The 56,054-nt window shown below is 73.8% G+C and carries 54 protein-coding genes and 1 pseudogene (2 of these 55 only partly in view); 27 read left to right on the top strand and 28 right to left on the bottom strand.

All coding sequences use genetic code 11. The features are described 5' to 3' along the window. Together AB0B20_RS00555 and AB0B20_RS00550 are read left to right on the top strand one after the other, a co-directional pair. Positions 1–347, top strand: partial view of a glycosyltransferase family 2 protein gene (locus AB0B20_RS00555; RefSeq protein ID WP_357385940.1) — the 3' end only. The gene continues 493 nt to the left of window position 1, outside the view; 347 of the gene's 840 nt are visible here — the last part of the coding sequence; its start codon lies beyond the left edge, outside the window; the stop codon is at positions 345–347. 54 nt (positions 348–401) lie between these two features. Further along, positions 402–2,087, top strand: a complete 1,686-nt coding sequence (locus tag AB0B20_RS00550; RefSeq protein WP_357466956.1) for a glycosyltransferase family 39 protein — start codon at positions 402–404, stop codon at positions 2,085–2,087. Here AB0B20_RS00550 and AB0B20_RS00545 read toward each other — a convergent pair. Continuing rightward, the gene (locus AB0B20_RS00545) at positions 2,084–3,304 is read right to left on the bottom strand and encodes a hypothetical protein (RefSeq protein WP_357466953.1); all 1,221 of its coding nucleotides are present in this window, start codon (positions 3,302–3,304) and stop codon (positions 2,084–2,086) included. The two genes, AB0B20_RS00550 and AB0B20_RS00545, sit on opposite strands and share 4 nt — an antisense overlap. 114 nt (positions 3,305–3,418) lie before the next feature. Between AB0B20_RS00545 and AB0B20_RS00540 the strand changes: the two genes are divergently transcribed. The 6 genes from AB0B20_RS00540 to hutH are packed head-to-tail and all read left to right on the top strand — an operon-like array spanning position 3,419 to position 11,190. Further along, positions 3,419–4,264, top strand: a complete 846-nt coding sequence (locus AB0B20_RS00540) for a MurR/RpiR family transcriptional regulator (protein WP_357466950.1) — start codon at positions 3,419–3,421, stop codon at positions 4,262–4,264. A 12-nt stretch (positions 4,265–4,276) separates the two neighbouring features. Further along, entirely contained in the window at positions 4,277–5,932 is a 1,656-nt protein-coding gene (hutU, locus tag AB0B20_RS00535) for a urocanate hydratase (protein WP_357466946.1), read from the top strand. Beyond that, on the top strand, positions 5,929–7,128 hold the full coding sequence (locus AB0B20_RS00530) for an allantoate amidohydrolase (RefSeq protein WP_357466943.1): 1,200 nt from the start codon (positions 5,929–5,931) through the stop codon (positions 7,126–7,128). The genes hutU and AB0B20_RS00530 overlap by 4 nt, the downstream gene beginning before the upstream one ends. Beyond that, positions 7,125–8,489 carry a formimidoylglutamate deiminase gene (locus AB0B20_RS00525; RefSeq protein WP_357467552.1) on the top strand — a complete coding sequence of 455 codons (1,365 nt, stop codon included), beginning with the start codon at positions 7,125–7,127 and terminating at the stop codon, positions 8,487–8,489. Before AB0B20_RS00530 ends, AB0B20_RS00525 begins: the two co-directional genes overlap by 4 nt. After that, entirely contained in the window at positions 8,489–9,655 is a 1,167-nt protein-coding gene (gene hutI, locus AB0B20_RS00520; RefSeq protein ID WP_357467549.1) for an imidazolonepropionase, read from the top strand. The genes AB0B20_RS00525 and hutI overlap by 1 nt, the downstream gene beginning before the upstream one ends. Next, positions 9,652–11,190 (top strand): histidine ammonia-lyase, encoded by a 1,539-nt coding sequence (hutH, locus tag AB0B20_RS00515; protein WP_357466940.1) that lies wholly within the window; start codon positions 9,652–9,654, stop codon positions 11,188–11,190. Before hutI ends, hutH begins: the two co-directional genes overlap by 4 nt. A 77-nt stretch (positions 11,191–11,267) precedes the next feature. Here hutH and AB0B20_RS00510 read toward each other — a convergent pair whose 3' ends face one another. Beyond that, a complete protein-coding gene (locus AB0B20_RS00510; protein WP_357466937.1) occupies positions 11,268–12,104 on the bottom strand; it encodes a helix-turn-helix transcriptional regulator in 837 nt (278 codons plus the stop codon). 101 nt (positions 12,105–12,205) lie between these two features. On the opposite strand from AB0B20_RS00510, the gene AB0B20_RS00505 reads away from it, so the two are divergent. Beyond that, the gene (locus AB0B20_RS00505; protein WP_357466934.1) at positions 12,206–12,922 is read left to right on the top strand and encodes an SDR family oxidoreductase; all 717 of its coding nucleotides are present in this window, start codon (positions 12,206–12,208) and stop codon (positions 12,920–12,922) included. A gap of 50 nt (positions 12,923–12,972) precedes the next feature. On the opposite strand, the gene rdgB is transcribed toward AB0B20_RS00505, so the two are convergent. The 9 genes from rdgB to AB0B20_RS00460 all read right to left on the bottom strand — a co-directional run bounded on the left by rdgB (position 12,973) and on the right by AB0B20_RS00460 (position 19,727). After that, on the bottom strand, positions 12,973–13,590 hold the full coding sequence (gene rdgB, locus AB0B20_RS00500) for an RdgB/HAM1 family non-canonical purine NTP pyrophosphatase (RefSeq protein ID WP_357466929.1): 618 nt from the start codon (positions 13,588–13,590) through the stop codon (positions 12,973–12,975). After that, on the bottom strand, positions 13,587–14,315 hold the full coding sequence (gene rph, locus AB0B20_RS00495; protein WP_013284361.1) for a ribonuclease PH: 729 nt from the start codon (positions 14,313–14,315) through the stop codon (positions 13,587–13,589). The genes rdgB and rph overlap by 4 nt, the downstream gene beginning before the upstream one ends. Before the next feature lie 73 nt (positions 14,316–14,388). Continuing rightward, positions 14,389–15,135, bottom strand: a complete 747-nt coding sequence (locus AB0B20_RS00490) for an MBL fold metallo-hydrolase (RefSeq protein WP_357466925.1) — start codon at positions 15,133–15,135, stop codon at positions 14,389–14,391. Between the two features lie 224 nt (positions 15,136–15,359). Then, complete coding sequence (locus AB0B20_RS00485) at positions 15,360–16,325, bottom strand: cysteine synthase (protein ID WP_354873450.1); 966 nt, start codon at positions 16,323–16,325, stop codon at positions 15,360–15,362. Between the two features lie 10 nt (positions 16,326–16,335). Further along, positions 16,336–16,674: a MoaD family protein gene (locus AB0B20_RS00480; RefSeq protein WP_357385958.1), complete on the bottom strand. Its 339-nt coding sequence runs from the start codon at positions 16,672–16,674 to the stop codon at positions 16,336–16,338. A gap of 67 nt (positions 16,675–16,741) precedes the next feature. Next, entirely contained in the window at positions 16,742–17,230 is a 489-nt protein-coding gene (locus AB0B20_RS00475) for a M67 family metallopeptidase (protein ID WP_357385960.1), read from the bottom strand. 55 nt (positions 17,231–17,285) lie between these two features. Next, a complete protein-coding gene (locus AB0B20_RS00470) occupies positions 17,286–17,789 on the bottom strand; it encodes a DUF2017 domain-containing protein (RefSeq protein WP_357385962.1) in 504 nt (167 codons plus the stop codon). Further along, positions 17,786–18,076, bottom strand: coding sequence for an ATP-dependent Clp protease adapter ClpS (clpS, locus tag AB0B20_RS00465; RefSeq protein ID WP_181571954.1), 291 nt, complete (start codon positions 18,074–18,076; stop codon positions 17,786–17,788). Before clpS ends, AB0B20_RS00470 begins: the two co-directional genes overlap by 4 nt. A gap of 115 nt (positions 18,077–18,191) precedes the next feature. Next, positions 18,192–19,727, bottom strand: coding sequence for a hypothetical protein (locus tag AB0B20_RS00460; RefSeq protein ID WP_357466922.1), 1,536 nt, complete (start codon positions 19,725–19,727; stop codon positions 18,192–18,194). 343 nt (positions 19,728–20,070) lie between these two features. Between AB0B20_RS00460 and AB0B20_RS00455 the strand changes: the two genes are divergently transcribed. From AB0B20_RS00455 to AB0B20_RS00445, 3 genes are read left to right on the top strand one after another with little or no spacing between them, the layout of a single operon-like run. After that, entirely contained in the window at positions 20,071–21,357 is a 1,287-nt protein-coding gene (locus AB0B20_RS00455) for a nicotinate phosphoribosyltransferase (RefSeq protein ID WP_357385966.1), read from the top strand. Positions 21,358–21,370: 13 nt separating this feature from the next. Next, positions 21,371–21,952, top strand: coding sequence for an isochorismatase family protein (locus AB0B20_RS00450; RefSeq protein ID WP_357385968.1), 582 nt, complete (start codon positions 21,371–21,373; stop codon positions 21,950–21,952). A gap of 39 nt (positions 21,953–21,991) precedes the next feature. Then, positions 21,992–23,233 carry an MFS transporter gene (locus AB0B20_RS00445; RefSeq protein WP_357466918.1) on the top strand — a complete coding sequence of 414 codons (1,242 nt, stop codon included), beginning with the start codon at positions 21,992–21,994 and terminating at the stop codon, positions 23,231–23,233. A 284-nt stretch (positions 23,234–23,517) separates the two neighbouring features. Here AB0B20_RS00445 and ctaD read toward each other — a convergent pair whose 3' ends face one another. Both ctaD and AB0B20_RS00435 read right to left on the bottom strand, forming a co-directional pair. Beyond that, the gene (gene ctaD / locus AB0B20_RS00440; RefSeq protein WP_357385972.1) at positions 23,518–25,275 is read right to left on the bottom strand and encodes a cytochrome c oxidase subunit I; all 1,758 of its coding nucleotides are present in this window, start codon (positions 25,273–25,275) and stop codon (positions 23,518–23,520) included. Between the two features lie 126 nt (positions 25,276–25,401). Next, a complete protein-coding gene (locus AB0B20_RS00435) occupies positions 25,402–26,508 on the bottom strand; it encodes an FAD-dependent monooxygenase (protein WP_357466913.1) in 1,107 nt (368 codons plus the stop codon). A 328-nt stretch (positions 26,509–26,836) separates the two neighbouring features. On the opposite strand from AB0B20_RS00435, the gene AB0B20_RS00430 reads away from it, so the two are divergent. Then, on the top strand, positions 26,837–27,973 hold the full coding sequence (locus AB0B20_RS00430; RefSeq protein WP_357466910.1) for a cellulose binding domain-containing protein: 1,137 nt from the start codon (positions 26,837–26,839) through the stop codon (positions 27,971–27,973). 60 nt (positions 27,974–28,033) lie between these two features. On the opposite strand, the gene AB0B20_RS00425 is transcribed toward AB0B20_RS00430, so the two are convergent. After that, a complete protein-coding gene (locus AB0B20_RS00425) occupies positions 28,034–28,816 on the bottom strand; it encodes an aldo/keto reductase (RefSeq protein WP_357385978.1) in 783 nt (260 codons plus the stop codon). Positions 28,817–28,894: 78 nt separating this feature from the next. Between AB0B20_RS00425 and AB0B20_RS00420 the strand changes: the two genes are divergently transcribed. Together AB0B20_RS00420 and AB0B20_RS00415 are read left to right on the top strand one after the other, a co-directional pair. Next, on the top strand, positions 28,895–29,929 hold the full coding sequence (locus AB0B20_RS00420) for a DNA polymerase ligase N-terminal domain-containing protein (RefSeq protein ID WP_357466907.1): 1,035 nt from the start codon (positions 28,895–28,897) through the stop codon (positions 29,927–29,929). 8 nt (positions 29,930–29,937) lie between these two features. Next, positions 29,938–31,119 (top strand): threonine synthase, encoded by a 1,182-nt coding sequence (locus AB0B20_RS00415; protein WP_357385982.1) that lies wholly within the window; start codon positions 29,938–29,940, stop codon positions 31,117–31,119. Positions 31,120–31,153: 34 nt separating this feature from the next. On the opposite strand, the gene AB0B20_RS00410 is transcribed toward AB0B20_RS00415, so the two are convergent. Further along, positions 31,154–31,546 (bottom strand): cupin domain-containing protein, encoded by a 393-nt coding sequence (locus AB0B20_RS00410; RefSeq protein ID WP_013284343.1) that lies wholly within the window; start codon positions 31,544–31,546, stop codon positions 31,154–31,156. A 313-nt stretch (positions 31,547–31,859) separates the two neighbouring features. Here AB0B20_RS00410 and AB0B20_RS00405 point away from each other — a divergent pair, with 313 nt between their 5' ends. Next, a complete protein-coding gene (locus tag AB0B20_RS00405; protein WP_357466902.1) occupies positions 31,860–32,873 on the top strand; it encodes a hypothetical protein in 1,014 nt (337 codons plus the stop codon). A 2-nt stretch (positions 32,874–32,875) separates the two neighbouring features. Here AB0B20_RS00405 and AB0B20_RS00400 read toward each other — a convergent pair whose 3' ends face one another. After that, the gene (locus AB0B20_RS00400) at positions 32,876–33,157 is read right to left on the bottom strand and encodes an iron-sulfur cluster biosynthesis family protein (protein WP_357385986.1); all 282 of its coding nucleotides are present in this window, start codon (positions 33,155–33,157) and stop codon (positions 32,876–32,878) included. A gap of 314 nt (positions 33,158–33,471) precedes the next feature. Here AB0B20_RS00400 and dacB point away from each other — a divergent pair, with 314 nt between their 5' ends. After that, complete coding sequence (dacB, locus tag AB0B20_RS00395) at positions 33,472–35,055, top strand: D-alanyl-D-alanine carboxypeptidase/D-alanyl-D-alanine-endopeptidase (protein WP_357466898.1); 1,584 nt, start codon at positions 33,472–33,474, stop codon at positions 35,053–35,055. A 21-nt stretch (positions 35,056–35,076) separates the two neighbouring features. On the opposite strand, the gene AB0B20_RS00390 is transcribed toward dacB, so the two are convergent. From AB0B20_RS00390 to AB0B20_RS00375, 4 genes are all read right to left on the bottom strand, one after another. Beyond that, positions 35,077–35,388, bottom strand: coding sequence for a hypothetical protein (locus AB0B20_RS00390; protein WP_357385989.1), 312 nt, complete (start codon positions 35,386–35,388; stop codon positions 35,077–35,079). A gap of 87 nt (positions 35,389–35,475) precedes the next feature. After that, positions 35,476–36,381 carry a hypothetical protein gene (locus AB0B20_RS00385; protein WP_357466895.1) on the bottom strand — a complete coding sequence of 302 codons (906 nt, stop codon included), beginning with the start codon at positions 36,379–36,381 and terminating at the stop codon, positions 35,476–35,478. 121 nt (positions 36,382–36,502) lie between these two features. Beyond that, entirely contained in the window at positions 36,503–38,050 is a 1,548-nt protein-coding gene (locus AB0B20_RS00380; protein WP_357466892.1) for a hypothetical protein, read from the bottom strand. Between the two features lie 281 nt (positions 38,051–38,331). Further along, positions 38,332–38,925: a pentapeptide repeat-containing protein gene (locus AB0B20_RS00375; RefSeq protein ID WP_357385995.1), complete on the bottom strand. Its 594-nt coding sequence runs from the start codon at positions 38,923–38,925 to the stop codon at positions 38,332–38,334. 55 nt (positions 38,926–38,980) lie between these two features. On the opposite strand from AB0B20_RS00375, the gene AB0B20_RS00370 reads away from it, so the two are divergent. Continuing rightward, positions 38,981–40,213 (top strand): serine hydrolase domain-containing protein, encoded by a 1,233-nt coding sequence (locus tag AB0B20_RS00370; RefSeq protein WP_357466889.1) that lies wholly within the window; start codon positions 38,981–38,983, stop codon positions 40,211–40,213. 55 nt (positions 40,214–40,268) lie between these two features. Beyond that, positions 40,269–40,910, top strand: coding sequence for an NAD(P)H-binding protein (locus AB0B20_RS00365; RefSeq protein ID WP_184682566.1), 642 nt, complete (start codon positions 40,269–40,271; stop codon positions 40,908–40,910). Between the two features lies 1 nt (position 40,911). Here the strand turns inward: AB0B20_RS00365 and AB0B20_RS00360 are convergent, their stop codons facing one another. Both AB0B20_RS00360 and AB0B20_RS00355 read right to left on the bottom strand, forming a co-directional pair. After that, the gene (locus AB0B20_RS00360; RefSeq protein WP_357385999.1) at positions 40,912–41,376 is read right to left on the bottom strand and encodes a PPOX class F420-dependent oxidoreductase; all 465 of its coding nucleotides are present in this window, start codon (positions 41,374–41,376) and stop codon (positions 40,912–40,914) included. Between the two features lie 31 nt (positions 41,377–41,407). Further along, positions 41,408–42,049: a hypothetical protein gene (locus AB0B20_RS00355; protein WP_357386001.1), complete on the bottom strand. Its 642-nt coding sequence runs from the start codon at positions 42,047–42,049 to the stop codon at positions 41,408–41,410. A gap of 256 nt (positions 42,050–42,305) precedes the next feature. Between AB0B20_RS00355 and AB0B20_RS00350 the strand changes: the two genes are divergently transcribed. Next, positions 42,306–43,085, top strand: coding sequence for a D-Ala-D-Ala carboxypeptidase family metallohydrolase (locus AB0B20_RS00350; RefSeq protein ID WP_357386003.1), 780 nt, complete (start codon positions 42,306–42,308; stop codon positions 43,083–43,085). A 219-nt stretch (positions 43,086–43,304) separates the two neighbouring features. On the opposite strand, the gene AB0B20_RS00345 is transcribed toward AB0B20_RS00350, so the two are convergent. From AB0B20_RS00345 to AB0B20_RS00330, 4 genes are all read right to left on the bottom strand, one after another. Beyond that, the gene (locus tag AB0B20_RS00345; protein ID WP_357466884.1) at positions 43,305–43,748 is read right to left on the bottom strand and encodes a hypothetical protein; all 444 of its coding nucleotides are present in this window, start codon (positions 43,746–43,748) and stop codon (positions 43,305–43,307) included. 87 nt (positions 43,749–43,835) lie between these two features. Then, a complete protein-coding gene (locus AB0B20_RS00340; protein WP_357386006.1) occupies positions 43,836–45,260 on the bottom strand; it encodes a DUF234 domain-containing protein in 1,425 nt (474 codons plus the stop codon). 69 nt (positions 45,261–45,329) lie between these two features. Beyond that, the gene (locus AB0B20_RS00335) at positions 45,330–46,025 is read right to left on the bottom strand and encodes a response regulator transcription factor (protein WP_357386008.1); all 696 of its coding nucleotides are present in this window, start codon (positions 46,023–46,025) and stop codon (positions 45,330–45,332) included. Continuing rightward, complete coding sequence (locus tag AB0B20_RS00330; protein ID WP_357386010.1) at positions 45,998–47,233, bottom strand: histidine kinase; 1,236 nt, start codon at positions 47,231–47,233, stop codon at positions 45,998–46,000. The genes AB0B20_RS00335 and AB0B20_RS00330 overlap by 28 nt, the downstream gene beginning before the upstream one ends. A 132-nt stretch (positions 47,234–47,365) precedes the next feature. Here AB0B20_RS00330 and AB0B20_RS00325 point away from each other — a divergent pair, with 132 nt between their 5' ends. The 4 genes and pseudogenes from AB0B20_RS00325 (at position 47,366) to AB0B20_RS00310 (ending at position 51,293) form a co-directional block, all read left to right on the top strand. Further along, positions 47,366–48,265, top strand: coding sequence for an ATP-binding cassette domain-containing protein (locus AB0B20_RS00325; RefSeq protein ID WP_357386012.1), 900 nt, complete (start codon positions 47,366–47,368; stop codon positions 48,263–48,265). Beyond that, positions 48,262–49,047, top strand: coding sequence for an ABC transporter permease (locus tag AB0B20_RS00320; protein ID WP_357386014.1), 786 nt, complete (start codon positions 48,262–48,264; stop codon positions 49,045–49,047). Before AB0B20_RS00325 ends, AB0B20_RS00320 begins: the two co-directional genes overlap by 4 nt. Then, positions 49,044–49,754: a hypothetical protein gene (locus AB0B20_RS00315; protein WP_357466880.1), complete on the top strand. Its 711-nt coding sequence runs from the start codon at positions 49,044–49,046 to the stop codon at positions 49,752–49,754. Before AB0B20_RS00320 ends, AB0B20_RS00315 begins: the two co-directional genes overlap by 4 nt. A 48-nt stretch (positions 49,755–49,802) precedes the next feature. Further along, a pseudogene (locus AB0B20_RS00310) lies at positions 49,803–51,293 on the top strand (amino acid permease). A 16-nt stretch (positions 51,294–51,309) separates the two neighbouring features. On the opposite strand, the gene AB0B20_RS00305 reads toward AB0B20_RS00310, so the two are convergent. Together AB0B20_RS00305 and AB0B20_RS00300 are read right to left on the bottom strand one after the other, a co-directional pair. Continuing rightward, positions 51,310–52,770 carry a serine hydrolase domain-containing protein gene (locus AB0B20_RS00305; RefSeq protein WP_357386022.1) on the bottom strand — a complete coding sequence of 487 codons (1,461 nt, stop codon included), beginning with the start codon at positions 52,768–52,770 and terminating at the stop codon, positions 51,310–51,312. Positions 52,771–52,802: 32 nt separating this feature from the next. Then, complete coding sequence (locus AB0B20_RS00300) at positions 52,803–53,309, bottom strand: ArsR family transcriptional regulator (RefSeq protein WP_357386024.1); 507 nt, start codon at positions 53,307–53,309, stop codon at positions 52,803–52,805. Positions 53,310–53,467: 158 nt separating this feature from the next. Between AB0B20_RS00300 and AB0B20_RS00295 the strand changes: the two genes are divergently transcribed. The 3 genes in view from AB0B20_RS00295 to AB0B20_RS00285 are tightly spaced (at most 13 nt apart) and all read left to right on the top strand, a layout consistent with a single transcriptional unit that may run on beyond the window. Beyond that, positions 53,468–54,289: a CDP-alcohol phosphatidyltransferase family protein gene (locus AB0B20_RS00295; protein WP_357386026.1), complete on the top strand. Its 822-nt coding sequence runs from the start codon at positions 53,468–53,470 to the stop codon at positions 54,287–54,289. Further along, complete coding sequence (locus AB0B20_RS00290; RefSeq protein WP_357386028.1) at positions 54,286–56,001, top strand: sulfatase; 1,716 nt, start codon at positions 54,286–54,288, stop codon at positions 55,999–56,001. The genes AB0B20_RS00295 and AB0B20_RS00290 overlap by 4 nt, the downstream gene beginning before the upstream one ends. Positions 56,002–56,014: 13 nt before the next feature. Continuing rightward, positions 56,015–56,054, top strand: the 5' end (the start) of a protein-coding gene (locus tag AB0B20_RS00285) for an FkbM family methyltransferase (RefSeq protein ID WP_357386139.1). The gene runs 716 nt beyond the window's last position; the window shows 40 of its 756 coding nt (coding positions 1–40); its start codon is at positions 56,015–56,017; its stop codon lies off the right edge, out of view.

Below are 56,054 nucleotides of genomic sequence, written 5' to 3'. Positions count from 1 at the left end.
CGGTCGCCGGCCGGACCGCCGACGTCACCGCGCTGGGCGGGTGGAACGAGCGGTTCTTCCTCTACTACGAGGACCACGAGCTGGGGCTGCGCGCCTGGCGGCACGGGTTGCCGGTGGCGGTGCTCGGTGACGTGCGGTGGACCCACCACTGGGCCCGCGCGACCAACTCGGTGCGCTGGTCCCGGGCGCACACGCTGGAGCTGCGCAGCGCCCGGACGTTCTTCGGCATGTTCCCGGAGTTCCTGGTCGGCCTGCCACGGCCGGCCCGCCGGCACCGTCTGGCCGCCGGATCGGTGGGTACTGCGGTGCCGCCGGTCCCGTCCGTTCCGGGCCATGCCGGGGAGTGATCGAGGCCGGTCGCGGGGCCGCTGACGTGAATGAGGCTTTGATACCGTCTCGCCGTGTCCGTGACACGCCCGGCCTTCTCCCCCTCGACGGCGCCCGCGTCGGCGACGCCGGTGGCGTCGCGGCCGGGCACGCCCGCCGAGGTCGTCGCCGTCGCGTGGGACCGGCTGAGCCGGTCCCCGTACTGGGCCGTCGCGGGCCTGCTTGTCACGCTCGGCGCGGTGCTGCGGATCCGGCAGTGGGCGTACGCGCGCAGCTTCTGGAGCGACGAGCTCTACATCGCGCACAACATCCGGGAGCGCGGCTACCTGGACCTGTTACGGCCGTTGGCGTTCAGCCAGTCGGCGCCGCCCGGCTGGCTGTGGCTGGAACGGTTCGCGTTCGCGCAGTTCGGCGACGGTGAGCGGGCGCTGCGGCTGGTGCCGCTGCTGTTCGGGCTGGCGCTGCTGCCGCTCGTGGCGTGGCTCGGCCGGCGACTCCTGCCGCCGCTCGCCGCGCTGGCGGCGCTGCTGCTGGTCGCCGTCGCGCCGTTCCTGATCGGCTACTCCAACGAGCTGAAGCAGTACAGCGCCGAGGCGTTCGCCGTCACGCTCGTGGTCGGGCTGGCGCTGCTGCTCGTCCGGAACGGTCCGACCTGGGCCGGGTCGGCGGTGTTCTGGTCGGTCGCGGCGGTCGCGGCGTTCGTCAGCACGTTGTCCATTCCGGTCACCGGCGCGCTCGGCGTGCTGATCGGCGGGTACGCGTTGTCCCGCCGGGACCGGCAGTGGACGAGCAGGTGGCGTGACCTGGGCCGGTTCCTCGCCCCGGCGCCGGCCTGGGCCGTGGTGGCGCTCGTGGTGTACGTGCTGTTCCTCGCGCCGGGGCTCGCCGATCAGCAGCTCGCCGCGTACTGGCGGGGAAAGTCGATCTACCCGGCCCACTCGCTGACCGACCTGCCCGCCACTGTGGAATGGCTCGCGGCGACGTACCGGAGTCTCGCCACCGTGCCGTTCGTGGCCTGGTCGGCATGGGTCGTCGTACCGCTGCTGGTGCTGGGCACGGCGGCCGGGCTGCGCCGGCTGTCGACCGTCGCGGTGCTGGTGCTGCTCACACCGCTGGCAGCAGGGCTGGCCGGCGCGGCGGTGTCGGTCTACCCGTTCAACGGCCGGCTGGCGCTGTACGCGGTGCCGGCCTGCCTGTTGCTCGCCGCGCTCGCCGTGGCGCCGCCACCACAGCGCGCCGGCCTGCCCGCCCGGGTCAGGTGGGCGGTGGGGGTGGTGCTGCTGCTCGCGCTCGCCGTGCCGCAACTGGCCACCGCCGTCGTGGCGACTGTGCATCCGGCGCGGGCCTTCGCCCAGGGCGGCGGCGCCAACGCGGTCGACTACCGGGGCGCGCTGCGCCACCTGGACGACAAACGCCGCCCGGGTGACCTGGTGCTGGCCACCACCGTCTCGTGGAACGCCCAGGCGTGGTACGGCCCACCGGCCGACGCGTACGTGGTCGCGGCCGGGCCGGGCGGCTGCCCGGGGCGGACCGTGTCGACGCTGCTGCCCGGCCGGTCCCGGGTCTGGCTGTTCCAGGCCACCGACTGGGCCGACGCCGCGAACCGGGACGTCATCGTCCGGCTCGGCGGCAGTGGCGTGGCGGTCACCGAGCGGCAGTTCGGCGGTGCGCGTGTGGTCCGCTTCGACCTCGCAGCGGGCGTCACCAAGGGCGGCGACGTCTGCCTGGTGCCACCGCCCAACGGGGCGGCTGTCCGCTAGCTGTGGCGCTGCCAGAGGTCGCGCAGCGCGTCCCAGTTGCCGCCGAGCCCGGCCCCGCACGGCGTCTCCATGTAGATCGCGCTGGTGTCGTTGTCCCGGCCCCACCAGATGCCGCAGACCGGGCGGCCGTCCTGGCCGTTGCCGGCGTACTCGACGTAGCTGCCCTGCGCCCCGCTGACACCGCCGGTGGCCGGCCCGGCCTCCCGCATGCCCGGCGCGAGCGCACGGCCGATGATGCCCATCTGCTGGCGGAAGGCGCGAGCCGCCTCCTTCTTCTCGGCCGACTCGTACTCGGCGAAGTGCAGCGACACGCCCAGGTAGCGGCAGAAGACATGCTGCTTCTCGCCCGCGGCGAGCCCGGGGCCGCTCTTCTCGGTGTTGATCGCGCAGCCGCCCACCCCGTCGAGCCACGGCTCGGCGATCGGCATGAGCGTGGCGTCGAACTTCGCCTTGTTCAGCGACTGCTGGGTGGCCTCGTAGAGCGCCGGCGAGGTGCTGGCCACCGGAGTGGACGGTTCGCCTCCGTCGGCGAGCGAGCGCCCGGCCAGCAGCCCGGCGCCACCGGCCAGCACCGCCGCCATGACCACGCCGCCGATCCACAGGCCGGTACGGCTCTTGGGCGGACGGGCGACCGGTGCGATCCGGGGCCCTCCGGTGGCCACGAGCGGGTCCGAGGCGCCGGCCTGGGCCGGGATCGCCCGCACCGGCATGCCCGGCGACACCGGCATACCTGGTGACACCGGCATACCTGGTGACACCGGAGCGCCTGCGGAGACAGGTGCGCCGGAGACCGGCTGCTGGGGCGCCATCGCCCACGGCTGCGGGCTCCACGGCAACTGCGGCGGCGACGAGACCTGCCGCGGCGGCGCGGACACCGGCGGGGGCGGCGGAAGGATCTCGGCGGTGGCGGTGCGCTGGTAGTCCATGCCCAGGCTGCGGAACAGCCGCTCGGCCGCGCCGTCCTCTTCGGAGGGGTACGCCACCCAGGGCTGGCCGGCGGCGAAGTCGGAGTTGACGTACCGGTGGCCGCCGGGCGTCTGGGCCAGCACGTTCGCCGCGTTGGTGAACGCCTCGCGCCAACGCTGGTCCCCGGCTGCGGCACCGTCCAGCACCGCGACGGTCAGCGCGCGGTCCTGCCCGTCGAGTGCGGCCCAGGCCCTGCCGACCTGGCACTCCCCCAGCACCTCGGTGAACCTGTACGGACCTTCCGGCTGCATGCCCCACTCCTCTGCTCACCCGCCGTGCGGATAGTACAGAGAGCACGCTCATCAGATCTCTTTGCGGTCGCGCCGCCCTTGCGTACTGAAAGTTTTCATGCATAGAGTCGCAGTGTGAATGAAAGCGGTGCGGCCACCCCCGACCGCCTGCTCGACCTGTTCCACGGCGTGCGGCTCACCCCGACCCAGCGCCGCATCGCCCACTGCCTGGTGCGGCACGCGGGCGCGGCGGCGTACCTGTCCGCCGCCGAAGTGGCCGAGCTGGCCGGCGTCAGCCAGCCGTCGGTGACCCGGTTCGCCATGGCGCTCGGGCACGACGGCTATCCCGCGCTGCGCCGCCGCCTGCGGGAACTCACGGTCACCGAGCCGGCCGCACCGACCACCGGGAACGCGCTGCAACGGGCGGTGCACGCCGAGCGGGACAACCTGGACCGGCTCGCCGCGCAGCTCGCCGACGCCGACCGGGTCGCCGAGGTGGGGAGGTTGCTGGCGGTCAGCCGTCCGCTGCCGGTGCTCGGGCTGCGCGCCGCCGCGCCGCTGGCCGCATACTTCGCGTATTTCGCCGCGAAGGTGCACCCGGACGTGCGGGTGCTCGACGACGGCGGCAGCATGCTCGTCGACCGCCTGGACCAGGCCGTCGCGGCCGGCGCGACGGCGCTGCTCGCGTTCGTGCTGCCCCGCTACCCCCGGGAGACCCTCGACGCGCTGCGCGAGGCCCGCGACGCCGGGCTGACGGTCGTGGCGATCACCGACTCGCCGGTGAGCCCGGCCACCGAGTACGCCCAGGTGGTGCTGCCCGCCGCCGTCGGCGCCGACCTGGTCTTCGACCTGCACACCGCCCCGATGACGCTGGCCATGGTGGTGCTCCAGGCGATCTGCGACGCCGCACCGGCCGAGACCCAGAACCGGCTCGAGGCGTTCGAGTCGTCCGCCGCCCGCCGCCAGTTGTTCCTCGGCTGAGAGGAGTACGAGATGCACCAGCCCGTCCGCGCCGCTCGCGGCACCGCACGCACCGCGAAGGGGTGGCCGCAGGAGGCCGCCCTGCGGATGCTGATGAACAATCTCGACCCGGAGGTGGCCGAGCGTCCCGAGGACCTGGTGGTCTACGGGGGCACCGGAAAGGCCGCCCGGGACTGGCCGTCCTATCACGCGCTGGTGCGCACGCTGACCGACCTGCGCGACGACGAGACGATGCTCGTGCAGTCCGGCCGCCCGGTCGGGGTCATGCGCACCCACGAGTGGGCGCCGCGCGTGCTGCTCGCCAACTCCAACCTGGTCGGCGACTGGGCCACCTGGCCGGAGTTCCGCCGCCTGGAGTCGCTGGGCCTGACCATGTACGGGCAGATGACCGCCGGCTCCTGGATCTACATCGGCACCCAGGGCATCCTCCAGGGCACGTACGAGACGTTCGCCGCGGTGGCCGAGAAGCGGTTCGGCGGCACGCTCGCCGGCACGCTGACGCTCACCGCCGGATGCGGCGGGATGGGCGGGGCGCAGCCGCTCGCGGTCACCATGAACGGCGGTGTCTGCCTGGTCGTGGACGTGGACCGGTCCCGGCTGGAGCGGCGGGCGCACGACCGCTACCTCGACGAGATCGCCGGCTCGCTGGACGACGCGGTCGAGCGGGCGCTCGCCGCGAAGCGGGACCGGCGCGCCCTGAGCGTCGGGGTGGTCGGCAACGCCGCCACCGTCTTCCCCGAGCTGCTGCGCCGGGGCGTGGCCATCGACATCGTGACCGACCAGACCAGCGCGCACGACCCGCTGTCGTACGTGCCGGAGGGCGTGGACCTCGGCGACGCCCGGGACTACGCGGCGGCCAAGCCGGCCGAGTTCACCGACCGGGCCCGGGCGTCGATGGCGAAGCACGTCGAGGCGATGGTCGGCTTCCTGGACGCGGGCGCGGAGGTCTTCGACTACGGCAACTCGATCCGGGGCGAGGCCAAGCTCGGCGGATACGAGCGGGCGTTCGACTTCCCCGGGTTCGTGCCCGCGTACATCAGGCCGTTGTTCTGCGAGGGCAAGGGCCCGTTCCGCTGGGCCGCGCTCTCCGGCGACCCGCGCGACATCGCGGCCACCGACCGGGCGATCCTCGACCTGTTCCCGGAGAACGAGTCGCTGGCCCGGTGGATCCGGATGGCCGGCGAGCGGGTCGCGTTCCAGGGCCTGCCGGCGCGGATCTGCTGGCTCGGCTACGGCGAGCGGGACCGCGCCGGGGTGCGGTTCAACGAGATGGTCGCGTCCGGCGAGCTGAGCGCGCCGGTGGTGATCGGCCGGGACCACCTGGACTGCGGCAGCGTGGCCAGCCCCTACCGGGAGACCGAGGCGATGGCCGACGGCTCCGACGCGATCGCCGACTGGCCGCTGCTGAACGCGCTCGTCAACACCGCCAGCGGCGCGTCCTGGGTGTCCATCCACCACGGCGGCGGGGTCGGCATCGGCCGGTCCATCCACGCCGGGCAGGTCTGCGTGGCCGACGGCAGTGAGCTGGCCGGGCAGAAGATCGAGCGCGTGCTGACGAACGACCCGGCGATGGGCGTGATCCGGCACGTCGACGCCGGCTACGACGACGCCCGCGCGGTAGCCGAGCGCACCGGCGTGCGCGTCCCGATGGCCGAGGGCGACCTGTGACGGACCTGGCGGAGCGGTTCCGGGAACTGTGGGACGAGATCGCGCCGGTGGGGCGGGACGCCGGCAGCGGCGGCTACCTGCGCTACGCGCTGACCGAGCCGGAGCGCGCGCTGCGCGCCTGGTTCCGAGAGCAGGCCGACCGGCGGGGCATGCCGGTGTCGCAGGACGGCAACGGCAACCTGTTCGCCTGGTGGGGCGACCCGGAGACCGGGGGCGCGGTGCTCACCGGCAGCCACTTCGACTCGGTGCCGCACGGCGGCGCGTACGACGGTCCGCTCGGCATCGTCAGCGCGCTCCTCGCCGTGGACGAGCTGCGGGCCGCGGACGTCACCCCGGACCGGCCGGTGGTGGTGGCCGCGTTCGTGGAGGAGGAGGGCGCGCGGTTCGGCGTACCCTGCCTGGGGTCGAGGCTGCTCACCGGCGAGATCGACGTCGACCGCGCGGCCGGGCTGCGCGACCAGGCCGGGACGACCTTCGCCGAGGCGCTGGGCGAGCGGCCGGCGGGCGCCGGCCCGGCGCTGCTCGGCCGCTTCGCGGCCTTCGTGGAGCTGCACGTCGAGCAGGGCCGCGCGCTGGTCGACCGGGACGCGCCCGTCGCGGTGGCCTCCGCGATCTGGCCGCACGGCCGGTGGCGGTTCGACTTCACCGGCGAGGGCAACCACGCGGGTACGACAAGGATGGCCGACCGCCGCGACCCGATGCTCACCTACGCGTTCACGGTGCTGGCGGCGAACAAGGAGGCCCGGCTGCGCGACGCGCACGCCACTGTGGGCCGGGTGTCGGTCGAGCCGAACGCCACGAACGCGATCCCGTCCCGGGTCACCGGCTGGCTGGACGCGCGGGCGGCCGAGGCGGAGACGCTGTACGGTCTGGTCGAGGCGGTACGCACCAAGGCCGCCGACCGGGCCGGCCGCGACGGGACGGCGCTGACCTGCACGCAGGAGTCGGCGACCCCGCTCGTCGCGTTCGACCGCGGGCTGGCCGACCGGCTGGCCGCGCTGCTCGACGCGCCGGTGCTGCCCACCGGCGCCGGGCACGACGCGGGCGTGCTGGCGGCGCACCTGCCCACCGCGATGCTGTTCGTGCGCAACCCGACCGGGGTGTCGCACTCCCCCGCCGAGGCGGCCACCGACGCCGACTGCGCCGCCGGGGTGGCCGCCCTGGCCCGGGTGCTGGAGGATCTGGCATGCCGCTGACCCGCTGGCTGGCCGAGTACGCCTGGCTGCCCGACCGTGCCGAACCCACCCGGGACGTGCTGATCGAGGCCGTCGACGGGCGGTTCACAGCGGTCACCCCGCTGGGCCGCGACAGCCCGCCGACCGCCGGGGTGGAGGTACTCGGCGACGCGGTCCCGCTGCCCGGGCTGACCGTGCCCGGCCTGGCGAACGCCCACTCGCACGCGTTCCACAGGGCGCTGCGCGGGCGCACCCACGACGGGCGCGGCGACTTCTGGTCCTGGCGCAGCCTCATGTACGCGATCGCGACCCGCCTCGACCCGGACACCTACCTGGCACTGGCCCGCGCCGTGTACGCGGAGATGGCGCTGGCCGGGATCACCTGCGTGGGCGAGTTCCACTACCTGCACCACGGTCCCGGCGGCACGCCGTACGACGACCCGAACGCCATGTCCGCCGCGCTGGTGGAGGCCGCCGCGCACGCCGGGATCCGGCTCACGCTGCTGGACACCGCGTACCTGGCCGGGGGCGTGGACGGCACGCCGCTGTCCGGGCCGCAACGCCGCTTCGGTGACGGCGACGCCCTGCGCTGGGCGGCGCGGGTGGACGCGTTCCGCCCGTCCGACGAGCACGTCCGGCTCGGCGCGGCCATCCACTCGGTACGCGCCGTCCCGGCCGAGCAGCTCGCCACGGTGGCCGGCTGGGCCGACCGCAACGGGCTGCCGCTGCACGTGCACCTGTCCGAGCAACCGGCCGAGAACGACGCCTGCCGGGCGGCGCACGGGTGCACCCCGGCACGGCTGCTGGCCGACCACGGGGTGCTCGGCCCGCACACCACGGCCGTGCACGCCACCCACCCGACCGCCGCCGACGTGGCGCTGCTCGGCGACAGCCGTACCCGCGTCTGCCTCTGCCCCACCACCGAACGCGACCTGGCCGACGGGATCGGCCCGGCCCGCCGGATGGCCGACGCGGGCAGCCCGCTCAGCCTCGGCAGCGACAGCCACGCCGTGGTGGACCTGTTCGAGGAGGCTCGCGCGGTCGAGCTGGACGAGCGGCTGCGTACCCGCAGGCGGGGGCACTTCACGCCGGCCGAGCTGGTCGGCGCCGCCACCATCGGCGGGCACGCCGCGCTGGGCTGGGGCGACGCCGGCCGGCTCGCCGTCGGGCAGCGCGCCGACCTGGTCACGGTACGGCTGGACAGCGCCCGCACCGCCGGGGTGCCGCCGGTCGGCGCGTTCTTCGCCGCCACCGCCGCCGACGTGACGAGCGTCGTGGTGGACGGCCGGCCCGTGGTGGCCGGCGGCCGCCACCTGACCGTCGACGTGCCCACCGAGCTGCGGGACTCGATCGCGGCGGTGACCGCGAAGGAGGATTCGTGATGCGCGGCAGCCTGCTCGTCGACCACATCGGCGAGCTGGTCACAAACGACGGCCGCGACGGCGACCCGCTGGGCATCCGGCGCGACGCCGCCCTGCTGGTCGAGGACGGGCAGGTGGCCTGGGTCGGGCCGGCCCGCGACGCGCCGGCCGCCGACCGGCGGATCGACGCCGGTGGCGCGGCGGTGTTGCCCGGCTTCGTGGACAGCCACGCCCACCTGGTCTTCGCCGGTGACCGGGCCGCCGAGTTCGCCGCCCGGATGGCCGGCGAGCCCTACACCGGCGGCGGCATCCGCACCACAGTGGGCGCCACCCGCGCGGCCTCCGACGACGACCTGCGCGCCATCGTGGGCCGGCTGCGCGCGGAGATGCTGCGGCAGGGCACCACCACCGTCGAGATCAAGAGCGGGTACGGCCTCACCGTCGCCGACGAGGCCCGCTCGCTGCGGATCGCCGCCGAGTTCACCGGGGACACCACGTTCCTCGGTGCGCACGTCGTCCCCGCCGAGTACGCGGGCCGCCCGGACGACTACGTGGGCATGGTCTGCGGGCCGATGCTCGCCGCCGCCGCGCCGTACGCCCGCTGGATCGACGTGTTCTGCGAGCGGGGCGCGTTCGACGCCGACCACGCGCGGGCGATCCTCGCCTGCGGGCAGGCCGCCGGTCTGGGTTTACGGGTGCACGCCAACCAGCTCGGCCCCGGGCCGGGCGTACGACTCGGCGTGGAGCTGGGGGCGGCCAGCGTCGACCACTGCACCCACCTGACCGACGCCGACGTCGACGCGCTGGCCCGCTCGGAGACGGTCGCCACGCTGCTGCCGGGCGCGGAGTTCTCCACCCGGTCGCCGTACCCGGACGCCCGGCGGCTGCTCGACGCGGGCGTCACAGTCGCGCTGGCCACCGACTGCAACCCCGGCTCGTCGTACACCTCGTCGATGCCGTTCTGCGTCGCTCTCGCCGTACGCGAGATGCGGATGACCCCGGCGGAGGCGGTGTGGGCCGCGACCGCCGGCGGGGCGGCTGCGCTGCGCCGCACCGACGTGGGGCGGCTGACCCCCGGGGCACGGGCCGACCTGGTCGTCCTCGACGCCCCGTCCCACCTGCACCTGGCCTACCGGCCGGGGGTGCCACTGATCCGCCAGGTTCTGCACAACGGAGTGCCGCGATGACCACAGTGACCATCCTGTCCACCGGGATCACCCCCGCCGACGTGCTCGCGGTGGCCCGTGGCACCGCCAAGGTCGTGCTCGACCCGGCCGCCACCGAGGCGATGGCGACCAGCCGGTCCATCGTGGACGGCATCGAGGCGGCCGGGCGGCCGGTGTACGGCGTCTCCACCGGCTTCGGCGCGCTCGCGAACACGTTCGTCGCACCGGAACGCCGGGCCGAGCTTCAGCACGCGCTGATCCGCTCGCACGCCGCCGGGGTGGGCGCGCCGATGCCGCGCGAGGTGGTACGCGCGATGATGCTGCTGCGGGTCCGCTCGCTGGCGCTCGGCCGCTCCGGGGTCCGCCCGCTCGTCGCCGAGGCGCTCGTCGACCTGCTCAACCACGAGGTCACGCCGTGGGTGCCCGAGCACGGCTCACTCGGCGCGTCCGGTGACCTGGCGCCGCTGGCGCACTGCGCGCTGGTGCTGCTCGGCGAGGGCTGGGTGCTCGGCCCGGGCGGTGACCGCATCCCGGCCGCCGACGCGCTGCGCCGGGTCGGGCTCAAGCCGGTGTCGCTCGCCGCCAAGGAAGGGCTGGCGCTGATCAACGGCACCGACGGCATGCTCGGCATGCTGCTGCTCGCCGTCTCCGACGCCCGGCACCTGTTCGCCATGGCGGACGTGACGGCGGCGCTGGCCATCGAGGCGATGCTCGGCTCGGAGCGGCCGTTCCTGCCCGAGTTGCACGCGATCCGCCCGCACCCGGGTCAGGCCGCGTCGGCGGCGAACATCCACCGGCTGTTGCAGGGCTCGGCGGTGATGGACTCGCACCGCGACGACCTGGCGCACGCGGTGCAGGACGCGTACTCGATGCGCTGCGCCCCGCAGGTGGCCGGCGCGGCCCGGGACACGCTCGACTTCGTCGAGGTGGTGGCCGGGCGGGAACTGCTGTCGGTGGTGGACAACCCGGTGGTGCTGCCGGACGGGCGCGTCGAGTCGACTGGGAACTTCCACGGGGCGCCGCTCGGCTTCGCCGCCGACTACCTGGCCATCGCCGCCGCCGAGGTGGGCGCGATCGCCGAGCGCCGGGTGGACCGGCTGCTGGACGTCACCCGCTCCCGGGACCTGCCCGCCTTCCTGTCCCCCGACGCCGGGGTGAACTCCGGGCTGATGATCGCCCAGTACACGGCCGCCGGGATCGTGGCGGAGAACCGCCGGCTCGCCGCGCCCGCCTCGATCGACTCGCTGCCCACCAGCGGGATGCAGGAGGACCACGTCTCGATGGGCTGGGCGGCCACCAAGAAGCTGCGCACCGTGCTGGACAACCTGACCAGCCTGCTCGCGGTGGAGTTGCTGGCGGCCGTACGCGGGCTTCAGCTCCGCGCGCCGCTGACACCGTCGCCCGCCGGACGGGCCGCCGTCGCGGCGCTCGGCGAGGTCATCGGCGAGCCGGGGCCGGACGTATTCCTCGCGCCGCTGATGGAGGCCGCCCGAGCGGTCGTCGGCGGACCCGAGCTGCGGGCCGCGATCGAACGGGAGGTCGGACCGCTGGCCTGAGCGATGACGTCGCCGGCCCGGCGGCCCTGACCGGGTCAGGGGCCGGCGCATGCATCACCGTCGCCGTGGGCCTCGGCTCAGTGATAGGCGGGAGCATGGCTCAGCAACGCGACAGCATCCGCGTCCGGGGTGCCGGGGTCGGCCTGGAAGGCGACGAACCGCTGCCCGTCGGGGGCGGTGAGGACCTCGGAGGTCAGCTCCAGCCGCCCCACTCCGGGGTGCTGGAAGGTGCGACGCGAACCGCTCTTCACCCGTACGTCGTAGTGCCGCCACAGCGCCGCGAACTCCTCGCCGACCCCGGACATCTCACTGACCAACCGGGCCAGTTCGGGTGAGTCGGGGTCGACGGCGGCGACGGTACGCAGGTGCGCCACGCAGTCCTCGGCCATCCGCCGCCACGGGGTGAACAGCGTGCGGGCGGCGGGATGGCCGAAGACGTACCGGATCAGGTTGCGCCGCTCCGCCGGCCACTGCTCGATCCCGGCCAGCAGCCGGTAGCCCTCCGGATTGGCGGCGAGGACGTCGCTGGTGGGGCTCAGCACGTACGCCGGGGTGGGTCGGACGCTCGCCAGCAACAGCCGCAGTCCCGGCCGCACGCCGGTGGCCGGGCGGGGTCGGCGCGCACGCCGACCGGCCGCGTTGCCGGCCAGCGCGTGCAGGTGGGCGCGCTCGTCGCCGGTGAGGCGTAGCGCCGAGGCGAGCGCGTCGAGGACCGCGGGTCCCGGGTTGGTGTCCCGGCCGCGTTCCAGCCGGATGTAGTAGTCGACGCTCACCCCGGCCAGGGTCGCCAACTCCTCCCGGCGCAGGCCAGGCGTCTGCCGCCGCCCGGTGCCCGGCGGCAGCCCCACGTCGGCCGGGGCGATCCGGCCCCGCCGGTTGCGCAGGAACTCGCCCAGGGCGGCACGGTCGACCATCCGCCAAGTCTCGCAGCCCCGGATCGGGCCCGGGTGGCCCTGTCAGGGCCTGTCCCCGCGCGGTCTCCCGCCCGGGCCGACCGGCCGGGAACCTGGGTGGCATGACACGATCTCGGATCCTCATCGTCGGCGGCGGCTCGGGCATGGGGCTGGCGCTGGCGGAACTGCTGCTGCGCGGCGACGCGGAGGTGACCATCGCCGGCCGCTCCGCCGACCGGCTGGCCGCCGCGGCCCGGCGCCTGGACGCCCCGGACCGGCTGCGCACCCACCCGGTCGACGTCACCGACGAGGCGCAGGTACGACGGCTGGCAGGCGAGTGCGGACAACTCGACCACGTGGTGGTCACCGCCGCCGACGCGGCCGGAGCGTACGCGCCGCTGGCGGAGTTCGACCTCGACGCGGCGCGATCGGTCCTGGGCACCAAGGTGCTCGGCCCGTGGCTGGTCGCCAAGCACGTCACGGTGGCCCCGACCGGCTCGCTCACCTTCACCTCGGGCATCGCCGCCTACCGGCCCGCCCCGGGCGGCTCGATGATGGCGACGGCCAACGGGGCGTTGGAGTCACTGGTGCGGGCGTTGGCGCTGGAGCTCGCCCCGGTCCGGGTCAACGCGGTCTCACCGGGCTGGGTGGACACCCCGATCTGGGAGACCCTCGCCGGCGAGGCCAGGCAGGCGCGGTTGGCGGCCATGGCGCAGCGGCTGCCGGGCGGCCGGGTGGGTGATCCGGCCGACATCGCCCGGGCTTTCGTGGCGGTGCTGGAGAACAGCTTCATCACGGGGACGGTGCTGCACGTCGACGGGGGGCACCGGCTGGTCTGACGGACGGTCTTCTCGCCGTCCGCGTCGAGCGGACGGCGAGGACGGCCCGGTCAGACGGCCGGCGGGAGCACCTTGGCGACCAGCTTGGCCAGCTCCCGCAGCGCCTTGCCCCGGTGGCTGACCGCGTCCTTCTCCTCGGGGGTCAGCTCCGCGTTGGTCCGCTCCTGCCCGTCGCCCAGGAAGATCGGGTCGTAACCGAAGCCGCCCTCGCCGCGCGGCGCGCGCAGCAGCCGGCCGGACTGGCGGCCGTCGACCAGGTGCTCCTTGCCGCCCGGCAGCACCAGCGCGACGGTGCAGACGAACGCGGCGCCCCGGTGCTCGTCCGGCACGTCGCCGACCTGGTCGAGCACGAGCTGGAGGTTGGCCCGGTCGTCGCCGTGCCGGCCGGACCAGCGGGCGCTGAACACACCCGGCATGCCGTTGAGGGCGTCCACGGCCAGGCCGGAGTCGTCGGCGATGGTCGGCAGGCCGGTGCGCCGGCAGCCCTCCCGCGCCTTGATCAGCGCGTTCTCGCCGAACGTGAGGCCGGTCTCCGGTAGCTCCGGGTACTCCTCGACGTCGTCGAGCCCGAGCAGGGCGATCCGGTGCGCGCCGAGTGCGCCGTCCAGGATGCGCTGGAGTTCGACGAGCTTCTTCCGGTTCCGGGTGGCGAGCAGGACCTTGTTCATGACGAGAGCGCCTTCCGCTGCGCGTCGGCCAGTTCCAGACAGCCCGCCACGCCCAGGTCGAGCAGCGCGTCGAGCTGGTCGCGGGCGAAGACGCCCGCCTCACCGGTGCCCTGCACCTCGACGAAGTCGCCCGTGCCGGTGCAGACCACGTTCATGTCGACCTCGGCGGTGACGTCCTCGGCGTAGCAGAGGTCGAGCATCGGCTCGCCGCCGATCACCCCGACGCTCACCGCGGCCACCGACCGGTGCATCACCTTCTCCACCTTGCCGGCCAGCGCCTTGCGCTCGGCCAGCCAGGTCACCGCGTCGTGCAGCGCGACGTACGCGCCGGTGATCGCGGCGGTACGGGTGCCGCCGTCGGCCTGGAGCACGTCGCAGTCCAGCACGATCGAGTTCTCGCCGAGCGCCTTGAGGTCGACGCACGCGCGCAGGCTGCGGCCGATCAACCGGGAGATCTCGTGGGTCCGCCCGCCGACCTTGCCGCGGACGCTCTCCCGGTCGGAGCGGGTGTTCGTGGCCCGGGGCAGCATCGCGTACTCGGCCGTCACCCAGCCCAGCCCGGAACCCTTGCGCCAGCGGGGCACGCCCTCGGTGACGCTGGCCGTGCAGAGGACCCGGGTCGCGCCGAACTCGACGAGCACCGAGCCCTCCGGGTGGGTGCTCCAGCCCCGGGTCAGGGTCACCGGTCGGAGTTGGTCGGGCTGCCGCCCGTCAGGTCGCGCCATGCCTGCACCCTATGCGGTGCGGTGAGCGCACCGCCCGCGGGTGCCCGCCGAGGAGGACCGGCCGCCGCCGGGCTCAGACGTCGTAGCAGGCGCCGGGCCGGACCACGTCCAGCGGCCCGGCATACGCCCCGGCCGCCGCCTCCACCGTCTGCGACTCGCTGCCCCAGGCGGATACGAGATGGGTGAGCAGGAGCCGCCCCACCCCCGCCTTGGTGGCCGCCTCGCCGGCCTCCCGGCCGGTCAGGTGCAGGTCCGGCGGGTTCTCCACGCCGTCCATGTAGCTCGCCTCGCACAGGAACACGTCGGCGTCCTGGGCCAGGCGCAGCAACGCGTCGCAGGGCGCGGTGTCGGCGGAGTAGCAGAACACCCGGCCGCCGTGCTCCAGCCGCACCCCGTACGTCTCGACCGGGTGGTTCATCCGGTCGACGGTGACGGTGAACGGGCCGATCGGGAACGTGCCCGGCTGGAGGCCGTAGAACTGGTAGACGTCCTCCACCGAGCCCTCCTCCTGCCCGTACGCGCTGGCCAGCCGGTCCGGCGCACCGGAGGGGGCGTACATCGGCAGGGGCGGGTACGGGCCGTCCGGTGCGTACCGGCGCACCACGACGTAGTTGACGGCGTCGAACATGTGATCGCAGTGCAGGTGGGTGAGCAGGATGGCGTCGGGGGCGTGCAGCCCCACGTAGCGCTGGAGCGTGGAGAGCGAGCCCGCCCCGAAGTCGATCAGGAGCCGGAAGCCCTCGGCTTCCAGCAGGTAGGCCGAACACGGAGATTCGGGACCCGGGAAGCTGCCCGCGCAGCCAAGGACGGTCAGTCTCATCCGGTGGCCTCGATCTCACCATGCGTAGTCGACGCGCCAGCGGCGGCGCCGCCGATGATCTCTACCGACGCGCTCGCCACGCTGCGCAGCCTACGCGTCGCCCGGTCGAGCAAGAATCATCTGCCGGAAGTTGTCATCAACGTGACACCGACACGCGTCCGTGACGGGCGAGACCGGCGGTCCGGCCGGCGGGCGAACCACCGACCGGACCGGCCATCGGCCCGTCAGGCCCAGAGCTGACCCTCCAGGGCCTCCTCCGCGTCGGCGAGGGTGCCGCCGTACGCGCCGGTCGAGAGGTATTTCCAGCCTCCGTCGCAGACCACGAACGCCACGTCGGCACGGCGGCCGTCGCGGACCGCCTCGTGCGCCACCGCGAGCGCGGCGTGCAGGATCGCGCCGGTGGAGAACCCGGCGAAGATGCCCTCCACCTCGACGAGCTGCCGGGTCCGCAGCACGGCGTCCCGGGTGCCCACGGAGAAGCGGCGGGACAGCACGCCGGCGTCGTACAGCTCGGGCACGTAGCCCTCGTCGATGTTGCGCAGGCCGTAGACCAGCTCGCCGTAGCGCGGCTCGGCCGCCACGATCTGGATGCCCTCGACCTTCTCCCGCAGGTAACGCCCGGTGCCCATGAGCGTGCCGGTGGTGCCCAGCCCGGCGACGAAATGGGTGATGCCCGGCAGGTCCTGCAACAGCTCCGGCCCGGTCGTCTCGTAGTGCGCCCGGGCGTTCGCCTCGTTGCCGTACTGGTAGAGCATCACCCAGTCCGGGTGCTCGGCGGAGATCTGCTTGGCGGTCGCGACCGCCTGGTTCGAGCCGCCCGCCGCCGGCGAGAAGATGATCTCCGCGCCGTACATGCGGAGCAGTTGCACCCGCTCGGTGGAGACGTTCTCCGGCATCACACAGACCAGGCGGTAGCCGCGCAGCTTCGCCACCATGGCCAGCGAGATGCCGGTGTTGCCGCTGGTCGGCTCCAGGATGGTGTCACCCGGACGCAGCCGGCCGGCCTCCTCTGCCGCGCGGACCATGAACAGCGCCGCGCGGTCCTTGATGCTGCCGGTCGGGTTCCGGTCCTCCAGCTTGGCCCAGAGCCGCACCGGCGGCGCCCCCTCGGGCACCGTCGGCGAGAGCCGGGGCAGGCCGACCAGCGGCGTGCCGCCGCAGGCGTCGAGCAGGCTGTCGTACCGCGTCATCGCGGCCCCCTCAGCGGGCGGCGCGCGAGGAGACCGCGTGCGAGGCGATCGCCGCGGCGGCCGCGAAGCCGAACGCGCCACCGGCCACGGCCGGCAGGATGGTCACGCTGTCGCCGTCGTTGAGCTTGGCGTCGAGCGCGCCGAGGAAGCGGACGTCCTCGTCGTTGACGTAGACGTTGACGAACCGGTGCAGCGCGCCCGCGTCGGTGACCAGGCGTGCCTTCAGGCCGCCGTGCCGGGAGTCCAGGTCGGTGAGCAGGTCGGCGAGCGTGTCGCCGCTGCCCTCGACGACCTTCGCGCCGCCGGTGTAGCTGCGCAGGATGGTGGGGATGCGAACCTCGATGGCCATGATGTCTCGTGCTCCTCGTTCGGGATCGTGCCAGGTGACGGGAAAAGGAAGGTGCCGGCGCTGAAGGTCAGCGGTCGGAACACTCGTAGTCGACCGTCGCCGGGCTCTGCCCGAACATGTAGGACTGGACGGCGTTCGGGTCCACGCCCGCATCCACGATCTTCACCGGCTCCTCGGTGATCACGCCGTCGACGATCCGGAAGGAGCGGATCTCCTCGGTGTCGGGCTCGCGGGTCGAGACGAGCAGGTAGTGCGCGCCCGGCTCGCCGGCGAAGGAGACGTCGGTACGCGACGGGTAGGCCTCCGTCGCGGTGTGCGAGTGGTAGATGACGACCGGTTCCTCGTCACGGTCGTCCATCTCCCGCCACACCCGCAGCTGCTCCATCGAGTCGAACTCGTAGAACGTCATGGAGCGGGCGGCGTTGTCCATCGGGATGTGCCGGGTCGGGGTGTCACTGCCGACGGGGCCGGCGACCACGCCGCACGCCTCGTCCGGGTGGTCCCGACGCGCGTGGGCGACGATCGCGTCGATGATCGACCGGTCGATGCTCAGCACGCCTGCCAGCCTAGCCCCTGGTCACCCCGGGCGGCGAGGTGGCGACCGTCACCACTCAGTCGATGAGCGCGTTGAGCAGGGACTCCTGGAGATAACCGAGATAGCGGTAGACCGACAGTTGGAACACCCGGGACGAACCCGGGTCATCGGCCACCGCGTCGTCGAGTTCCTCGTCCAGGTCGGTGCCGTCCTTGATCTCCAGGCGTACGCCCATCGCCAGCCGGGCGTCGTTGAGCGCGCGCAGCCAGGCCTCGGCCGCCTCCGCGTCCAGCCGTACCTCGCCACCGGCGTCGCCGTCGGGCAGCGCGGCGAGGATCGCGCCCGCCTGGTCGATCTTGGCGGTCTTCAGGTCGCCCTCGGTGTAGCGGCGGAACTCGGCGGTGCCGGCGTCGTCGTCCGGGTAGACGTCGGGAAAGAGCCGCCCGACCACCGGGTCGGTGTGGTCGAAGCCTTCGGTCAGCAGGCCGACCACCTCGCCTGCGACCTTGCGCAGTACGCGGACCTCGTCGACCGCGAACGTGGCCACGTAGTGGTCGCCCCGGCGGCGGAACATGCTCATGACCTCTCCACCGTCGCCCAGAGCCCGTACGCGTGCAGCTGCGCCGCGTCGTGCTCCATCCGCTCCCGGGCGCCGCTGGAGACCACGGCCTTGCCCTTGTGGTGCACGTCCAGCATGAGCCGCTCCGCCTTCTCCCGGCTGTACCCGAAGAGCTTCTGGAACACCCAGGTCACATACGTCATCAGGTTGACCGGATCGTCCCAGACGATGGTCACCCACGGCCGGTCGGAGACCGGCACCTCTTCGGTGTCCGGCGTCTCGACCGGCGCAACCTGTGGAGCCGCCATGCCCCCCATCGTGCCACCGGATCCCGGGAACCGATGAACCGGAACGGCGCGCCGGTCGTCGTCACCCGCCCGGGCCGCGTACGCGAGCCCGGGTCGCCGCCGGCCGGCGGCCCCGTCAGGCCAGCAGGATGCCGTGGTCGACAGCATCGGCGAGCACCGTGCCCAGCGAGAGCCGGATCACCTCGAAACGTCGGGACACCTCGCGGGACAGTTCGAGCTCGACCTCGCGCAGCGTGCGCTGGGCCCAGGAGCGGGCGGCGTTCGGATCGTCGTTGCCGGGCGCCCGCCAGTGCTGCCAGCAGCCGCCGTTGAGGGCGACGCCGACCGGCGGGAGGACCTCGTCGCGCGACGCGCCGGGCAGTCCGGCCAGCGCGTCCAGGGCACCGGGACCGGTCAGCCCGGCGACGCCCGCCGTGCTGGTCACCAGGAGCACCCGGTCCAGCTCGGCGGCGTCCGGGTGGTCGGCCACACCTCGCCGCAGCGCATGGATGATCCGCCGGCGTACGCCCTCGGCCGGCGGCTCGCCGAAGACCCGGGCCGCGGCCTCGTCGACCAGGTCCCGCACGGCCTCGTCGCACTGTGCGGTGGCGAGCTGCGACAGCGCTTCCAGCTCCCGGTCGAGCAGCGGAGGAAGGCCGGCGCAACCGGCCCCGAAGACGATCTCCTGCACCACCCGCAGGTGGATGTTCGCCAGCTCCAGGGCGAGGTGCTGCCGGATCCGGTGGGCGCAGGCGCGGGCCTGGCGGTCGATCCGGTCGGCCAGCTCGCCCGGCTCGACGCCGGCCGGCACCGGCACCCGGCCGGGCGCGCCGTCCGGTGCCGGCGGGCCGGCGGTGCGGCGCCGCACCTCGTCGGCCCAGCCCACCAGCGCGCGGCGCAGGCGCGGCAGCTCGGCCCGCCGGGCCGGGAACCACCGGGCCCGGTCGAGCGCCGGGACCGCGGCCAGCAACGTCGCGCGGTGCGCCTCGGTGGAGACCGACACCGGGTCGAGCCGGCCGGTGGACCCGGACCGGCCGGGCGACGGCACCGCAGCCACCCGGCCCGGTGCCTGCCCGCCGTCGCCCGGCGGGCCGGTCACGCCGGGCGTGACGGCGAAGAACACCTCGACCCGGGTACGCGCCACCTCGGCCAGCAGATGCAGCTCGGCCGCGCTGAACGCCTGGTCGGCGGAGATCACGAAGAGCAGCGCGCCGGCCCGGCCGACAGCGTCGCGCAGGACCCGGGCGCCGGCCACCCCCAGCGTGCCGGTGTCCGGGGTGTCGACCACCGTGAAGTGCCGCAGCAGCGGATCGGGCAGGCCCAGCTCGACCCGCCGGGGTGGCCGGGCCGAAGCGGCGGCCGGCGGGGCGGCGTCGTAGAGCTGCGGCCGGCGGTAGCCCGGGACGTACGCCGCGCGGGTGACGGTGGTGGCGTGCCGGACCAGCAGGTTACTTCCCGGCGGCACGGCGAGCGTCGCGGCCTCGGCCCGGAGCAGGCCGGCGATCAGCTCGCGCCGGTTCGCACCGGCCGGACCGGCGACGACCACGACGCTCGGATCGTCCGGGCCGGCGGTGGTCACCACGGGCCGGGCCGGCTGCGGGACCCGTCCGGAGCGCTGGGCCCGGCGGCGCGGCTCGGGCACGTCGACCGAGGGGAGCGGACCTGGCGTCATCAGGTGGCCTCCCGGTGAGGCGACCAGGGGGGCGGTCGCGGGATTTCCCCCGATTGCAGGGATTGCCGGAAGAGCACGGGTGCCGGCCACCCGACGACCAACACATCGGACACTCACGGGCAATGAACAGATTACTCAGCTTCTCTGCGTGACGGCACGTACGCGCACCGGAACGATCGATGTGCCGCGTCGATGGGCGGGTGGGAGGTCGTCGTCCGTATGCCCTCCACCGTCGGCGACCGGCGGTCGGCGGCCCGGAGGGACGCGGCGAGTTCGCGGGCCGCTCCGCGGTCGATGCCGGGGCACGACGGCGCGGATCCGGGCTGAACTCTAGGCTGGAGCGGTGAGCACCCTTCGTCCCGCGCTGCTGACCGACCACTACGAGCTGACCATGGTCAGCGCGGCCCTGCGTGACGGCACTGCCGATCGACGCTGCGTCTTCGAGGTGTTCAGCCGGCGGCTGCCGGCCGGGCGCCGGTACGGCGTGGTCGCCGGCACCGGCCGCCTGATCGAGATGATCCGCGACTTCCGGTTCGACCGGGCGGAGATCGACTTCCTGCGCCGTACCGGCGTGGTGGACGAGCCCGCCGCGCAGTGGCTGGCCGACTACCGGTTCACCGGCGACATCGACGGCTACGCCGAGGGCGAGCTGTTCTTCCCCGGCTCCCCGATCCTCACCGTGTCCGGCACGTTCGCCGAGTGCGTGGTGCTGGAGACGCTCGTGCTGTCGGTGCTCAACCACGACTGCGCGGTCGCCGCCGCCGCCGCCCGGATGGTCACCGCGGCCCGGGGGCGGGCCCTGATCGAGATGGGCTCCCGCCGGGCACACGAGGAGGCCGCCGTCGCCGCGGCGCGGTCCGCGTACCTGGCCGGATTCCGGTTCACCTCCAACCTGGCCGCCGGGCAGCGCTACGGCATCCCCACCGCGGGCACCGCCGCGCACGCGTTCACGCTGCTGCACGACGACGAGCGGGCCGCGTTCGCCTCCCAGGTCGCCACGCTGGGCAAGGACACCACGCTGCTTGTCGACACGTACGACATCGCCCAGGGCATCCGCAACGCCATCGCGGTGGCCGGGCCGGAGCTGCGGGCGGTCCGGATCGACTCCGGCGACCTCGCGGTGATCGCCCAGCAGTCCCGCGAGCTGCTCGACTCGCTCGGCGCCACCGAGACGAAGATCATCGTCTCCGGCGACCTGGACGAGTACGCCATCGCCGCGCTCGCCGCCGAACCGGTGGACATGTACGGCGCCGGCACCGCGGTGGTGACCGGCTCCGGTGCGCCCACCGCCGGACTGGTCTACAAGCTGGTCGAGGTCGAGGGGCGGCCGGTGGTCAAGCGCTCCGAGCACAAGGCCACCATCGGCGGCCGGAAGGTGGCGGTCCGCCGGCACAAGCCGACCGGCACCGCCACCGAGGAGGTCATCGTGCCGCAGGGCGTACCGGACCGGCAGCCGAACGACCGGCTGCTCCAGCACTCGTACGTGGTGTCGGGCGAGCCGGAGACGCTGCCCACGCTCGAGGAGTCCCGGGACCACCTGCGTCAGTGCCTGATCTCGATCCCGTGGGAGGGGCTCAAGCTCTCCGCCGGGGATCCAGCCGTACCGGTCACCGTCGTACCCGCGAGCTGAGGAGGAACCCCCGATGGCGAACGCCCTGATCATCGTGGACGTGCAGAACGACTTCTGTGAGGGCGGCTCCCTCGCGGTCGGCGGCGGGGCAGGGGTGGCCGCCGGCATCTCCCGGCTGCTCGCCGCCGAGCCGGAGCGGTGGGACCACGTGGTCGCGACGAAGGACTACCACGTCGACCCGGGCGCGCACTTCGGCGACCCGCCGGACTACGTCGACTCCTGGCCCCGGCACTGCGTGGTCGGCACCTCCGGCTCCGAGTTCCACCCCGAGCTGGCGACCGACCGGGTCGAGGTGATCTTCCACAAGGGCGAGCACGCGGCCGCGTACTCCGGTTTCGAGGGCCACGCCCCCGACGGCGAGTGCCTGGCCGACTGGCTGCGACGCCACGACGTGGACCGGGTCGACGTGGTCGGCATCGCCACCGACCACTGCGTGCGCGCGACCGCCCTGGACGCCGCCCGGGAGGGCTTCCGGACCACGGTGCTGCTCGACCTGACCGCCGCCGTCGCGCCGGACACGCTCGACGTGGCGCTGCGGGCGCTGGACGGCGCCGGGGTGACGATGGTCGGCGAGCCCGTGATCACCGCCGCTTGACCCGGTAATCGCTTGCGGGTGTCGTACCCCGGCCCCAGGATGGCGCCGGAGGTACGGACCGTCGTGAATCTGAAGCCTTACCGGGAGGCGCTCGCCCTGCCCGGTCTCCGATCGTTGCTGCTGGTGTCGGTGCTGGCCCGGGTGCCGCTCACCGCCACCGGGGTGACGCTCACCTTCTACGTGGTGCTCGACCTGGGCCGCGGCTACGGCGCCGCCGGCCTGGTCGGTGCCGCGTCGACGGTCGGCGCGGCGGTCGGCGCCCCGCTGCTCGGGCGGCTCATCGACCGCCGAGGGCTCCGGCCGGTGCTGGTGCTCACCACTGTCGCCGAGGCGCTGTTCTGGTCCGCCGCGCCCACGCTGTCGTATCCGGTGCTACTGCCTGCCGCGTTCCTCGCCGGGCTGCTCGCCCTGCCGATCTTCTCGATGGTCCGCCAGTCGATCGCCGCGCTCGTGCCGGCGGAGAAGCGCCGCCCCGCGTACGCGCTCGACTCGATGGCGGTGGAGTTGTCGTTCATGGTCGGGCCGGCGCTCGCCGTGGCCCTCGCCACCGCCGTCACGCCGCGCCTGACGCTCTGGGCGGTCGGCGCCGGCATCGTCGCCTCCGGTATCTGCTTCTGGCTGCTCGACCCGCCGATCCGGGCCGCCGACGAGCCGGCCGGGCCGCCGCGCCCGGTGCACCGCCGCGAGTGGCTCACCCCGCGCCTGCTGGCCGTCCTGGCCGTCAGCCTCGCCGCCACCCTGGTGCTCGGCGGCACCGACGTCGCGGTGGTGGCAGTGCTCCGCTCCGGTGGCGAGGTCGGCTGGACCGGCGCCGTGCTGGCCGCCTGGGCGGTCGCCTCGCTGGCAGGTGGCTTCGCCTACGGCGCGGTACGCCGCTCGTTCTCCCCGCTGGCGCTGATGGCCGCGCTGAGCCTCACCACCATCCCGGTGGGGCTGGGCGGGTCGCACTGGTGGCTGCTCTGCCTGGCGCTGATTCCGGCCGGCGCGCTCTGCGCCCCCACCATCGCGTCCACCTCCGACGCGGTCAGCCGGCTGGCCCCGTCCTCCGTCCGGGGTCTGGCGATGGGCCTGCACGGCTCCGCCGTCACGGTCGGCATCGCGCTCGGCGCACCGCTGGCCGGCGCGGTGATCGACGCCTCCGCGCCCGCGTGGGGGTTCGTGGTCACCGGTGCGATCGGCGCGCTGGTGGCGGTGGCGGTGCTCCCGATAGAGCTGCGCCACCGCCGCACCCCGGTCCCCACCCCAACTCCAGACCCCGCCCTGGCCCTGGCTCCCCGCTAGCCCTCCGCCATCGCCTCGAAGCGGGGCGAAGCCAGTACGGGGAAGTGGCTGGTTTCCCCGTGCCCCGGACACCCCCACTCCCCCGAGCTGGCGCCTGCCCTCCACCCCCGCACCGCTGATCATGAGGTTAGCGGCGACATAACGGACACGAACTGCCGTCAACTTCATGATCAACGGAGACAACCGGCCGGGGCAACCAGCCGGGGGCAACCGGCCGGGAAAGCGGCGGGCGCCGCACCCCCGTGAGGGAGTGCGGCGCCCTGTTCGACGTGGCTGCGCGGTACTCAGCGCTTGTCGAGGTTGCCCGCGGTGTCCTCCTGGTAGCTGGCGCCACCGTTCACCTCGCTGGTCAGCGGCTTCGCGCCGCCCTCGGGCGGCCCGGCCAGGCTCTGCCCGGCGGCCAGCTCGGGGAACTTCGCGTCGAACGCCGGCCGCTCGGAGCGGATACGCGGCATGCGGTCGAAGTTGCGCAGCGGCGGCGGGGAGCTGGTGGCCCACTCGAGCGAGTTGCCGTGGCCCCACGGGTCGTCGACCTCGACCACCGGGCCGGTCTTGTACGACTTCCAGCAGTTCCAGATGAACGGCAGCGTCGAGATACCGGTGATGAACGCGCCGATCGTGGAGATCGTGTTCAGCGTGGTGAAGCCGTCGGCGGCCTGGTAGTCGGCGTACCGGCGCGGCATGCCCTCGTTGCCCAGCCAGTGCTGCACCAGGAACGTGGTGTGGAAGCCGATCATGGTCAGCCAGAAGTGGATCTTTCCGAGGCGCTCGTCGAGCATCCGGCCGAACATCTTCGGGAACCAGAAGTAGATGCCGGCGAACACGGCGAACACGATCGTGCCGAACAGCACGTAGTGGAAGTGCGCCACCACGAAGTACGAGTCGTGCAGGTGGAAGTCGAGCGGCGGGCTGGCCAGCAGCACACCGGTGAGACCACCGAAGAGGAAGGTCACCAGGAAGCCGATGGAGAACAGCATCGGCGTCTCGAAGGTGATCTGACCCCGCCACATGGTGCCGATCCAGTTGAAGAACTTCATACCGGTGGGCACGGCGATCAGGTAGCTCAGGAAGCTGAAGAACGGCAGCAGCACCTGGCCGGTGGCGAACATGTGGTGCGCCCAGACGCTCATCGACAGGGCGGCGATGGCGACGGTGGCGGCGACCAGGCCCTTGTAGCCGAAGATCGGCTTACGGGAGAAGACCGGGATGATCTCGCTGATGATGCCGAAGAACGGCAGCGCGATGATGTACACCTCGGGGTGACCGAAGAACCAGAACAGGTGCTGCCACAGCATCGGCCCGCCGGTCGCCGGGTCGTACACGTGGGCGCCCATCAGGCGGTCCGCGGCGAGCGCGAACAGCGCGGCGGCCAGCAGCGGGAAGACCAGGATCGCCAGCAGGCTGGTGACCAGCATGTTCCAGGTGAAGATCGGCATCCGGAACATGGTCATGCCGGGCGCGCGCAGGGTCAGGATCGTGGTGATCAGGTTGACCGCGCCGAGGATCGTGCCCAGACCGGAGATGGCCAGGCCGACGACCCACATGTTGGCGCCGACGCCCGGGGCGTGGTCGGCGGTGCTCAGCGGCGTGTAGGCGGTCCAGCCGAAGTCGGCAGCGCCGCCCGGGGCGATGAAGCCCGCCGTGGCGAGCGTGCCACCGAACAGGTACAGCCAGTACGCGAAGGCGTTGAGCCGGGGGAACGACACGTCCGGCGCGCCGATCTGCAGCGGCACCACGTAGTTCGCGAAGGCGAACACGATCGGCGTCGCGAAGAACAGCAGCATGATCGTGCCGTGCATGGTGAAGAGCTGGTTGTACTGCTCGGGCGACAGGAACTGAAGGCCCGGTTGCGCGAGTTCCGCGCGCATGATCAGGGCCATCAGGCCGCCGATCATGAAGAACACGAACGCGGTGACCATGTACATGATCCCGATCTGCTTCGCGTCCGTGGTGCGCAGCAGCCGCGCGAGGGCCGACCCCTTGACCGGCTCGCGGACCGGCCAGGGCCGGGTCACGACCGGCTTGGGTGCGACGGTGGTCACGAGTGGCCTCCGGTTCTGGTTGTCCCGCTCGGCGCGCTGGTCATCGGCGCAGCCGTCATCCGCAAGGAGGATAGTCCCCGGTAGGTGGCCCCGCCGCGTGGGGTGGGCGGCTACGATCTCGGCCCGCTAGAGGGGGCCGGTCAGGAGCCGGTAGTGCTCCCGGAAGATCCGCCCGCCGCGTCCGCGCAGCAACGGGTCGCGCAGCGCCGGCGGCACGTCGCGGGTGCGGTTGCGGTCCCGGGTCCGGTCCCGCACCCAGCGGGTACGCGGCCGGCGACGGCTCTCGTACGCGAGCAGCGCGGCCTCGACGCTGTCGGCGGCCCGCAGCGACTCGGCGAGCACGACGGCGTCCTCCAGCGCCATTGCCGCACCCTGGGACAACGTCGGTGCGGTGGCGTGAGCGGCATCACCGACGAGCAGCACCCGGCCGTGGAACCAGCGCCCCAACTCGACCTCCTCGGTGCGCTCCACGTGCACGGTCTCCAGCGCGGCCAGCACCTCGGGCACCGGGCCGCCGTAGGAGCCGAACAGCTCGCGCAGGCGGGCGAGCGGGTCGGCGGGCAGGTCGGTGCCGGCCTCGTCGGCATAGCAGTGGAGCCGCCCGGCGCTGAGCGGCACCACCAGGAAGCCGGCCCGCTGGCCGAGCAGGGCGGTCCAGTCCGCGATCCGGGGGCCGCCGCGCACCAGGGCGCGGTAGACCACCTGCCCGGCGGGGCGTGGCGGTCCGCCGAGCGCGGCGAGCGTCCGCACTGCCGAGCGGGGCCCGTCGGCGCCGACGACCAGGTCGTACTCGCCGCCGGTGCCGTCGGTGAAGCCGACGGCGACCCGGCCGGGCAGCGGGTCGACGGTGCTCACCTCGGCGCCGTGGCGCACCGCGCCGCCGGCGCCGGTGAGCAGCACCCGGTGCAGCTCGGCCCGGGGCAGCGCCCGGCACTCCCCCACGCCGGCCCAGAGCGCGTCGAGGTCGACCTCGCACAGCGGCGCCCCGCCGGCGTCGAGGAAGCGCTGCCGGTGGATCACCTGGCCGACCGGGCGCAGCGGCCCGTCGAGGTCGAGCCGGCGCATCGCCCGGGCGGCGTTGCCCGGTAGGTAGAGGCCGGTCTCGGTCGACTCGGTGGGCGGCAGCCGCTCGGTGACGTCGGGCCGGAACCCCGCCAGGCGTAGCGCCCGGGCCACGGCGAGGCCGGCGATGCCCGCGCCGACGACGAGGATGCGCAGGGGGGAACCACCCATCACGGGGTACGCCTCCGGAGGGGGATCGGAACGCGTTGGAGGCAAGACATTACTCGCCGCAACCAGGTGGCGGAAGTGTCCGTGCGCCCTGGCGCGGGCCGCCGGTCGGCGGCGCACCCCGTCCCACCGGCAGGAATCCCGCCCCCATCTGGGGGAAGGGCGCGGCCGGGGCCCTCCCCCGCGCCACCGGGCGGACGCGGAGCGTTAACGACCTCGGCGCATTTGCGCAATGATTTCAGACATGTAAATGTATTCCTTGCATCGTGGGAGCGCTCCCGCCCGTACCCCCGACCTAACGGCGCCGTCCCGCGCCGAGCCAAGGAGCATCATGAAGCGTCCACTCAGGGCCCTCGCGGCGGCCGGGCTGCTCGCCGCCGGCACCCTCGTCGCCGTCGCGCTCGGCGGCACCGCCTCCGCCGACACCCAGATCTGCGAGCAGTACGGCTCGACCACGATCGGCGGCAAGTACGTGGTGCAGAACAACCGCTGGGGCACCAGTGCCCAGCAGTGCATCAACGTCACCTCGACCGGCTTCTCCATCACCCGCGCGGACGGCTCCGCGCCGACGAACGGGGCGCCGGTCTCCTACCCGTCTATCTTCGTGGGCTGCCACTACACCAACTGCTCGCCCGGCACGAACCTCCCGGTGCAGGTGAAGAACATCAGCAGCGCGCCGGCCAGCATCAGCTACAACTACGTCAGCGGCGCGATCTACGACGCCGCGTACGACATCTGGCTCGACCCGTCGCCGAAGCGCGACGGCGTGAACCAGATGGAGATCATGATCTGGCTCAACCGGCAGGGCCCGATCCAGCCCATCGGCTCGGTGGTCGGCAACGCCAGCATCGCCGGCCGGACCTGGGAGGTCTGGCGGGGCAGCAACGGCTCCAACAACGTCATCTCGTACGTGGCGCCGTCGGCCATCCCCAGCTTCAGCTTCGACGCGCTGGCGTTCATCAACGACACCCGCAACCGGGGCGCGATCACAGGTGACTGGTACCTGACCAGCATCCAGGCCGGCTTCGAGCCGTGGCAGGGCGGCGTCGGGCTGGCGGTGAACTCGTTCTCCCAGAACGTCGACACCGGCGGTTCCAACCCGCCGCCGACCACGTCGGCGCCGACCACGCCCCCGCCGTCGGGCGGCGCGTCCTGCACCGTCACCTACAAGGCGGCTAACGTCTGGAACAACGGCTTCACCGCCGACGTGACAGTCAAGAACACCGGCTCCGGCACGATCAACGGCTGGACGCTCAACTACAACCTGCCCTCCGGGCAGACCGTCACCAACGCGTGGAACGCGACGGTGAGCCAGAGCGGCTCGGCGGTGACCGCCCGCAACGCCGGCTACAACGGCACGCTGGCACCCGGCGCGTCGACCAGCTTCGGCTACCAGGCGACGCTGAACGGCAGCTACTCCGCGCCGAGCAGCTTCACCCTCAACGGCTCCACCTGCGCCCGGGGCTGACCACCACGCACGAGGGGGGCGCGGTCCGCGACGGACCGCGCCCCCCTCTCCCGGTACGCCTCAGCCGGCGAGCGCGTCGATGTCGCGCATCTCCTCGGCGGTCAGCGAGAACCCGAACACGTCGATGTTGGCCCGGATCCGCTCCGGCGTGACCGACTTCGGGATGACCACGATCTCGTGGTCGATGTGCCAGCGCAGCACCACCTGGGCCGGTGACACGTCGTGCGCCTGGGCGATGCGGACCAGCACCGGGTCGGACAGGTCGCTGGCCTTGAACGGGCTGTACCCCTCCAGCGCCACGCCCCGGTCCCGGTGGGCGGCGTGCGTGTGCCTGTCGTACAGCGCCGGGCTCCAGCGGATCTGGTTCACCGCGGGCGTCTCCTCGGTGGCCTGGATCAGCTCGTCGATCTGATCGGTCGAGTAGTTGCTCACCCCGACCGTGCGGGCCATGTTCTCGTCCCGCGCGGCAAGCATCTCCCGCCACACCGGGATGCTGTCGCCGGGCGCGGACGGCGGCCAGTGCACCAGCCACAGGTCGACGTAGTCGGTGTCCAGGGCGGCCAGGCTGGCCTCGATCGTCTCGCGCTCCCGGCCCACCCGGTCCGGCGGCAGCTTGGTGGTGATGAAGACGTCCTCCCGGCGCAGCCCGCTCTCCTGGACCGCCCGGCCCACCTCCTTCTCGTTGCCGTACATGGTGGCCGTGTCGATGTGCCGGTAGCCGGCGTCCAGCGCGGCGAGCACCGCCTGGAACCCGGCCTCGCCGGTGGCCTGCCACGTGCCGAAGCCGAGCAGCGGGATCCGGACGTCACCGGCGAGCGGGAGGGTGGGCTGATCGAGGTCCATGTCCCCCGTTCTACCCCGGTTCGCCGCGCACACACCGGCATCCCGGCGCGTACGGCACGTCTGGGGGAGGATGCGGGGATGGCGGACCGGCTGGAGGAGTACCGGCGGAAACGGGACGCCGCGCGTACCCCGGAACCGGTGCCCGAGCGGGTGCGGGGCCGGAAGCGGTCCGCGCGGCGCGCGCCACGCTTCGTCATCCAGCAGCACCACGCCCGGAGCCTGCACTGGGACCTGCGGCTGGAGCACGACGGCGTGCTGGCCTCCTGGGCGGTCCCGCGCGGCCTGCCCCGCGACCCGGGCCGCAACCACCTGGCCGTGCACACCGAGGACCACCCGATGGAATACCTGACGTTCCACGGCGAGATCCCCGCCGGGGAGTACGGCGGCGGGCGGATGACAGTGCACGACACCGGCACCTACCGCGCGGAGAAGTGGCGCGACGACGAGGTGATAGTGGTGCTCGACGGCGAGCGCACGAAGGGACGGTACGTCCTGTTCGCCACCGGTGGCCGGGGCCGGGACTGGATGATCAGGCGCACCGACCCGGCGCCGGAGGGCTGGACGCCGATGCCCGAACTGGTCCGCCCGATGCTCGCCGCGCAGGGCGGGCGGCTGCCACGCGACGCCGCCGCCTGGGGGTACGAGCCGCGCTGGGCGGGCGTGCGCGCGATGGCGTACGTCTCCGGCGGCCGGCTGCGGCTGCTCGACGGCGACGACACGGAGATCACCGGCTCGTACCCCTGGGCGCGGGCGATGGCCGAGGCGCTGGCCCCGGCGGAGGCGGTGCTCGACGGCGTGTTGGTCCGGATCGACCCGGCCGGGCGGGTCCGCGCGCCGACCCGGCGCGACGGGCAGTTCCTCGCCGTCGACCTGCTCTGGCTGGAGGGCGTGTCCAGTCTCGACGTGCCGTACGCGCAACGCCGTGACCTGCTCGACGGTCTGGCGCTCGCCGGTCCGCACTGGCAGACTCCGCCGTGGTTCCCGGGAGTCGGCGCGGACGCCCTACGGGCCGCACGTGAGCAGGGGCTCCCGGGAGTGGTGGCGAAACGCCTCGACTCCCCGTACGAGCCGGGCCGGCGCAGCCGGCACTGGCTGAGCATCGACGCGAGCTGAGGACCACCGTGCATCTGACGCACCTGGAGTGCCCGCGCTGCGGCCGTGAACATCCGGCCGACGTGTTGCAGAACCTCTGCGGCTGCGGCTCGCCGCTGCTGGCCCGCTACGACCTCGCCGCGGTGGCCGCCACCGTCACGCCGGAACAGTTCGGGCTGCGCCCGGCCGACCTGTGGCGCTACCGCGAGCTGCTGCCGGTGGCCGATCCCCGGTGCGTCACGACGCTGGGCGAGGGCTGGACGCCGATGTGGCGCGCGCCCGCGTACGGCCACGAGATCGGTGTGGCGGACCTGATCGTCAAGGACGAGGGGCTGACCCCGACCGGGTCGTTCAAGGCGCGCGGCGCGTCGGTGGGCGTGAGCCGGGCCCGGGAGCTGGGCGTGCGGCGGATCGCCATGCCCACGAACGGCAACGCCGGTGCGGCGTGGGCCACCTACGCGGCGCGGGCCGGGATGGGCGCGACGATCGCCATGCCGCTGGCCGCGCCGACGATCTGCCGCGAGGAGTGCCTCGCCGCCGGCGCCGACCTGCGGCTCATCGACGGCCTGATAAACGACGCGGGCCGGGAGATCGCCGAACTGGTCGCCGGATCGGACGGCGGGATCTTCGACGCCGGCACGCTGCGCGAGCCCTACCGCCTGGAGGGCAAGAAGACCATGGGGTACGAGATCGTCGAGCAGCTCGGCTGGCAGGTGCCCGACGTGATCGTCTATCCCACCGGCGGGGGCGTCGGGCTGATCGGCATCCACAAGGCGCTGCACGAGCTGCGCGAGCTGGGCTGGGTGGAGGACCGGCTGCCCCGGCTGGTGGCGGTGCAGTCGACCGGGTGCGCGCCGATCGTACGGGCGTTCGCGGCCGGCGAGGACCGGGCCACCCCGTGGGCGGACGCGCACACAGTCGCGTTCGGCATCACGGTGCCCGCCCCGCTCGGTGACGAGCTGGTCCTGTCCGCGCTGCGGGAGAGCGCCGGCACCGCGATCGCCGTGGACGACGCGGAGATCCTCACCGACCTGCGTGACTTCGCCGCCCGGGAGGGGCTGCTGCTCTGCCCGGAGGGCGCGGCGTGCCTGACCGCCACCCGGCACCTGCGTGCGGGCGGCTGGATCCGGCCCGGGGAGCGCGTGGTGGTGCTCAACACCGGGGCCGGCGTCAAGTACCCGGGCCTGGTGCACAGCGGGGCGCCCGTCTGACCTGCGCGGTCGTGGCGCCCCGCTCGGCTGGGGTTCAGGAGGTGGGCGGCTCGTCCTCGCCCGCCTCCTCGGCGGCGTCCGCCTCCTCCTTCGTCTTGTGCACCGCGCCGTCGGCGTGCTCCGGCGGGCCGTAGACGGTGTAGAGCACCAGCGGGTTCGGTCCGGTGTTGACGAAGTTGTGCTTCGTGCCGGCCGGCACGACCACCAGGTCGCCGGAGACGACCTCCTTCTTCTCACCGGCCACCCGCGCCTCGCCGGTGCCGCTGACGAAGGTGAGGATCTGGTCGATGCCCTCGTGCACCTCCTCGCCGATCTCGCCGCCCGGCGGAATGGTCATGATGACCAGCTGGGTGTGCTCCCCGGTCCAGAGCACGCGGCGGAAGTCGGGACTCTTCTCGGCGACTGTCGCGATCGTGAAATGCTCCATGGCTCGCTCATACCCCGATCACGCGCCCGCCACGCCGGGAGTGGCAGATGGTGGAATTCCCCACGCCCGGCGGGTTTGGCTCCCTCCGGAAGGGGCATGTGCTCCCGACAAGACCGGTGCGGTGCTGGCCGGTCGAGCCAGGTCCCCGTCGGCGTACCGCCGTACGGCTGCGGTGGCGGGAGACGGCCGGAGCGCGGCGACGTTACGACCGGAGGTCGTGCGGCGCCGTGCGCTCGTCTCCGCGCCCGGACGGCCTCTCGCCGGTTCCCCCGCTAGCGCCTGACGCGGCGCAGCCCCCTGGTTACTCTGAAGTATGGTGCCGCTCCGAGGTCGGCCGACGGTCTACCGTCCGGTGCTGGCCGCGCGGCGTGGGGAGCTGGAGGCGCTGGCCCATCTGGACGACGCCTCCGCCGCGCTCGTCGCACCGGTCCTCGACGTCCCGGCGGGCATTCCGTCCATCGTGGACGGCCTGACCCGGCTGCCGGACGGGCTGCTGTGCGCGGTCGACGTGTCGGCGCTGCCGGACGCCCCGGAACACGATCCGGTCCGCTGGGGCGTACCGCTGGTGCCGGTGATCGGTCTCGCGGACAGTGACCGGCGGCTGGCCGCGCACGGCGCGGCGGCCCGGGCCTGGGCGCACCACGCGGTCGTCCGGTTGCGGGTCGGCCCGGACCGCGCCGGACCGGACGCGGCCACCGCGGCGGCGGAACGGGTGTGGCGGGTGACCGGCCTGCTGCCCGAGCAGTGCGACCTGCTGCTCGACGCCGGGGACGTGTGCTGCCGGGCCGACGTCCGGCTGGCCGAACCGCGGCTCCGGCGGGCCGCGCAGTGGGCACTGCGGCACGCCTGGCGTTCGGTGACGGTGGCGGCCGGCGGGATGCCGCCGGCCCTGTCCCGGCTGCCGGTGGACGAGCCGGTCCGGCTGGACCGCCACGACTGGTCGCTCTGGCGGCGCCTGGCCGACCTGCGCCTCGGTTACGGCGACTACGGCGTGGGCTGCGCGGTACGGGACGCGGACGAGCCGGGCGACCGGGCACCGACGCTGCGCTGGGCCGACGACGAGGCATGGTGGGTCTACCGCTGGTCGCGGCGCGGCGGCCGGGCCGACGACCGGTTCGCCGACCTGTGCCGCACGCTGACCACCGCGCCGCACTGGTCACCGGCCGGGGCCGGCTTCTCCTGGGGCGACCACGAGGTCGTCCGGCGGGCGCGGCGGGGCGCCGGCGCGGGCTCACCCGCCAACTGGATCGCGTGGAGCACCTCGCACCATCTGGCGCACGTGCTGGCCGCGCTGGTCCGGCCGGAACCGGACCAGCGCGCCGGCTGAGCTCACTCCTGCTCGGTGAACCCGAACTGCACCACGCCCTCCTCGTCGACGACCGCGTCCACCGACGTGTCGTTCAGCAGCTCGGCCGCGTCGGAGTCGAGGAAGATGCGCGCCCCTTCGGTGTCCACCACCTGGTCGCCCTGCACCGGCTGCGGCACCAGCTCGATCGAGAGCGAACCGGCGTCGGTGTCGGCGGCGATGCGCAGCCCACCGGCGTCGGCGACGTCCTGCTGGGCGGCGAGGTCACGGATCACCAGGACGGCGTTGTCGGTCATGGTCAGCATGGCTGAACTCCTCATGGCTGGATGTCGGGTTCCGCGGGCGACACGGCCCACGCGGTCGGCTCGCGACCCGGAAGCGGGCGGAACAGGTTCTCGCCGCGCTGGAGGCAGGGCGTTCCACCGCCCTCACCCCCACCGTGCCCGCTGCCCGGTCATCCGTCAAACGGAACCCGATGATCGGCCGCTCCCCGGTGAACAGGGGTTTCCCCCGGCCCGGCCGGGGAACTCCCCGCGTTCGCGGTGTCCGCGCCGGCCCCGCAAATAACCTTTCACCCGGGAGTCTTCTCCGCAGGAAATCTCCGTGGCAGCATCTGCACATGGATCGTCGCCTATTCCCCCGGGCGCTGGCGGTGCTGGTGCTGGTCGCCACCGCGGCCACCGCCGGCACCACCACCGCCACCGCCGAAGCGCCCACCCCCGCGCAGACCCGGCTGCACGCCACCATCGACGCGGTCCTCGCCGACAGCCGGCTCAACGGGGCCCAGGCGGGCGTGGTCGTCGTCGACACCACCACCGGCCGCACGCTCTACGACCGCAACGGCACCCGCCGGCTCATCCCCGCCTCCAACACCAAGCTGCTCACCTCGGCCGCGGCGATGGAGCTGCTCGGCCCGGGCCACCGCTTCGCCACCGAGGTCAGCACCGACGGGCAGCGCCACGCCGGGATGCTCTCCGGCGACCTCTACCTGCGCGGCGGTGGCGACCCGACCATCCTCGCCGCCGACTACGACCGGCTCGCCCAGCAGGTCGCGGCGGCGGGCGTACGGGTGGTTGCGGGCGACCTGGTCGCTGACGACACCCGGTACGACCGCGACCGGCTCGGTCCGGACTGGACCTGGGACGACGAGCCCTACTACTACGCCGCCCAGGTGTCCGCGCTCACGGTGGCCCCGGACACCGACTACGACGCCGGCACCGTGATCGTGCGCGCCGCGCCGGGCACCCGGGAGGGAGCCCGCCCGAAGATCACCATGACGCCGGAGAACGGCTGGCTGCGCATCGACAACCGGGCCGAGACGGTCGCCGACGGCGAGACCACAATCTCCTTCGAACGCGAGCACGGCGGCAACACCGTGGTGGTGACCGGCCAGATCGCGGTCGGCGAGGCAGCCGAGAGCGACTGGGTGACCGTCTGGGAACCGACCGGGTACGCCGCCGACGTGTTCCGCTCCGCGCTGCGGCGGCACGGCGTACGGGTGCTCGGCCGGACCGTGCTCGGCAGCGCCACCCCGGACACCGCCAAGCCGCTCGCCCGGCACGACTCGATGCCGCTGGCCGACCTGATGGTGCCGTTCCTCAAGCTCTCCAACAACGGGCACGCCGAGGTGCTGACGAAGGAACTGGGCCGGCAGCTGTCCGGTTCCGGGACCTGGGCCGCCGGCCTCTCCGCGATCAGCGGGTACGTGGGCGACGCCGGGGTGGACACCGGCACGCTGCGCCAGCGCGACGGGTCCGGCCTGTCCCGGCGCAACTTCGTCCCGCCGGCCCAGTTCGTCACGCTGCTCTCGGCGGTCCGCGCCGAACCCTGGTTCGACACCTGGTACGCCGCGCTGCCGGTGGCCGGCAACCCGGACCGGTTCGTGGGCGGGACGCTGCGCAGCCGGATGGGCGGCACGCCCGCCGCGAACAACGTGCACGCCAAGACGGGCAGCCTGACCGGGGCCTCGGCGCTCTCCGGTTACGTCACCGACGCCGACGGGCGGCTGCTCGCCTTCTCGATCGTGCTGAACAACTACCTCACCTCGTCGGTGAAGGGGCTGGAGGACCAGATCGCGATCGCGCTTGCCGCGCACACCGAGAAGGAGACGGCGACCGCCCGGCGGACGGTGCCCACCGCGCCGGACTCGCCGCGCGTGCCGGAGGGGCGGGAGTGCTCCTGGGTGAAGCCCGCGCTCTGCTGACCGGCCGGGCCGCCCCGGCGCTCAGGCGCCGGGGCGGTACGGGCGCGGGCCGGCCCCGGGGTCGCCCCGCTCGACGAGCGCGTCGATCTCGGCCGGCGGCAGCCCGCGCAGGGTGAGCACCCGCCGGCCCCACCGGTGCAGGCGGCACGGGTGCGGGCTGGCGTCGTTGCGGCAGACGGTCCCACCCGACCAGGTCCGGGGCGCGTGCACCACCACCGCCCGCACCGCGAACTGGACGTCCTCGACCGTCACGTACGGCGGCATCGGGATCTCGCGCGGCACGTCGGCGTCGCTACGCGGGCGGGCGGGGACGACGGGGGCAGAGCCGGTCATCGGTCGGGCCTCCACAGAGGATGGTCGGACGTGGCAACGGAAACCTACGACGCCCGGCCGGGTACGCGACGGACAAACTGTCCCCGCTCAGCGCAGCGCCACCGCCTGGAGGCTGACGTTGCCGCAGTCGCCCAGTGACTCCTCCACGGTCCAGTTCAGCAGCAGCTTCGCGCCGCGCGGGGCGCGGAACCTGACGGTGAACTCGGTGGTGAGCGCGGTGTGCGGATCCTCCATCCGCAGCGTGGTCACCGGGCCGCCGGTGGAGACGCGCACGTCGAGGCGGCCACGGGCCATCCAGAGCCCGGCGTACAGACGCACCGTGCGCGGGCTCCCGTCGGCGGCCACCGCCAGGTTGAACCCGCTGCCCCGGTGGCAGGTGTAGACGCCGGACATGGTGCCGCTCGCCGAGGCGACAGGGGCTCCGTCGCGCCAGGCGTACGCCTCCGGGTTGTTGCTGAAGCTCTCCCGCCGCCCCCGGCCGCCCTCGTCGCGGATCTCACCGGAGCCGCCCCGCTTGCGGACCGCCCGGTCGGCGCCGGTGAGCCCCCAGTGGACCCAGTCGGTGGGGCCGGCGGCCGTGAGGTCGACGGTGGCGGGCACCTCCGCGCGGGTGACCGTGACGGTCGGCGGCAGCGCGCTCGTCGGCGACGGCGACGGCGTGGACGGCGACGGGCTCGGCGACGGCGGCCGCTGCCGGGGGCGCAGCCCCGGGTTGACCACCGTCTCGCCGGCCTCGTTCGGCAACCCGACCGGGCCGGGCGGAGCGACGGGCAACCCGGCGTGCTCCTCGCGCGGCGCGTCGTGCCGTTCCCCGCCGAGATAGAACGCCAGCGCCGCCAGGCAGAGGACCGCGGCCAGCCCTTCCAGCATCAACCGCCGCCGACGGCGCAGCCGGCGCAGCGCGGACCGGGTACGCGGAAGGCCGTGCCGATGCGATCCGGGGCCGGTACGCGGACGGTCCTCCTGGCCCACCACACCCTCCACTTCGGTCACCGCACCGTCCGATACGACCGGAGCATGACGGGCTTCACGGTGTCACCGGAAGAGGGTTCGCGCCATATGTCGAGCGACGGGAGTTTCCAGTTCGTTACCTCACGGCCGGCCACCGGGCCGCTCAGCTTACCGTGATCGCCTGCAACGCCACCCCGTCGTTCTGCCCGCCGGTCACCGTCAGGGCCTGCCACCTGATCAGCAGCCGCTCCCCCGGCGTCGCCCGGAAGCGGATGACGTACTGGTAGAAGCGGTCACCCGCGGCGAGGGCGACCTCGCGGACGGCGGGATCGCCGCCGCTGGACAGCGACAGGTCCAGCCGCGCGCCGGCCGAGAACGTGCCGACGAACAACCGGACCGTACGCGGCTTCCCGCTCCCGGCCACGCCGAGCGTGAAGCTCTTGCCGGCGCCGCGCTGGAAGACCCCCGCGCGGGTGCCCTCCTGGGCGGCGGTCGGCGTGCCGTCGGTCCATTGGAGATCGCTGGCGCCCGCGTTGTGCTCCAGCCGCTCGCCGCCCGGATCCTGGATCTCACCGGTGCCGCCCGCCTTGCGATGGAAGCTGTCCGCGCCGGAGCCGCCCCAGTGCCGCCAGTCCCGCGTACCGAGCGCGGTGAGCGACACCGTCCCGGGCAGCGGCACCAGGTCCACGTCGAGCAGTGGCCCGCCGGGCGACACCGGGTCGGCCGGCACGGCCGGCGCCTGATCGTCGGGTGCCTGATCGTCGGGCGCCTGGTCATCGGACGCCTGATCGCTCGGCGCCGCCACGGGCGAGGTCTCCCGGGTCAACGGCGGTGGCGCGGGTGACCGGACCGTGAACGCAAGCGCCGCCGCCAGCCCGGTCACGGCCACCGCCGCCAGCACGGCGCGCCGACGCCGACGCCGGCCCCGGGCCACCGCGACCCGGGTAGCCGGGGCATCGACCGGAGGCCGGGTCGGGCCGAGCGTCCGGCCCAGCCGGGCCCGCACCGTCCGGGCCGCGTCGCGCAGCCGGACGCCGATCCGGCCCGCCAGGCTGGTGATCCCGCCGGCCAGGTTGGTGATCCCGCCGACCAGCTTGCCGATCTTCACGCCGGCGAGGTTGCCGATTCGGCTCGCCAGGTCGGCGAGGCGGGCCGGGATGCTCTCCCGGACGGAGTGCCGGCCCGGCCTCGCCTCCGTGCCGGTCACCTGCGGCGGGCCGGGTTCGGCCGGATCGGGAGCGGGACCCTGCCGGACCGGCGACGGAGCGGACAGGTGCAGTCCGATCGGCGCCGGCCCGACCAGCGGAACCCGGCCGCCGGGCGGGTTCGGACGCGACTCGGGGCCGGCCGGCGCAGCGGAAACGAGCGGTCCCGGAGCGAGTGGGCCCGGAGCGGGCAGGCTGGGTGCGGGTATGTCGGCCGGGAGCGGGCCGGCGGGCGGAAGGTCGGGAGCCGGCGGGCCGGCGGCGCGCGGAGGCGGCCAGACGGCGGTACCGGGCGGATCCAGGTCGACCGGCGGCACCGGATCGTCCGGGTCGGACGGTGAGCGCTCGGCGTCCCGTGGCGTCACCGGCCGGGGTACGCCGGGATCGGTGTCCCCGGGCAGGCGGCGTGGACCGGCGGGCCGCTCCGGCGCGTCTGCCGAATCGTCCGGCGTGGGCAGCCAACCCCCGACCCGGATTCCGGTCCGCGCGATGTCGTCCTCAGCCACCGACCCTCCCTCGGCCACCGGCGGCGAGCGGCCCGGCCCCGTAGCTCGCCGTAGGGAGGATGACACAGAACGCGATCTTGCAGAAGGGCATCAGTCCGCGCGATTCCCACGCGCCACACCCCGCCGCACCCCTCCCTGAACCAGATCTTGGAAGAATTAGGCCCCCATAGGGGCCATTTCCTTCCAAGATCTCCCCAGGCTCGGCGCCCACCGACGCACCGGGCGGGTGGGCGGGTGGGCGGGCGCGCGCTGGGGTGGGCGGTGGGTGGTCAGTGGCGGGCTCAGCCGACCTGGAAGCCGAGCGCCTGGGCCAGCACCATCGCCTGCTCGACGTCGATCCGCGCACCGGAACGCTGCACCGCCGTCGGGTCGAGCGAGGACAGGTCGCTGCCGCGCAGGTCGGCGCGGATCAGCTTGGCGGCGTGCAACTGGGCGCCGGAGAGGTCCACGCCGGTCAGCGTCGCGCCGGTCAGGTCGGCGCCGGTCAGGTCGACCTCCCGCATCCGTACGTCGGTGACCCGCGCCCCGCGCAGGTCGGCTCCGGCGAGCGTGACGAAGGACCAGTCGCCCCGGTCGATCCGCAACGGGCGCAGGTCGCAGCGGTCGAACGTGCTGCCGACCAGCTTGCAGCCGGTGAACTCGGCCTCGAACAGGTTGCACTTGCTGAACGAGCACCTGGTGAACGCCGAGTCGGTGTGCCGGGAGGCGTTGAACGCCACGTTGCCGAACACGCAGTCGGTGAAGACCGCACCCCGGCTGACCGCCTCGGTCAGGTCGACGTGGAAGAACTCGCACCGCACGAAGTGCCGGTCGGCCAGCTCCTCGGCGTACCAGTCCTCCTGGCGGTAGGTGACGTCCTCGACCTGCTCGGGCATGCCACCGACAGTAGTGACACTTTCCGGCCGCGACACCTGCGGGTAGGTTCGCGTCGTGAGCGTCACGGTGAGCACCGACCCCGGCCACGTCGGCTTCGATCCCGCCCGGCTGGCGCGGATCGACGAGCACTTCGCCCGGTACGTCGACGACGGCCGCCTCGCCGGCTGGCAGATCGTCGTCACCCGCCGGGGCGAGGTCGCCCACTCCTCGACGTACGGGCTGCGGGACCGGGAGGCAGGTACGCCGGTCGAGGCGGACACGCTGTGGCGCATCTACTCGATGACCAAACCGATCACCTCGGTCGCCGCGATGATGCTCTGGGAGGAGGGCCGGTTCGAGCTGAACGACCCGATCAGCCACTGGCTGCCGGAGTTCGCCGACGTCCGCGTCTACGACCGGGGTTCGGTGCTCAAGCCGTACACCGTGCCGGCGGTCGAGCCGATCCGGATCTGGCACCTGCTCACCCACACCGCCGGCCTGACGTACGGCTTCGCCCAGGTCTCGGTGGTCGACGGCCTCTACCGGGCGGCGGGCTTCGACCTGGGCGTGCCGCCGGGCGCGGACCTGGCCGCCGCCTCGGCCGGGCTGGCCCGGCTGCCGCTGCTGTTCCAGCCCGGCACCAGCTGGAACTACGGCGTCTCCACAGACGTGCTGGGCCGCCTGGTCGAGGTGATCTCCGGGCAGTCACTGGAGGCGTTCTTCGCCGAGCGGATCCTGGGCCCGCTGGGCATGACCGACACCCGCTGGTGGGTGGACGCGGCGGACGCGAAGCGCCTGGCCGCCCTGTACGCCCCGCACCCGGCCACCGGCCAGGCGGTACGCGCCGACGGGGTGGGCCGGGCCGCGCTGGCGGAGCCGACGTGGCACTCCGGCGGCGGCGGGCTGGTCTCCACGGCGGCCGACTACCACCGGTTCACCCAGTTCCTGCTGCGTGGCGGCGAGCTGGACGGGGTCCGCCTGCTCGGTCCCCGCACGGTGCGCTTCATGACCCGCAACCACCTGCCCGGCGACCGGGACCTGGCCTCGTTCTCCCCGGACGGCTTCGCCGAGACGATCCTCGACGGGATCGGCTTCGGGCTGGGCTTCGCCGTCGTGCTCGACCCGGTGCCGTCGCGGGTGCCGAGCAGTGTCGGCGAGTTCTACTGGGGTGGCCTGGCCAGCACCGCGTTCTGGGTGGACCCGGTGGAGGAGGTCACGGCACTGCTGTTCACCCAGCTGATGCCGTCCAGCACGTACCCGCTGCGCAGCCAGTTGCGCCAGCTCGTCTACTCGGCGATCGTCGACTGAGCCGGTTCGGCGGAACGCCCCGCCGCCCGCCGGTGGGCTGCCTAGCCTGTGAGGCATGAGCGACATCGTCGTGTTCGGCGCCGGTGGGACGGCGGGATCGCGGATCGCGGCCGAGGCGGTCGAGCGGGGGCACCGGGTCACAGCGGCGGTGCGGCGTCCGGAGGCGGTCGGCTATCTACCACCCGGCGTACGCACGGTGACCGGCGACGCCACCTCGGCGCGGAGCGTACGCGAACTGGCGCAGGACGCGGACGTGCTGGTGGTGGCCATCGGCGGCGGCGAGCGGGAGCTGTGGCGCGACGCCGCGCGGACGCTGGTCGACACGCTGCGGGAGCTGCCCGATCCGCCCCGGGTGATCCACGTCGGCGGCGGTTCGACGCTGCTCACCCCGAAGGGCACCCGCTACCTGGACGAGCCGGACTTCCCGGAGGAGTACCGGGACTCGGCGCACGGCCAGGCCGACGCGCTGGAGTTCTACCGCTCCAGCGCGGACGGGGTCACCTGGACGTACGTCTCCCCGCCGCCGCTGGAGTTCCACCCGGGCGAGCGGACCGGGCACTACCGGACCGGTACCGACCAGCCGGTGACCGACGCGCAGGGCCGGTCGGTGCTCACCTACGAGGACCTGGCGGTGGCGATCGTCGACGAGATCGAGAATCCGCGGTTCGGCAACGCCCGGTTCACTGTCGCGTACTGAGTCAGCCGGCCAGCCGGGCCGGGAAGCCGCCGGTGGCGATCGGACCCCAGGACTCGATGGTGACCCGGATCAGCGACTTGCCCTGCGCGACCATCGCCGACCGGTACTCGTCCCAGTCCGGGTGCTCACCGGAGATGCTGCGGAAGTACTCGACCAGCGGCTCCAGCGCCTCGGGCAGGTCGAGCACCTCGGCCACGCCGTCGACCTGCACCCACGGGCCGTTCCAGTCGTCGGAGAGCACGCACGCGGACACGCGCGGATCGCGGCGGATGTTCGTCACCTTGGCCCGCTCCGGATAGGTGGAGATCACCAGCCGGCCCTCGGCGTCCACCCCGCAGGACACCGGGGAGGACTGCGGGCGGCCGTCGGAGCGGGTGGTCATGAGCACGACCTGGTGCCGGGGGCGGAGGAACTCGATCAGGGCGTCCCGGTCGACCCGGGTGTTCTTCGCGATGCTGCGTGCCATGCCTCGGTTCTACCAGCCCGGTCGATGGTCCTCAGCGCGGACGGCCGGCGGCCCGCTGTGCGGTGACCTGTTCCGGCACGCGCGGGCGGGCCGCCGGCCGCCAGGCACGGCCGTTGGCGTAGATGACCCGGAAACCGAGGTACGCGGCGAGCGGCGCCCAGTGCGCCGAGCGCATCCGCACCTCGGCGGCGTTGTGCCGCTGCCCATTCGCGAGCACGTCGAGCAGCACCGTCTCGAAGGCGGCCGACTCGACCCAGTCCACCTCGCGGGTGAAGCCGCAGATCAGCGCCGCGCCGGTGATGTCGAGGAACTCGCGCAGCGTGGCGTCGGAGGCGCGCAGCACCGAGCAGCTGCCGAAGTAGAGGCGTCGGCCCTCGCAGCGGCCGGCCATCCGCTCGGCCACGTCGGACAGCTCGACCGAGTCCCAGTCGGTGAGGCAGAGCCGGCTCGGCTCGCCGTGCATGGCGAAGAAGCCCACCCGGTGGTCCGCGTACTGCTTGAGCAGCCAGCGGTCGACGAAGTAGAACAGCTCGTCGCGGGTGGCCGCGTCCTTGTGGATGTAGCGGATCCGGCCGAGCCGTTCGAGCAGGTCGAGCGTGGGCAGGACGGACCCTCGCTCGTTGAGGTCGCGGTGCCACTGCCCCTCGACGCAGAACACGCCGCCACGCGCCAACGCCCACCTCCCGCCCGTCGAGGTCGCCGCCCGGGTCCGGGAGCAGACGTTACCGCTCACCTCCGACGGGCGACACCCGGCAGCGCGTTCGCAAACGGGCACTATTCACAGCTGATACTCAGCAAGCGCCTGATGTGAGAACAATTTCGGCTAATCACCACGAAGAGTCCTCGCACCTGTCACGGTGAGAGAGACGGGACGTACCGGTCGATGTGCCCGTCGGACCCCAGTTCCGCTCTGACATCGGGAGGACTCTGTGCGCGTCAACACCCTGAAGCGGGCGGCGGTCGCGTTCGCGCTGGCCCTGCCCGGGGCCGCCGTGGCGACCGTCGTGGCCGCGCCACCGGCCCACGCCGACGGCTGCTACACCTGGAACCGCACCCTGTCGCAGGGACGCTCCGGCTCCGACGTGCGGCAGCTCCAGATCCGGGTGGCCGGCTGGGCCGGGTACGCCGGCGTCGTCCGGGTCGACGGCATCTACGGCCCGGAGACCGCAGCCGCGGTCAAGCGCTTCCAGGCCGCGTACGGGCTGCGCGCCGACGGCGTGGCCGGGCCGCAGACGTTTGCCAAGATCTACGACCTGCAGAAGGACAGCGACTGCACGCCGAAGCACTTCAGCTACGCCGAGCTGGACAACGGCTGCGGCAAGGGTGGGTGGGCCGGCGGCCCGCTCTCCTCGGCGGCCACCAAGGAGAACGCGCTGCGCACCATGTGGAAGCTGGAGGCGCTGCGCCGCAGCCTCGGCGACAAGCCGATCTACGTGACCAGCGGGTTCCGCAGCATCGCCTGCAACCGGCAGGTCGGCGGGGCCACGGACAGCCAGCACCTCTACGGCAACGCGGCCGACCTGATCGCCAAGCACCGCAGCCTCTGCGAGATCGCCCGGTCGGCCCGCGACCAGGGCTTCAGCGGCATCTACGGGCCCGGCTACCCGGACCACGACGACCACACGCACGTGGACTCGCGGCGGGAGAACAACCGGGACAAGGTGGCTAACACCAGGGACTGGGCCGCCCCGGACTGCGGGGTCGAGTGACGCGGTGACGGCGGCCCGGCACGGGGGTGGGGGCTCCCCGGCCGGGCCGCCGTCGGCATGCTCCGGCGCGATCGACGCCACTCCGCGACGGGGCGTGGACGCGACCGGAACGGGACGCCGGGCGTCAGCTCACCCGGACCTGCGGGCCTGGGGTGGGCCCGCCCGGCACCGGGCGAGGGGCCGGCGTCAGCTCGCCCGGGACCAGGCGAGGGCTCGGGGTCAGCTCGCCCGGGGCCAGCGAGGGCGGGCGGCGGGTGCGGGCCGCCCGGCGACGGGCCGCAGACCGGGCCGCACCGGCGGCACGGCGCCCCGGGGGACCGGACCGCGGGCCACCTGGCCGGGCGTACGGGCGGCCTGACGCGGCCCGGTCAGCACGAACGGGAAGGGCACGTGCACGAACGGGTTGCCGTGCCGGATCAGCGCGTCGATCTGCCGGTCGTTGAGACCGTGAGTCTCCAGCACGCGCCGGCCCCAGCGATGCAACCGGCAGGGGAACGACGACCCGTCGTTGCGGCACTTCGGCCCCGCGGGCCACTCCTCGGCGGCGTGCACCACCACCGCCCGGACCGCGAGGCGGACGTCCTCAGGGGTCAACGGCGCCGGTACCGGCACCTCGCCCAGGATCTGGTCGATGGGATCCGTCGACTGCTCACCAACTCGCACGGCAGGCCTCCCGCAGCTCGGCAGCGATACGGCGGAACGGCCGCACCACATCCTCGACCACTGGTACGGCCCGGAAACGGCAGTAGTTCAATCCCGCCACGCGGCGAGCAGTTCGGCCGGCCCGAGCGCGGTGACGCCGTCTACCGCACGGCCACTGCGCACCACCGCGACGAGCGGCGTGTGGTCGTCGGCACCCGGCAGCTGGGCGCGGTGGTGGAGCAGCCGGGCCAGGTCGTGGGCGTCGAACGCGCCGTTCTCCAGCCATTTGACCAAACCCACGAACGTGATCCGCTTGGCCACCGGGCTCCGGTCACCGCCGACCAGGTCGATCTCGGGATCGTTGGTACGCGTCCAGTACCCGCCCACCTCCCCCGTCCCGGACGGCAGGTGCCCCGGCGGCAGCCGGCGCAGCGACTCCCGGATCACCGGCTCGACCGCACGTCCCCGCCAGGAGGTCCAGGACGAGTGGATGCGGGCGAGCGTCAGATCCCCTCTGCCGCGCTCGATCTCGGCGAGGTGCGGATCGAGGAAGGCGAGCCAGAAGCGGAGGTACGGGTCGACGACCGTGTAGCGGGTCTCGCGCGACGGACGGGTGGACAGCGGGAGGGTGGCGTCCACGACCCGCTTGTCTGTCAGCAGCCGGAGCGCGCGGTGCAGCGAAGCCTGCGGGATCCCGCCGGCGGCCCGCGCGATGGAGGAGGAGGTGCGCTCCCCCGAGCCGATGGCGCGCAGCACCACGCCCGGTTGGGACCGCGGCGGGAACTCGGCGGCGAGGGCCCGTTCCCCGCTGACGAGCAGCGCGGAGGTGGGGTCCGGGACGGCCTGGGCGAGGTAGTCGCGCACGGTCTCGCCGGGGGCCCAGTCGTCGAGGACGAGCGGTAGGCCGCCGGTGACGAGGTACGCGTCGATGGCATCGGCCGGCGGCAGCTGGAGCATCTCGGCCACGTCGCCGGGGCTCAGGGGCGGCACGACCATCTCGGTCGCGCGTTGGTGGAACGGCCGGCCGTAGTCGTTGAGCGCCTCCATCATCGCCAGGTCGGAGCCGACGCAGATCAGCAGGACCGGCCGGCGGGACAACTCCCTGTCGAAGACCTTCTGGAGGGTGCCCTCGAAACCCGGGTCGGTGGCGATGAGGTAGGGCATCTCGTCGAGCACGACGACGCTGGGCTGGTCCGCGGGCAGCGCGGCGGCGAGGAGGGCGAGAGCCGCGTCCCAGGTAGCGGGCGCCTGCGCCGTGAAGAGCGCCGCGCCGGGGAGCGTTGAGCCGGCCGCCGCCTCGACGAAGAGGCGCAGGTCTGCGGCCACCGTGGGTTGCGCCGAGGCGGTGAAGAAGAGGTGCGGTACGTCAGCGCGCTCGACGAACTCCTCCACGAGCCGGGACTTGCCCACCCGGCGGCGCCCTCGCATGAGCACCGCCCGCCCCGGCCGCCCCGCCCGGCCGCCGCGTTCGACGCGCGCCAGCATGCCGTCGAGCCGGTCCAGCTCCCGCGTCCTGCCGACGAAACCGGCCACGTCATCACCTCACGCCATCATCGCCGATACTCTCACTCTTGATAGTATCGCTAATGAGAGCTTCTGGCGTCAGACCAGGCCGGCGTCCTGGACCAGCAGGGCCACCTGCACGCGGTTGTTCAGGTCGAGCTTCGTCAGCAGCCGCGACACGTACGCCTTCACCGTCGCCACACTCATGAACAGCTCGGCGGAGATCTCCGCGTTGGTCCGGCCCCGGCCGAGCAGCACCGCGACCTCCCGCTCCCGCTCGGATAGCCCGTCGAGCAGCCGTACCGCCCGCTCCCGTTTCGGGTCCGGGCCGGACACCGGCGCGGCGCCCGTGACGTGCGCGATGAGTTTGCGGGTCACCGCCGGGGACAGCGTCGCCTCCCCCGCCGCGACCCGGCGTACCGCCGCCACGATGTCGGCCGGCGGGGTGTCCTTGAGCAGGAAGCCGCTCGCCCCGGCGCGCAGCGCCCGCAGCACCTGCTCGTCGGCGTCGAAGGTGGTGAGCACCAGCACCTCGGGCGGATCGGCGGTGGCACGCAGCGCCTCGGTGGCGGCCAGGCCGTCGACCCGGGGCATGCGGATGTCCATCAGCACCACGTCCGGGGCGTACGCGGCGACGGCGGCCGGCACCTCGGCTCCGTCGGCGGCCTCGCCGACCACACTCAGGTCGGGCACCCCGCCGAGGATCATCGACAGCGCACCACGCACCAGCGGGTCGTCGTCGACGATCAGCACCCGGACCGGGGCGCTCACTGAGCCGCCGCCCAGGGCAGCCACGCGGTCAGCCGGAACGTGCCGTCGGCGTCGCGCCCGTGTTCCAGGCGGCCACCGGCGAGCGTGACCCGTTCGGCGATCCCGACCAGCCCGGTGCCGGCGCCCGGGATAGCGGTGGCGGGCGCACCGACGGGCCACGGGTTGACGATCTCCACCGCCAGCCCGTCCCCCGGACCACCGGCCAGCCGGACCGTCACCACCGCGCCCGGTGCGTGCTTGCGGGCGTTTGTCAGCCCCTCCTGCACGATCCGGTACGCGCTGCGCCCGATCGCCGCCGGCACCGTCTCCGGCCCGGCCACCTCGTCGACCACGCCGACCCGTACCCCGGCGTCGCGGCTCTCGGCGACCAGCGCCGGCACGTCGGCAAGCGTGGGCTGCGGCCGTTCCGGTGTGGCCTCGGAGCCCACCTCGGCCCGGAGCACGCCGATCACCTCGCGCAGGTCCTGGAGCGCGGCGTGCGCGCTGGCCCGGATCACACCGGCCGCCCGCGCCACCTCCTCCGGCGGCGCGTCCGGCCGGAACTCCAGCGCGCCCGCGTGCAGGCTGAGCAGGGAGATCCGGTGCGCGAGCACGTCGTGCATCTCCCTGGCGATCCGGCCGCGTTCGAGCCGCCGGGCCTGGTCGAGCCGGAGTTGCTGCTCGGCCTCGGCCCGCTCGGCGCGGTCGCGCAGGGACAGCACCAGCTGGCGGCGGGCCCTGACGAACAGGGCCCACGCCACCACCACGCCGATGAACAGCGCGGTCCAGATCACGGAACCCCAGAACGGCATCGTCGGATCGGGCCGCACGGCGAGGTAGACAGGCAGGCTCAGCACGTTCCAGGCCGCCAGGGCCAGGCCCACCGGCAGCGGCCGGTGCACGAGCACGGTGAACGTGATGACGAGCAACGCGAGGCCGGAGGTGACCGAGAAGAACACGAGCGGCGCGGTGGCCAGCGCCAGCCCGATCGGCCAGCGGCGGCGCAGCCAGAGCGCGCCGCTGACGAGCAGGCCGATGAGCAGGTCGACCTCCACCAGCCAGGCCGGACCGGCGTTGAGGCCGAACTCCGGAGTGGCGCTGGTGACGTCGCCGTGCGCGATCAGCACCCAGAGCAGCGAGGCCACGAACACCATGCCGTCCACGAACCAGTCCCGCGGCGTCCGCCGGGCCCGGGCGGGCACCAGGGAGCCCGGCAGGAGCCAGGGATGATCGGGTACGGCGGCGCTTGTCACCCGTCCATGCTAGGAAGCCGCCCGGACCCGCTACCAGCTACCAAAGTCGACGTCTGCGGTGAACCGAGGTCGACGGCGGCGCCGACCGCCGGCCGCAGCGCGTGACCGGGTGGCCCCGGCAGGCTCGACGGCATGATCGAAGTCGACCAGCTCAGCAAGCGGTACGGCCCGCACACCGCCGTCGAGGACGTCACGTTCCGGTGCGAACCGGGCTCGGTGACCGGTTTCCTGGGCCCGAACGGCGCCGGGAAGTCCACCACCATGCGGATGATCTGCGGGATGACGCCGCCCACCTCGGGTGCCGCCACCGTCGCCGGCCGCGCCTACCGCGACCTGCCCAACCCGGGGCGGGAGATCGGCGTGCTGCTCGACGCGTCGGCGCAGCACGCCGGGCGCACCGGGCGGGAGACGCTCACGCTCGCCGCCCGCACCATGGGCGTGGAGCGGGGTCGGGTGGCGGACGTACTCGACCGGGTCGGGCTGAACGACACCGCCGCCCGGCGCCGCGTCGGCGCGTACTCCCTGGGGATGCGGCAGCGGCTCGGCCTGGCGCTGGCGCTGCTGGGCGACCCCCGGGTCCTGATCCTGGACGAGCCGGCAAACGGCCTCGACCCGGAGGGGATCTTCTGGATGCGCGGCCTGCTGCGCGACTTCGCCGACCGGGGCGGCACGGTGCTGCTCTCCTCGCACCTGCTGCGCGAGGTGGAGGCGGTGGCCGACCGGCTGGTGGTGATCGGCGGCGGCCGGGTGGTCGCCCAGGGCGGCAAGGACGAGCTGCTCGCCGGTGCCGGCACGCTGGTGCGCGCCCGCGACCCGCACGCGCTGCGCCTGACGCTGGACCGGGCCGCGCTGCCCGCGTCCCCCGGCACCGACGGCGGCTTCGTCGTCCGGGCCGAGCCGGGCGTGGTCGGTCAGGCAGCGGCCGACGCCGGGCTGGTCCTCACCGAGCTGCGCCCGGCCGGCAGCGGCGGCCTGGAACAACTCTTCCTCACCCTCACCGCCGGCGCGTCGACCAAGGAGGCCGTCCGATGACCACCACAGCCGTTCCGACCGCACCGGCGCGGCACGAGCCGGCCACCGGTGGCCCCTCGCTGGCCCGGCTGACCGGCGTGGAGCTGCGCAAGCTCGCCGACACCCGGGCCGGACGCTGGCTGCTCATCACCATCGGCCTGATCGCCGCGGCGATCGTGGTGGTGCAACTGTTCGTCCTCGACGGGGCGGATCAGACGTTCACCGCCTTCTTCACCCCGTCGCTGCTGCCGGTCGGCCTGCTGCTGCCGGTGCTCGGCATCCTGTCCATCACCGGCGAGTGGTCGCAGCGCACCGCGCTCACCACGTTCGCGCTGGTGCCCCGCCGGGAGCGGGTGGTCGTCGCCAAGCTCGTCGCGGTGGTGCTCGCCGCGCTCGCCTCGGTGCTCGTCAGCCTGGCGGTCGCCGCCGTCGGCACGCTCGCCGCCCGCGCCACCGGCGGGGCGGGGGCCTGGACGTTCGACTGGCTACTGCTGCCGCACGCGGCCGTCTTCCAGGTCGCGAGCGTGCTGATGGGCGCCGCCTTCGGCCTGCTGCTGCTGAACACGCCGCTGGCGATCGTCGCCTACCTGCTGCTGCCGACCGTGTGGAGCCTGCTCGCCGCGATGATCTCCGCGCTGCGTGAGCCGGCCCGCTGGCTGGACACCTCCTACACCATGGAGCCGCTGCTCGGTGCCGAGATGACCGGCGGGCAGTGGGGCCGGCTCGGCGTCTCGCTGGCCGTCTGGGTGGTCCTGCCGCTGACCGCGGGTCTGGTCCGCACGCTGCGCCGGGAGGTGTCGTGACGGTGACGGCCCGAGGGCTCGGTGAGGACGTCGTGGTCGACGGCGGACGCGGTGAGCTGGTGCTGATGTGGGCGGGATTCCCGCTGGTCGGGGCGGGGCTGGGCGCCGGGCTGACCGCGCTGTCCGGCTGGATCGCCGGGCTGCCCTGGTTCCCGTTCCAGGGCCTGTTCGAGCTGCTCGCCCGGTGGCCGGACGAGCGGGCGTACCCGATCGGGGCCGGGGTGGGCCTGCTCGGCGGCCTGTTCCTGGCGGTGGTGGCGGTCCGCGAGCGGCTGACCGTCACGGTCGGGCACCGGACGGTACGGCTGCACCGAGACGGGCACGACCGGGACGTGGCCCGCGCCGACGTGGCCGGCGTGTTCGTCGACGGAAAGACGCTGGTGCTGCTGGACACCGCCGGCGGCGAGCTGGCCCGGGAGAAGTCCGACCTGGACGCCGAGCGGTTGCGCGCGGCGTTCACCCGGCAGGGCTGGCCGTGGACCGGTCAGGACCCGCACCGGGACGCGTACCGGCGGTGGGTCGAAGGGCTGCCCGACCTGCCGCCGGGCGCGGACGCCCTGCTGCGTGCCCGGCAGCGGGCGCTCGACGGCGGCCACGACGCCGAGACCCGGGAGCTGCACGGGGAGCTGGCCCGGCTCGGCGTCGTGGTCCGCGACGAGGGCAAACGGCAGTACTGGCGGCTGGTCGCCGGCCCGCCGCCGGGGTGAGAGCGGCCGTCGCGCTGCGATCTTCGCGCCGAGGATTTACGTTCGTCCATGGCGGGGTCACGGCTCGTCGGCCGCGATGGCCCCGGGCGGTACGACGCGGGCGACGGGGAGGGGCCGGCAATGGCCGTGGCACAGGGCATCTTCCGGCGCAAGCCGGTCGAGCAGATCGCCGACGAGACCGACGAGGGCCTCTCCCGCGAACTGGGGTTGTGGCAGCTCACCGCGATCGGCGTCGGCGGGATCATCGGCGCGGGCATCTTCGCGCTGGCCGGGGCGGTGGCGAACGAGACCGCCGGCCCGGCCGTGCTGGTGTCGTTCCTGATCGCCGGCCTGGCCAGCGCCGCCGCCGCGCTGTCGTACGCGGAGTTCGCCGGCATGATCCCGAAGGCCGGGTCGGCCTACACCTACGGGTACGCGGTGCTCGGTGAGGCGGTCGGCTGGTTCATCGGCTGGGACCTGCTGCTGGAGTACACGGCCATCGTCGCGGTGGTGGCGATCGGCATCTCCGGCTACTTCGGCTTCCTGGTCAACGAGCTGGGCGCGGATCTGCCGGCCTAGATGCTCGGCGCGCCCGGCACCGGCGACGGGCACCGCGTCGACCTGTTCGCGGTGGTGCTCTGCCTGCTCATCGCGTTCCTGCTGACCCGGGGCATCAAGGCCGCCGCGCGGTTCGAGACGTTCGTGGTCGGGCTCAAGGTCGCTGTCGTGCTGCTGGTGATCGTGGTCGGCTTCTTCCACGTGAAGACCGCCAACTACTCGCCGTTCTTCCCGTTCGGGGTCGGCGGCGCGATCACCGGCGCGGCCACCGTCTTCTTCGCCGTCTTCGGGTACGACGCGATGAGCACCGCCGCCGAGGAGTCGCGCGACGCCCGCCGGCACATGCCCAAGGCGATCATCTGGTCACTTGTCATCTCGATGGTGCTGTACGTGCTGGCCACGCTGGTGCTCACCGGCATGCAGAACTACCGGGACATCGACCCGGAGAGCGGCTTCTCCTCCGCGTTCGCCGCGGTGGGGCTCTCCGGGCTCGCCAGCGTGATCGCGGTCGGGGCGATCATCGGCATCCTCACCGTGATGTTCACGTTCATGCTCGGCGTGACCCGGGTGTGGTTCTCGATGAGCCGGGACGGACTGCTGCCCGGCTGGTTCGCCAAGGTCCACCCGGTACGTCGGGTGCCGACCCGGGTCACCTGGATCGTCGGGGTCGGCTCGGCGCTCATCGCCGGTTTCCTGCCGATCCGGCAGGCCGCCGAGCTGACCAACATCGGCATCCTGCTCGCGTTCGTGGTGGTGTGCGTGGCGGTGATCGTGCTGCGCTACCGCCGCCCGGACGCGCCGCGGACGTTCCGGCTCCCCGGCATGCCCGTGGTGCCGGCGATCGGCGTGATCTTCTCGATCTGGCTGATCACGTTCCTCGACCCGGTGACGTGGCTGCGGTTCGGCGCCTGGTTCCTGCTCGGCGCGGTCGTCTACGCCCTGTACGGCTACCGCCGGTCGGCGCTGGCCCGGCGCGACGGGGACAGCGGCACGCCCCGCTGACCGCGCGGCCCCGGGCTCAGGCGGCGATCACCACCACTGCCAGCGCGGCGAAGGCGGCGGACAGCGCCGCGCCCGTCCAGCGCCGCCACCGTGGCGTCCCGGCCACGAGCGGCAACCCGCGCCAGCGCTGCGCGGCGGGCACCACGGCGGCCCCGGCGAGCGCCACGCCGAGCGGCCAGACCCAGCCCGGCACCACCGACCAGTCGCCGAGCCGGTGGCCGAGGCCGAGCGAGACCACCGCCCAGACAGCGTCGGAGAGCACCGTCACCCGGTCCGTCCCGCGTCGCGCGGTGCTCCAGAGGGAGAGCCCGCCGAGGAACGTGAACGCCAGCGCGAGCGCGGCGCCGATCCACCCGTCCAGGCCCGTCGACTCCTCCGCCGCGTCACCGCGGACGCCCAGCAGCCGCAGGCCGATCGGATCCACGTCGCGGGTGGTGTTGCCGAGCACCACCACGCCCCGGTCGGCCGCCCGGTCGAAGCCCAGGTAGGCCCGGAAGCCGCCGGTGCCCCCGTTGTGCCAGACGATCTCCCGGTCGCCGTGACGGCTGGTGAACCAGCCGTACCCGATCCGGCGATCGTCCCCGGCGTCGAAGCGGGGCGTGGCGGCGTCGGCGCCGGGGGCCGTGCCGGCGAGCATCGCGGCGGTGAGCCGGGCCAGGTCCTCGGCGGTGGACCAGATCCCGACACCGGCCGGGGCGTACCCCGCGCCTAGCCACGGGTCGACGGGCCGGTCGGCGGCGGTGGCGCCCTCGGCCCGCCCGGCCGGGAGGTCGTCGGCGCCGGTGGCGGCGACGGTGGCGGTCATGCCCAGGGGATCCAGCACCTCGCGCCGGATCAGTTCCGGATAGTCGACTGCGGCCCGGGCCGCAAGCGCCTGGCCGAGCAGCGCCGCGCCGAAGTTCGAGTAGGACACGGTGCCACGGTCGTCGGGCTCGGTACCCCTGGCGGCGGTGACGATCCGCTGCACGTCGTAGCCGGCGTACGCGTTCCCGGCGGTGGACGTCGCCCACCACGTGCGGACCATGGCGCCCGCGGAGTCGAGTGCCAGCCGGGGTAGCCCGGCCCGGTGACTGGCCAGTTCGGCGAGGGTGACCGCACCGGCCGGGCCGGTCACGTCCGGCAGCACGTCGGCCAGCCGGTCGTCGGGACCGACCGCGCCGGACGCGACCTGCCGGGCCAGGAGCATGCCGGTGAGCGGCTTGGCGATCGAACCGATCTCGAACGGGGTGCCCGGTTCGACGGCCGACCCGCCGGGAGCTCGGTTGCCGAGGCCCGCGACGCGGACCCGGTCGCCCTCGATCACCGCCACCGCGAGGCCGCGCAGGTTCTCGGGGTCGTCGACGGCGGCGCGGACGGTCGCGGCCAGTTCCGCGTCGCCGGTCCGCTCCGGGCCGAGGTGCGGGGGCCCGGGCATGAGGACCGCCGCCGCGGCTGCCGCGACGAGTCCGGCGGCGGCGAGAACGATCGGGGTACGCATGGTGCTGCCTTCCGTCGGGGTGGATGGCCGGGTCAGCGGCGGGCCGCGGTGAGGATGGCCAGCAGCGGCACCACCCGCTCGGGCGGTATGTCGTAGCGCCCGCGAGCGCCGCTGCGCAGCCAGCCCGCGGCGGCGAGTTGCCGCAGGTGGTGGTGGAGCTGGCCGGTGGTGCCGATCCCGTCGAGTTCGGCCAGTGCGGCGGTGCCGTGCCGGCCGCCGAGGATCTCCCGCAGCAGCCGCAGTCGCACCGGATGCGCCAGCGCCGTGAGCGTGCCGGCCAGTGCCGCCCAGTCGGCGTCGAGCAGGTCGTCGACCGTGGCGCCGTACTGCCAGTCGTAGTGCCGGTCGGTGGTGCGGACGGTGCCGGTGTAGAGCACCGCCCCGGTGCCGTCGGCGGGGATCCGCCGCTTCAGGCCGCCGAGCGCCCAGAAGACGTCCTCCGGTGTGACCTCGGTCTCCGGCCTGCCCCCGGCCCGGTCGCCGGCCAGCCGGGCCACCTGTGCCTCCAGGGCCGCGAGCCGCTCCTCCACGCTTGCCATGGCCACCAAAATACGGAAGTACGTACTTACGTGCAAGCGAACAAACGCGCCGAGCTGCCGGTGTCACTACTTCTGCTGGCGCGTTTCTGGCATCAGGACGAACTGTTCGGGCATGTTCTCCGTACACACGTGTGGTTCGTGACGTCTACCTCGGAGGCATGGTGTCCGCACTTCGAACTGATCCACTCGCGGGGGCGATTCTCCAGGTCGGCGTACTCGCGGCCCTGGCCGGCACTGTCGGCCTGAGCGCGTACGGCTGGCTGGCCGGTCTACTCTTCGGGGTGGTGATGGTCGCGGCGCTCGGACACGGGCTGCGCCGCTCGGGCGCGGACCGGCTCGGGCCGGCCGACTGGGTGACGCTCACCCGGGCGACGCTCACCGGCGGGGTGGCGGCGCTGACCGTCGACTCGTTCCGCGGGCCGATCGCGGTCCCCCTCCTGGTCACGCTGGCCGCCGTGGCGCTCTCCCTGGACTGGGTCGACGGGCAGGTGGCCCGGCGTACCGGCACGGTGAGCGCGCTTGGCGCCCGGTTCGACATGGAGGTCGACTCCTTCCTCGTCCTGGTCCTCTGCGGGTACGTCGCCGACCAGGTGGGCGCCGGGGTGCTGGTGATCGGCGCGATGCGGTACGTCTTCGTCGCCGCCGGCTGGGCGCTGCCGTGGATGCGCGGCTCGCTGCCGCCGCGCTACTGGCGCAAGGTGGTCGCCGCAACGCAGGGCATCGCGCTGGCGGTGGTCGCGGCGGGCGTACTGCCCCGGCCGCTGGCGGTGGCGGTACTCCTCGGCGCGCTCGCGATGCTCGTCGAGTCGTTCGGCCGCGACGTCGCCTGGTTGTGGCGGCACCGCGTACCGTCGCGGCGGCGCCCGGTGGCGCTCCCGGCCGCGCCGGTCTCCCCCGCGCCCGCCGGTCACCACTCCGAGTGGACGCCGGACGTGCGGATCGCGCGCCAGCCCGCCGAGGCCGGCGGGAGGCGCCGGTGACCGACCTGTCCCGCCCGGCGGACGGCGACGACGCCCCGGACGCCGCCGCGACCGGCAACAATGAGGCCGGCACCACGACCGACGACGCTCCGACGCCCGGCCGGCGGCGTGCCCGGCGGCTGGTCGCCGTGACTGTCACCGCGCTGGCCGCCGCGCTCGTGCTGGTGGCACTCGTCGCGCCGAGCGACGCCAACGAGTTCAGTCCCGGCGCGTTCCTGCGCATCCCGGTGGAAGGGCTGATCGCCGTCGCCCTGCTGCTGGTCCTGCCGGCACGTCCGCGCCGGGTGGTGGCCACGGCGCTCGGCGTGCTGCTCGGCCTGGTCCTCGTCCTGAAGGTCACCGACCTCGGGTTCTCCCTGGTCCTGGACCGCAGCTTCGACCTGATCGCCGACTGGACGTTCCTCGGCGCGGGCGCGGAGTTCCTGTCCGAGTCGTACGGTCGCGCCGCCGAGGTGGGCGCGGTGGCGCTGGCGGTGGTCGCGGTGCTCGCCGTACCGCTGCTGGTGACGCTGTCGGTGCGGCGGCTGACCCGGGTCGTGGTCGCGAACCGGACGGTGACCGCCCGCGCGACCACCGCGTTCGCCGCCGCCTGGGTGGTCTGCGCCGTGCTCGGCGCGCAGATCGTGCCCGGCGTCCCGGTCGCCGCCGACACGGTCGCGGCCGGTCTCTACGACCGGGCCCGGCAGGTGCGGGCGGGCCTCAACGACCAGGAGAGGCTCAACACGCAGCTCGCCGGTGACCCGTTCCAGAACGTGCCGGGCGAGCAGTTGCTGACCGCGTTGCGCGGCAAGGACGTGCTGTTCACGTTCGTGGAGAGCTACGGCCGGGTCGCGCTGGAGGACCCGGACCTCGCGCCGGAGGTGGACGCCGTCCTCGACGAGGGGACCCGGCAGTTGCGCGCGGGCGGCTACGGCAGTCGCAGCGCGTTCCTCACCTCGTCCACCACCGGCGGCGGGAGCTGGCTGGCGCACGCCACGCTGATGAGCGGCATCCGGGCGGACAACCAGTTGCGCTACACCAACCTGGTCCGCAGCGACCACCTGACCCTCAACGGCGCGTTCAAGCGCGCCGGCTGGCGGACCACGCTGGTCATGCCGGCGCTCACCCGGGCCTGGCCGGAGGCCGAGTTCTTCTCCCCCGACCAGGTGTACGGCGTGAAGGAACTCGGCTACCGGGGACCGCTGTTCAGCTTCTCCTCCCCGCCGGACCAGTACACGCTGTCGACGTTCCAGCGCCGCGAGCGCGGACCGGGGCACGCCCCGGTGATGGCCGAGATCCCGCTGCTGTCGAGCCACATCCCGTGGACGCCGGTACCGCCGCTCGTCGACTGGGACGACGTCGGCGACGGCTCGGTCTACAAGGGGACGGCGCGCGCCGACCGCTCGGCGGAGGGCACCCGGGAGGCGTACCGGCAGGCGGTGGTCTACACGCTGCGCACGCTCATCTCCTACGTGCAGCGGTACGGCGACGAAAACCTGGTCCTGGTGTTCCTCGGCGACCACCAGCCGGCCCGGGCGGTCACCGGGGAAGGCGCCGGCAAGGACGTGCCGATCACGATCGTGGCGAAGGACCCGGCCGTGCTCGACCGCGTCGCCGGGTGGGGCTGGCAGGACGGCCTCAACCCCGACCCGCAGGCCCCGGTCTGGCCGATGGAGTCGTTCCGCGACCGGTTCCTGCACGCGTTCGGACCGAAGTCCACCACTCACAGTTAGGGATGTCGTGACGATGCTCGCGCGGGCCTGGGGGATCACCCGTTCCCTGGCCG

The sequence above is a fragment of the Micromonospora sp. NPDC049151 genome (genome assembly GCF_040648395.1).
Lineage (GTDB): Bacteria > Actinomycetota > Actinomycetes > Mycobacteriales > Micromonosporaceae > Micromonospora.
Note: the sequence above shows the minus strand (reverse complement) of the source record. Positions and strands in the feature narration are given on the sequence as shown.

Coding starts and splice junctions, on each gene's coding strand:
- rdgB (WP_357466929.1), bottom strand. CDS start 13,590: ATGAACAAGGTCCTGCTCGCCACCCGGAACCGGAAGAAGCTCGTCGAA.
- AB0B20_RS00435 (WP_357466913.1), bottom strand. CDS start 26,508: ATGGGTGGTTCCCCCCTGCGCATCCTCGTCGTCGGCGCGGGCATCGCC.
- AB0B20_RS00375 (WP_357385995.1), bottom strand. CDS start 38,925: ATGCCCGAGCAGGTCGAGGACGTCACCTACCGCCAGGAGGACTGGTAC.
- AB0B20_RS00300 (WP_357386024.1), bottom strand. CDS start 53,309: ATGGCAAGCGTGGAGGAGCGGCTCGCGGCCCTGGAGGCACAGGTGGCC.
- AB0B20_RS00485 (WP_354873450.1), bottom strand. CDS start 16,325: ATGACGCGGTACGACAGCCTGCTCGACGCCTGCGGCGGCACGCCGCTG.
- AB0B20_RS00320 (WP_357386014.1), top strand. CDS start 48,262: ATGACCACCACAGCCGTTCCGACCGCACCGGCGCGGCACGAGCCGGCC.
- AB0B20_RS00425 (WP_357385978.1), bottom strand. CDS start 28,816: ATGGACCTCGATCAGCCCACCCTCCCGCTCGCCGGTGACGTCCGGATC.
- AB0B20_RS00390 (WP_357385989.1), bottom strand. CDS start 35,388: ATGACCGGCTCTGCCCCCGTCGTCCCCGCCCGCCCGCGTAGCGACGCC.
- rph (WP_013284361.1), bottom strand. CDS start 14,315: ATGGCGCGACCTGACGGGCGGCAGCCCGACCAACTCCGACCGGTGACC.
- AB0B20_RS00545 (WP_357466953.1), bottom strand. CDS start 3,304: ATGCAGCCGGAAGGTCCGTACAGGTTCACCGAGGTGCTGGGGGAGTGC.
- dacB (WP_357466898.1), top strand. CDS start 33,472: ATGGATCGTCGCCTATTCCCCCGGGCGCTGGCGGTGCTGGTGCTGGTC.
- AB0B20_RS00410 (WP_013284343.1), bottom strand. CDS start 31,546: ATGGAGCATTTCACGATCGCGACAGTCGCCGAGAAGAGTCCCGACTTC.
- AB0B20_RS00430 (WP_357466910.1), top strand. CDS start 26,837: ATGAAGCGTCCACTCAGGGCCCTCGCGGCGGCCGGGCTGCTCGCCGCC.
- AB0B20_RS00295 (WP_357386026.1), top strand. CDS start 53,468: ATGGTGTCCGCACTTCGAACTGATCCACTCGCGGGGGCGATTCTCCAG.
- AB0B20_RS00400 (WP_357385986.1), bottom strand. CDS start 33,157: ATGCTGACCATGACCGACAACGCCGTCCTGGTGATCCGTGACCTCGCC.
- AB0B20_RS00470 (WP_357385962.1), bottom strand. CDS start 17,789: ATGAGCATGTTCCGCCGCCGGGGCGACCACTACGTGGCCACGTTCGCG.
- AB0B20_RS00490 (WP_357466925.1), bottom strand. CDS start 15,135: ATGAGACTGACCGTCCTTGGCTGCGCGGGCAGCTTCCCGGGTCCCGAA.
- clpS (WP_181571954.1), bottom strand. CDS start 18,076: ATGGCGGCTCCACAGGTTGCGCCGGTCGAGACGCCGGACACCGAAGAG.
- AB0B20_RS00305 (WP_357386022.1), bottom strand. CDS start 52,770: ATGCGTACCCCGATCGTTCTCGCCGCCGCCGGACTCGTCGCGGCAGCC.
- AB0B20_RS00460 (WP_357466922.1), bottom strand. CDS start 19,727: ATGACGCCAGGTCCGCTCCCCTCGGTCGACGTGCCCGAGCCGCGCCGC.
- AB0B20_RS00325 (WP_357386012.1), top strand. CDS start 47,366: ATGATCGAAGTCGACCAGCTCAGCAAGCGGTACGGCCCGCACACCGCC.
- AB0B20_RS00405 (WP_357466902.1), top strand. CDS start 31,860: ATGGTGCCGCTCCGAGGTCGGCCGACGGTCTACCGTCCGGTGCTGGCC.
- hutU (WP_357466946.1), top strand. CDS start 4,277: ATGCACCAGCCCGTCCGCGCCGCTCGCGGCACCGCACGCACCGCGAAG.
- hutH (WP_357466940.1), top strand. CDS start 9,652: ATGACCACAGTGACCATCCTGTCCACCGGGATCACCCCCGCCGACGTG.
- AB0B20_RS00365 (WP_184682566.1), top strand. CDS start 40,269: ATGAGCGACATCGTCGTGTTCGGCGCCGGTGGGACGGCGGGATCGCGG.
- AB0B20_RS00450 (WP_357385968.1), top strand. CDS start 21,371: ATGGCGAACGCCCTGATCATCGTGGACGTGCAGAACGACTTCTGTGAG.
- AB0B20_RS00505 (WP_357466934.1), top strand. CDS start 12,206: ATGACACGATCTCGGATCCTCATCGTCGGCGGCGGCTCGGGCATGGGG.
- AB0B20_RS00360 (WP_357385999.1), bottom strand. CDS start 41,376: ATGGCACGCAGCATCGCGAAGAACACCCGGGTCGACCGGGACGCCCTG.
- AB0B20_RS00445 (WP_357466918.1), top strand. CDS start 21,992: ATGGCGCCGGAGGTACGGACCGTCGTGAATCTGAAGCCTTACCGGGAG.
- AB0B20_RS00420 (WP_357466907.1), top strand. CDS start 28,895: ATGGCGGACCGGCTGGAGGAGTACCGGCGGAAACGGGACGCCGCGCGT.
- hutI (WP_357467549.1), top strand. CDS start 8,489: ATGCGCGGCAGCCTGCTCGTCGACCACATCGGCGAGCTGGTCACAAAC.
- AB0B20_RS00510 (WP_357466937.1), bottom strand. CDS start 12,104: ATGGTCGACCGTGCCGCCCTGGGCGAGTTCCTGCGCAACCGGCGGGGC.
- AB0B20_RS00480 (WP_357385958.1), bottom strand. CDS start 16,674: ATGGCCATCGAGGTTCGCATCCCCACCATCCTGCGCAGCTACACCGGC.